This window comes from Lysinibacillus zambalensis, assembly GCF_040183165.1.
Lineage (GTDB): Bacteria > Bacillota > Bacilli > Bacillales_A > Planococcaceae > Lysinibacillus > Lysinibacillus zambalensis.
On record NZ_JBEGDG010000005.1, the window covers coordinates 57,672 to 114,195 of the forward strand.

Consider the following 56,524-nt stretch of genomic DNA (forward strand, 5'->3'; position numbering starts at 1 on the left):
TGGAGGTAGATGTTCTGTTACGACACTTCGGAATTCCGCTTCATCTTTAATATTTAAGCCGTGATTTTCAGCAAATAATTGTCCAAGATGTTTTGCTACAGTTCCGTCTTCATTTAGTTCATCAATCATCATAAAATGAGCTGGTAAAACAATTAGATCATCCGATAATTCTCTGTATCGCTTGTAAAGTGTTTCACGCAAATCACCAACCCAATCTTCTGCAAGACCCGCTAAATCAGGGCGTCCAATTGAATCAATGAATAAAATATCACCAGTTAATAAATATTTGTTATCCACAACAAATGACGTTGAACCAATTGTATGACCAGGTGAATAAATCGCTCCTACGTCAATTCGAGAGGCGCCCACTTGGACAGCTGTGCCATCAAGTAACGGTGTATAGTCAAATACAACTTCTTCTGCATCTTTCGGTGGTAAATAATACGTAGCACCAGTAGTTACAGCTATATGACGTCCACCAGAAATATGATCAGCATGCAAATGTGTATCGAACACATATTTAATGTTTACGTTTTTCTCTTCTGCAAAGCTTGTGAATACTTCAGTAAAACGAACTGCGTCGATAATCGCCGCTTCACCTTCAGAGATGACCATATAAGAAAGGCAGCCCTTCCCTAAACGTACAAATTGATAAAGCTCACCACCACCCGTTAAATCACCAACTTTAATCGGTTCTAAATATTCACTCCACGTTTTCATTCCACCAGCTAAATATGCAACCGTACGACCTGCATCTGATAACATCTCAGCTATCATCAGCGATGACCCTTCTTTCGCACAAACGACTAACACATCTTTATTAGCTGGAATCTCCGGTAAAATAACCTCAACGCCATCTAGTAGCTCAAAATACGGAATATTAAGGTATTCAAATTTACGGCCATCAATTTTCCAATCTTCGAATGCATCCGCATTTCGAACATCTAAAATAAATAATTCTTCATTATTAATTACTTTTTTCGCTACTTCTGCTGCACTCCATTTTAAAACCGACACTCCTATTACCCCCTAAGGTATTATTTTATTGGTTTTTTTAGCGGAAAGGATTGTCCTCTCCGCCTATATAGTGAACTATTTATATTTATTAGAACGTTAATGACGGTGCTGCATCTTTTGCAAACTCTAAGAACGTCACAGCTCCCCCAACTTCAATACCTTCAATAAAATCATCTGTCGTTAAACCCATTACATCCATAGTCATTTGACACGCGATCAACTTAACTCCTAATTCCTGCGCCATCTCCACTAATTGCGGAATTGCTGGTACATTAGCTTTAGCAAACCCTTCTGCAAAATGCTCTGCTCCCGCAGGCATAGGTAATGCATGCATCCCTTGTTTATGAATTAAATTTAATCCTTCGAATGTAAAGAAGATCGCTACTTCTTTCTCCGTAGCTGCCGCTGCAGTTGCAATATTGAACACCTTATACGCATCGAAAAGACCACCGTTACTTGCAATTATCGCTACTTTATTTGACATAATAAATTCCTCCTAAATATGTTTTGTTAAATGTCCCGTCCAGGAAGTCATCCCTGGTAGAACGTTAAATACTTTTGTAAAACCATGTGCCGCCATCTTTTGAGCAGCTAAATCACTGCGCTTCCCAGTTCGACAAACGACATAAATTTCTTGCTCTTTATCAAGTTCAGAAAGGCGTCCCTCTAGCTCACCCATCGGAATTGACTTTGCTCCCTCGATATGACCAAAAGCAAACTCTGCCTCCTCACGAACATCGAGAATAAGTCCTCCTCTTGCCATTGCCTCTTTTAACTCAATTGTATGTTCAAAAGTTTGCTCATCCATCTTGTCGTTTGAGCATTTACGAATATAATGTTTAAGCACACTTTCTTCTTCCACTGTCCCAACATATTGATGACCTACAGATTCAGCCCACGCAGCAATATCCGCCTTCGAACCCTTATCTGTTGCTGATACTTCTAAAATTTGACCATCTACTAAATCAGCCATCGCCTTTTTCGTTTTAACGATTGGCATAGGACAAGAAAGTCCCTTGGCATCCAGCTGAAAATCTGCCTTAATACTCATAACTTCCTCCCTCATACCTGTATAGGTATTATTTTTGTTAAAAAAATATAGCAGGTGCGTCCTCTTATTTTACTTCGCCATTCCAAGCAAGCATGCCACCAACCATATTAGATACATCGAAGCCTTGGCTTTCTAAAAACTGAGCAGCATTACCACTACGACCACCTGATCGACAGACCATAACATATGGTTCATTTTTATTTAGCTCATGCATACGAAATTCAAGTAAGCCAAGTGGGATATGAATAATGCCAGGAATGTGTCCTGACTCCACTTCATCTACTTCACGTACGTCGATTAAATTTATTGCCTGCCCTTGCTCTAAAGCTTGTTGTACTTCCATTACTGAAATTTCCTTCATACTATTCTCCTCCTAATACGCACTCATGCCTCCACGGACATTTGTCACACGCTCAAATCCTTGTTTCTGCAGCTGTTTACATGCCCGACTACTACGCATACCGCTTTGGCAAATGACAACGATCTCTTTATCCTTCGGTAACTTGTCAAAGCTAGAACCGAGCGGAATATTTTTGAACTGCGGAATATTTCGCCCCTTATATTCGGCAGGTGTACGCACATCAACAAAAACTTTATCCTTATCATTTAGAATATTTTTCAATTGTGCCGCTGAAATTGACTGCACACCTTTCGTTGGCTTCATTCGCCAAACGAAAAATGCTATAACAACAGCAAGTATAATCCATGTTTCCAAGTAATATCGCCTCCAACTTGATACTATTAAGGGTATATAAAATCTATCTACTTTTAACGACTAAATCCATTGCTTCTTGGATGGCGTTATTCATTTTTCCCGCATCCCCCTCAGCAGTCGTTACACACTCCAATAAATTTTCACTAACGATTACTCCGATAGTTCGATCAACCGCAGAACGCACGGCAGATAGCTGTGTAATCACATCTTTACAGTTTTTTTCTTCTTCCATCATGCGTAAAACACCACGCAATTGACCTTCTATTCGCTTTACTCGATTAGCTGTTTTTGCATCGTAAGCCATACTGTTCACGCCTCCTTTCAAAACGATTGATTGAACTTGCTTACGAGATTTATAATATACCCCATTAGGTATATTGTCAACATGAAAGCTCTAATTTTTTCTTAAACATCATTTCCATGTTATACCCCTTCTGTATCAACGTTTTACCCCATTAATCTCAGGTAGTTATCTACATCTCCCTTTAATTTTTCATAAAAAAAGCGAGAAATCCGACGATGCTATCATCGAATTTCTCGCTTATATGAACTTTAAATTATTTCTTTTTAATCGTAATTGTCCAAGCCGCATCGCCAACTTGCTCATACTCCGTTACCTCGTGCCCTTCTTCAGCTGCCCAACGAGGAATGGATTCTGTACCTTGTGTACAATCAAATTGCACTTCTAATTCATCGCCTGAATTTAAGCCTTTGATCGCTTCTTTTGCCTCTACTAAAGGAAATGGACAAACCATTCCCATAACTTCTAATATTTTTTTCATATGAAAGCACTCCTTTTTTTATGCTGGTATTATTTCTGTAGCTTGCTTAGCTTTTTTACTTGGTCGAACGAACACAAAGTAAGATGCAGTCCATGTACCTAAAATCATAAACCCTAATGAAATCCATCCTTGCCAAGTCATCATCGCCGTCATCACCAATCCATTACCAATTGAGCAACCTCCTGCTAAACCTGCGCCGAACCCCATCATAAGTCCACCACATAAGCTGTTAATCGCCGTTTTTGTATCTGGAATACGGAATCTAAATTCGCCACTCATTTTTGCTGCTAATAATGATCCTAAGAAAATACCTAGCACTAAGAAAACACCCCAGTTGATGAAGCTAATTTGTCCAGTCACCAAAAACTGCAAAATATTAGCAGAAGGTGTTGTAACGCCTAACCCACCTATTCGTCCAGTAGCAACACTTAATGGCCACGCTAAAGTTGCAATCACTCCAATAATTGTTGCAGTTATAAATGGATGCCAACGTTTTTCAAATAGTATATGTGCTAATCCCGTTTTTTTCGGCTTTAACCCCGGAATTTTCACTCGTGGCTTCTTTAACTCACGGTAAATGATAAATGTAACGACTACTACAAAAATCGTAATAATCAACCAGTTATTTACGCCAAGTGTCTCGGCAATAGAATTACTTTCAATTTTCGTTTCTTTAATAGCCGTATCCATCGGCAACAATACACCTGATTTCATCATTGCTGCTACAAGCATATAACCAGCTAATGCAATCCAACTGCCAAGTAAACCTTCCCCTGCACGATACCAAGTACCTGTTGCACAACCACCTGCGAAAATAATGCCAATTCCAAAAATAAACGAACCAACAATAACAGCTACGATTGGTAGCGAACCAGCACTGAATTCAAATACCTTTAAACTAATTAAGGTATATACACCCACACTTTGTATTGCTATTGCAATAAGTAATGCGTAAAACATACGGTTATCTTTTGTTAAATACATATCGCGGAATCCGCCAGTTAAGCAAAACCGACCACGTTGCATAACAAATCCAAGTAAAGCTCCGCAAATAAGTCCTGTAATAACCATTTGAACCATCGTCATTCCCCTTCCGATACCTTAGTATTCTTATAGGGTATATTACCACTTGTTTTACTATGAATTCAATGACTTTTTTTACTATTTTAAATACAATGACTTTTTTCATATTTGCGCACACAAAAACCCCTTGCTACAAGTGCAGAAAACTGCTTCTTATTACAAGGGGTCAGATCATTATTTATTTGGCTAACTGCATTGCTGGACCAAAGAATTCATAATGAATTTTTTCGTCTTTCACGCCAATCTCATGTAAATTTTCAATGATTGCTTCCATAAAGCCAACAGGTCCACATACGTAAACATCTGCATTATCGGCTACTTTTTCGGCTAACAATTCTTTTGAGATTTTCTTATTTTCATCCGAATATAACGCTGTATATGACGCATTTGGTAGCACATTTACTTTCTTTTTGATGTCATCGCTAAATGCTACAACTTTTTCATTGCGTGCACACTGGATAAAGCTCACTTCGTTTGTAGCATCGTCTGTTAGTGATTGCAGCATACTATTCAATGGTGTTACACCGATACCACCACTTATAAATGTAATAGGAGTAGAAGTTTCTTCTAAGACAAATAGCCCCGCTGGAACACTTACATCCACTAAATCTCCCACTTCTAATACGTCATGAATAAAGTTAGATACTTTACCATTTGGCGTATGATCACTTTCACGTTTCACTGAAATACGGTAGCCGTCTTCTGCGTCTGCTTGCGAAAGCGTATACTGACGGTTCATTAAATATTGTTCGCCTGGTACTTTCACACGGATACTGATATATTGACCTGGCTCATAAGCTGGTAGCGGCGTACCGTCTTCATTTTCAAAGTAGATAGATGTAACAAGATCACTTTCTACTACTTTTTTCGCCACTTTCAGTTGTTTAAATAAGCGCCAACCGCCATTACGCTCAGCTTTTTGATATAGCTCTTCTTCTACTTGAATGAAGATATCTGCAATGACGCCATATGCTTCAGCCCAAGCATTAATAATATCATCTGTTGCTGCATCACCAAGCACTTCTTTAATCGCTTTTAGTAAGTTTTCTCCAACAATTGGATAGTGCTCAGGTAAAATACCTAGACTACGGTGTTTATGAGCAATTAACATCACCGCTGGTAAAATAGCTTCTAAATTTTCAATATGAACCGCAGCAGCATAAACTGTGTTTGCTAATGCTGTTTGCTGGCGACCTTTTTCTTGGTTTGTATGGTTGAAAATATTTAATAATTCTGGATGAGCTTGAAACATATTTTTGTAAAACGTTTTAGTAATCTCCACTCCATGAACTTCTAATACAGGAACTGTCGCTTTAATAATTTGTACTGTTTCTTGTTTTAACATATCGCATACCACCCTTTCGTGATTACAATATAACGCTATCAATTCCTTAAAGCAATATGTAAAATACATCTTTAACAAAACGGACATAATTAATGTATTTTAAATACATCTTTAAAAAAGTATTGAATTTATTATACTTCAATGTAAAAATGCTATAATTATTTTGAACTATAGAAAGTAGGGTGTTCTTATGCGCTTAACTTTATACACCGATTATTCTCTTCGAACACTCATTTATTTGGGTGCAAAGGATGAAGGCCAATTATCAACTATCCAAGAAATTTCTGATGCTTACAATATATCGAAAAACCATTTAATGAAGGTGACACATCAACTTGGATTATTGGGCTATATTGAGACAATTCGAGGACGGGGCGGAGGAATTCGCCTAGCGATTGATCCAAAAACCATTACAATTGGTGAAATCGTGCGTCATACAGAAGAGGATTTTCATCTTGTCGAATGCTTTGACAAAGAAAATAATCTATGCAAAATTGCACCAGAATGTCAGCTAAAAGGCGTATTATATGAAGCATTACAAGCTTATTTATCAGTCTTAGATCGCTATACGCTTGATGATTTTTTACATTCGAAAGAAAAGTTGATGGCACTGTTGCTTGGCGAATAAAAATACCCGCACAACTCAAGTTGGACGGGTATTTCTTATGTCTATATTGTTTTACAATGCCTTTGAAAAGAAAATCATATCTAGCGCACGAATTCCATTTTCAAAGATTGGCTCTGGATAATTACTGAAAAAATCTTTTTCAATTGCTTCCATTCGAAAACCTGCTTTTTGATAGAACGCAATATTATCAATACTAGAATTCGCAGTTCCAACTATTATCGTTTGATATCCTTGTGTTTGACAAATTGTAGTTATTTGACGAAGCGCTTCTTTTCCAAGCCCTTTACCTTGATACTTCGGTACGATCGCAATATTTTTTAATTCTACTGTCTTATCAGACTGTTCTAGAAGTAACGCTACACCCGCTAACTGCTCGCCACATTTAATCTCATATAATTCACCGTCATTTAAATATTTCCGAACAGCTTCTTCACTTTCATCGGCCAATAACAATTGTGGTAAATAGTCTTCCCTCACACCTTCCACTTTCTTTAAAGATGTACGATATTGGACAAAATCTTCGCGCTCAAACACATTTAAAACACAAGGTTGCTTTTCTTTGATCTCTAGCCATGAATGCTCCTTCGGAAAATCATTTTCAACTCCGAGTCGAATAAAAGGCAACTTTTCCTGTGCCTTTTGTGAGCGAATATTGACCTTTCTAGCTCCTGCAAAAACATACTTTAACCCTAACTCAAAAAATGCAATATCTAAAATGGCAATTTTAGATTGAAGATTATAGCCTTTACCCCAAAATTCATAGCCTAGCCATGAGCCAATATGACAGCTCTTTTTATTGTGATCAATAAACATTAACGCCGTTACACCAATCAGTTGTCCTTCCTCATCTAAGACAACACGAGGAACAGTCTTTCCTGCTTCTTCGTCCACACACTCACGTTTAATAAAATTAATCGTATCTTCCACTTTTCCAGCAGGTAACCCTAGCGCATCTCGAACCTGTGGCATAGAAGACAGTGCATGCATTGCTTCAGCATATTTTATAGCGTGTCTCACTAAAGTTACGGCCATATTCTATTCTCCTTTTAATATGATCGTGCCCTACGCATTGGATTTTTGTATCATCCTCTAATGGCATAAGAGCTTTTTCCATCCATTTATTCATGTCTATGGCTTCATCACCATAGCGTGAGGTTGATTTCCGTTCCGGCTGGGCGCTTTGTTGCTGACGCTTCGCTTTCGCACAGAAAACATCCCCTTTGTTGCTGACGCTTCGCTTTCGCACAGAAAACATCCGCTTTGTTGCAGGGACCCGGGCAGCACGATGTTGGTCACGAAGGCGTTATCACAGGATGTGATGCTTTTAGCCTTCGTTCCTCGATTGCTGGTCCCCAAGGAGTCGCCCAGTTCTAACGAAGATCAACTTATACACATAGTATACGTTTTTAAAAAAGTCATCCCTAACTTTGACGATGAGGCATATTCATTTATTCCTAAATTTAATTATATGTTAGTTGCCAAGATACACCGAAACGATCCTGAATCCAGGCAAATTTCTTTGAAAACCCATAATTATCAAGCGGCATTAATGCCTGTCCACCCTCTAAAATTTGAGCAACCAGACTGTCGATTTCATCTATAGACTCACATTCCACAAAGATAGAAGTTGACGGTGTAAATGTAAAGTTATGTTGTATCACACTATCATTCACCATTATTTTCAAACCCTTTAAATGAAGAACAGCCATTGCAACCTGTTGTGAGTCTTCCATATAAGTTAAGCTTTCTACTTGTAACTCCGAAAACCATTGTTGATATTGCTGGATAGCTTCATTGGCTTGTCCTTGAAACATTAGAAACGTAGTGGCACTTTTCATTTATTTAACTCCCCTTCATATTTTGTAATCCATTGCGCTGGCGTCATTTTCGAAACGAGCTCTCCAATTAATTCATACGGAATATTTTTAGTGTTTGTAAAACGAATACAGCTTTTCCCCATATTAAGCTTTGTTGGAACTCGTTTCGCGTATTCCTCTTGGAACCACGAGAGTAACGCTTGATCTGCATAAATGCCCATATGATAAACCGCAATATGACGTTTTTGTGCAGCAAGACTTATAAAGGGTAAAGGAGTATTCGGTGTACAATGGTAGCCCTTCGGATAAGTAGATAACGGGACAACATAGCTTATCATGTCATAATTCAAATTTTCTTCAAAACCCTCTGGTAAATTGCTTTCTACCACATCTACAAGTTTGGCAAAACCCTCCTGCCATTTTTCATCTACTTGCTCAATATAAGTGTTTTTCATACTCTGTCCCCCTTTTCAATATAGTATTATTGCTAGGTGTATATCTTTATAAAAGACTCTTTCCATAACGTAGAATTGATTTCCGTTCCGACTAGGCGCTTTGCCGCTGACGCTTCGCTTTCGCACAGAGCAAAGCTTCCTGGGGGCGTCCGCTGAGCCGCTTAGGGCAACAGATGTTTTTTGCGCGAAAGCGTAGTGCTAACGTAGTGACAGTAGCAGGATGTTGGTCACGAAGGCGTTATCACAGGACGTGATGCTCTAGCCTTCGTTCCTCTATATCGCTGAGCCCCAAGGAGTCGCCTAGTCTACACTCCAATCAACTTAAATTTCATACTAAGTATCATCCCTATTTTTTTATGATGAGCCAATCTGATTTCCGTTTTTAATCGCTCTATTGTGTAATGGATACTAGGCTAATCATAGGATTGCCAATTACAATGAATATAGCATCACTAAAAGGAATCAATAAAGTCTCTTTGTTATTTATGCTTTACCTTCTGCCTTTGCTTTTCGGTATAATTCCTTTGTTTTGTAGCCTAGTCTAATAATTTCACGCATCTCCTCCAAGCGAGCTACCTGCGTCTCTTCCTTTTTCGCACTATAAATATATCGGGCCCAATCTTTTTGATAGCCCGGTGTTAATCCATCACAAAATGTTAAATCATCCGTATTTTCCGCAAGTGAATCACGCAATTGAGGAATCATACCTTCATAGTCGCTTACGCATTGACTACTCGCTGTCTTCTTCTTCCCACGGCTTTTGCCATCTCTTTTTATGCTTAATATTGAAAATGTCTCATCTAAAGACATAAGACTCGCAAATTTATAATCACTGCCAACAATGTATTTTTCATCATCTACTTGAATAGCCGGGAAGATTTCATCGCGATGAATAAACTGTTCATACTTCTTATTCCCTTTTTTCGGATACACAAAAAATAAATAGCCTTGTTCCACGAGAGTGTTTAACTTTATTTCATTTTGTAAGTACGTTACCATTTCATCAATAGTAAATACAAAGGTAATGATTCGATCATGAGGTGTATTCCTTGATTGGGGTATCCCCTCTAGTAACATATCCTGCGGCTGATTATGAATAGCAATGGACAATCCATCTTTAACTTTAAATTTCTTTTGCATAGTTTTGACACCTCTTTTAATGATCCATACAATTTCCTCTTAGTTTTGATAGTATAGCTGATTTAATGAAAAATTCGTACAAAAAAACGCTCAAATTTTCTCGAGCGTTTAAAATTGAGATAAGTTATTTAATTTTTGTAGCCACAACTATTGCTTTAACAATGGGAAGGATTATTACAATTAGCACAATCGGCAAGAACCACCAACCAATATTCTCTGTCTCCCCAAGTGCAATACGTATCATTTGGAATGATATAGCTGCAAATAAAATGAGACAGAGGTTTTTTGTTTCATTCAATCCTTTTCGGCTATTTAAATAAAAAGCCTCAACATTACTTTCATTTAAGCGTGCTGGGTAATTATGCGTATGCGGAACCTTTTCAAGGAACCCTAGAAAAATCCATAGAAATAGTCCAATAAACGGAAGGATAAATAATTCTATTTTGGAACCCCAGCGATCAACTTCTCCTGCTCCGTTAAAATGTCCTGGAATCTCCTCAGGTAGTTTGCCCCACATGACAAAAATATAAAGGATAGACAGTACAAATAATCCACCACCGATATAGTCCCAAATCTTTTCATATGTTGTTTTTGGCAATTTCAAAACAGGCCTATACATCTTCCCACATCCTTGCTTATTCCTTTACCATTTCTACGTTACTACAATTCATTTAGTTTCAAATTTGCGCAAATTGTCTTAATTGTTTGCAATATACACATAACTATCCGCTTTCACTAGCAGTGAAACGGCACTTTATTCTACCTTTTTTATCATTTTATCTACAACTTACGTCCTTACTCTTCCTATTCAATATAGTAGAAATTCTCATAATACTTTGTAAAATTAATATAATCTGATATAAATGGTATATACATATTTCATTTTTTTGTAACATTTCTACTAAATTACTGAGAAAGGAAACGACAACTATGCGATTTACTATCTATAAGAAGCTAACACTCGGTTTTTTTATTGTTATTTTAGTATTAATTGGCACTATCGGATTAAATTTTAAACAGCTTAATTCCGTAAACAAGACATATCGCGTGTTACTTGAAGAACAAACAACAAAATCTATTAGTATACAAGAGCTCCGCGCAATTGCTAAACAAGAAATTGTAAATATGAGAGGCTATCTATTACTTGGAGACAAGCAAAATTTTCAAAGTAATACGGCGTCCCGTGAAGAATTTAAAAAGAAATATGATGAATTAATGGCATCATTCGATTCTCAAAAATCAATTGAATTATTAGAGGCAATCAATAAAAGCGAGCAAGATGTCCAACAGTTCGCAGATCGAATGTTTTCATTAAAGGCAGATGGAGAAACAGAACAATATGTAAAGCTTGATAGCACACAAGGCCGACTAATTATTAAACAATTCGATGAACGTGTAGCTAACCTTGCTAACTACCAAGATGAATATATAAAAGAAAAAATCGCTGCTACATCAAAAGAAATTCAAGATATTAAATTCCAAATGATTATTCTTGGTATCTTTGCTGTTGTCATTAGTCTGATAATTGCTATGATCATGGGAAGCCTTATTTCCCGCCCAATCAGGGGAATGGCAAAGACTGCGAAAAAGATTGCTGGGGGCGATTTGACAGCTGAGCAAATTCAAATTAAAAATCGTGATGAAGTAGGCGATTTAGCACTTGCCTTTAATCAAATGGCGGCAAACTTAAAGGATCTTATTACAAATGTACGTCATAACACTGTACAAGTAAGTGGTTCTGCCGCTGAGCTAACCGCAAGTGCTGAACAAACTATTCAAGCGACAGAACAAATCACTTCCTCTATACAAGAAGTATCAAGCGGCTCCGAAGCTCAAGGGAAAAACGCTACTGAAAGCTCGGTAGCTATGAAAACTATGACAAAAGGCATTCAACAATTGGCTGTGACTACAGCTGCTGTTTCAGAGCTTGCTATAGAGACAAATACGGAAGCGAATAAAGGAAATGAATCACTACACCGTGTTATTACACAGATGGACACAATCAATTCAGCGGTTTTAGAATCTGCTAGCGTTGTGAAAGATTTAGAAAACCATTCTGTTGAAATCGGAAATATTATTAGCCTCATTACAGATATTGCAGAGCAAACAAATTTACTAGCATTGAATGCTGCAATTGAGGCAGCACGTGCAGGAGATCATGGTCGAGGATTTGCAGTAGTTGCGAATGAAGTAAAAAAATTAGCGGAGCAATCCAAACGATCTGCTGAACAAATTTCAACTTTGATTTCAGAAATCCAACAGAATACACACCACGCCGTAGCTGTTATGGATACCGGTACACAAGAGGTTCAAGTAGGTATGCAAGTTGTAAAAGTAGCGGAGGAAGGCTTCTCAAAAATCGTTGAACTGACCGAGCATGTATCCAAACAAATTCAAGAAGCAACGACAGTTTCAGAGGAAATGTCATCAAGCGCTGAGCAAATTTACGCATCCTTTGATGAAATTGCAACAATCGCACAGACGTCTTCTTCCAATCTACAAAATGTAGCTTCTGCTTCCGAGGAACAGCTTGCGACTATTGAAGAAGTGGCCGCTTCCGCTGCCACACTATCAAACATGGCCGAGGAATTACAAACACAGGTTTCGCGTTTTAAAGTGGAGTAAGGAATTTGGTAAAGTTTCTATAATAGCTAATTATCATAACGTGTGGTTGATTTCCGTTCCGACTGGGCGCTTTGTTGCTGCCGCTACGTTAGCACTACGCTTTCGCACAGAGCAAAGCTTCCTAGGGGCGTCCGATGAGCCGCTTCGCTGCAGGGTCTCGGGCCAACACGATGTTGGTTACGAAGGCGTTATCACAGGACGTGATGCTTTTAGCCTTCGTTCCTCTATATCGCTGATCCCCAAGGAGTCGCCCAGCCTCCACTCCAATCAACTTAATACATTGCATGCATTTTAACAATATTATGCCTCGAAGCACAACGACTATAGTTAAACGTATGAGCTGTTTTCAAAGCATCTACCTGGTAAAACGTAGAAAATCATTGATTCTACGAGTGCAAAGTCAGCTCATAAAACAAATATATTTATCCTTTTCTTTTTAAAAACCAAAATAGTACAGTTAATATAAAAAGAATAATTGGTGTTAGTCCAATATATTTAAAAGAATTTTTTGCTCCTAATAAAAAATAAAATGCTATAGGCAAAAATGTAATTGTACTTATCAGCATAAAAACCCAAGACTTTTTAAAAATACCTACTATTAATGTGACTCCAAAAATGAAAAATGAGAGCTGCCATAGGAACAAAATTGTGTTAGAATCTGCCATATCGTCTTCTCCTTTTTAACATCTTCCTATATGAGAATGGGCTCTGATTATCCCTAGATGGTATCTATCGATGACATTCATTTATGTGTACAGGATTCTTCGATTTTCTAATAATTCCCAGCACGAGTAGCACGGGAATCTAATCAATTACAGCCTCTTCCTTGTACTTTTCATTTAACACACTTAACATCTTAATAATTGCCGTTTCCTCACTTGGTACTTGTAAGGACGCAAGCTCACGTACTTTATGTTCACCTACACAAACGCTTTCTTTTGCCTTTGCAAACATGGACGCATCATTCGTATCATTACCAAATGCGATAAATTCACCTTCAGCGATACCTAACTTCGTTAAACCATTCCATTTATCTATACCGCTCGGGCTCATATCTACAATATTTTCAGATGTATGTTCATACAACGAGATTGGTAGTTTTTTTAGTTCGCCTACTATTTCATTACGTTGCTCTCCAGGGAATAATACAACTTTCACTATATCCTTCAACTCTTGCAACGAAACATTTTTCGCAAGTTTTAATGGATCTAAATTTTGATAAATTGGATGTGTCTCACTACCTGTATATGCATAATCCCAATCACCGTCTATTAAATACGGCAATCCAAATGCTGAAATAATGTTTTGAATCTCTTCTACAATTTTTGCTTCAAATGCTGTTACCTCAATAATTTCACCGTTCCGTGCAACAAATGCACCATTTCCCCCTACCATTGAAAATTTTCGCATTGTTTCAGGTAATACTGGTAGTAAATCACGAATCGGACGAGCTGATGCAAAAATGATTTCATGCCCGTTTTCGATGCAAGCTTCTAAAGCATTAGTAACTCCCTCACTTAATGGTTGTCCCTTAAAGCAAATCGTACCGTCTAAATCAAATACAAATTTCATTGTCACGCCCTCTTTCTAAACTGTTAATTACCCATTTATTATCTCATAAATATTTACATTTATTGTAGAAATAATAGTGATTATTATCATAACGTAGGGTTGATTTCCGTTCCGGCTGGGGGCGTCCGATGAACCAAATAAGAGAATTTTTTTATCATTATCAAATGTTTGATTTCATAATAAATGAATGACCTCAAACAAGACAGAAAAGAAATAATTTTTAGAATATTATTGACAAATCAAAAATATCGCAGTATTATTGCTTTCAACAACACATTATTGTAGGCCAAGATTGGAAATAGTAGAAATGAAAGTGTACTTGTAGAGAGTCGGTGGTTGGTGCAAACCGATAGGCACACATTTTGAACTCGTCCATGAGCCACTCCCTGAACTTTAAGTAAGGGACGTCGGTTTCCTCCGTTAACGGGATAGACAGTGACAGCTGTCGATAAGGGGGCTTTTTCTGTAAAGAGAAAGTCAATTAGAGTGGTACCGCGAGCATAAACTCGTCTCTATATTTTTATATAGAGGCGAGTTTTTTTATTTTTATTGGCCTAGGTGTGGATTTCGTCTCTAGCAGAGCTAAAGGTTAAAAGCAGAGACAATATCAATATTACTACTACAAAAGGAGTGTTTGAAAATGGGAAGAAAAATTTGGGTGTTTGATACGACTTTACGTGATGGCGAGCAAGTGCCAGGTGCAAAACTGAATTTATATGAAAAAGTAGAGATTGCTCAGCAACTCAAAAAATTAGGCGTCGATATTATCGAAGCTGGGTTCCCCGCTTCATCACAAGGAGATTTTGATGCAGTTAAAGCTGTTGCACAAAAAGTTGGGAATACAAGCGACATTATGATTACTGCTTTAGCACGTGCTGTACAGGCAGATATTGATGCTGTTTATAATGCTGTAAAATATGCAGAAAATCCGATGATTCATATGGTACTCGGTACTTCTGATATTCATGTTGAGAAAAAATTTAGTAAATCCAAGGATCAAATTCTACAGATTGGCGTAGATGCAGTAAAATATGCGAAAACTCTTCTACCACAAGTCCAGTATTCAACAGAAGACGCTTCTCGTTCAGATTTCGAGTATCTTTGGAAAACCATCGAAGCCGTAATGAAGGCTGGTGCAACAATGATAAATGTGCCTGACACAGTTGGCTTTGCAGAACCAGAAGAATTTGGAGCGATGATTTATAAACTAAATGATCGTATGAAAAACTTAGACGATAGCGTTCTGTTAAGTGTTCATTGCCATAATGATCTTGGAATGGCAACTGCTAATACGCTTGCTGCGATTAAAAACGGCGCAGATAAAGTAGAATGTACAATTAACGGAATTGGCGAACGCGCAGGAAATGCTGCATTAGAAGAGGTAGTCATGGCATTGAAGACACGTAGCTCGGTATACAATGCTGAGACGCGTATCAACACAAGAGAAATTATGAATACGTCTCGTCTTGTTTCAAGCTTTATGGGCTTAGACGTACAAGTAAACAAAGCGATTACTGGAGATAATGCTTTTGCCCATTCATCTGGTATTCATCAAGACGGTCTTCTTAAATCTCGTGATGCCTATGAGATTGTCCATCCAGAAGATGTAGGTCTTGACGATATGGAGCTAGTCCTGACAGCTCGCTCTGGACGTCACGCGGTGAAAAATGCTCTTGAAAAACTTGGCTTTTCAAATCTTACAGCGGATGAATTTGAAGGAATCTTCGAAGGCTTCTTAAAGCTGGCTGATGCAAAGAAAGAAGTTTACGATCACGATTTATATGTTATTGTAGAAAGCTATTATGAAAAGCATGATGCAAACAATGCTAACGCCACTCACTATAGTGATCAATTCTTTGATTTCGATGATTTACAAGTCGTCAGCAACGTAAGTTTCCCTTCAGCAAGTGTGAAAGTACGTAAAGGCGGGGAGATATTTAAAGCAAGTGCAGTTGGCTCAGGTCCAATTGATGCCCTATATTCAGCCATCGCAGAAATTACAAACATCGATGTGAAACTTGTAGAGTATAATATCAATAGTGTTTCTCGTGGTAAAGAAGCGCTTGGTAAAGTAAAAATAACAATCGAGCATGAAGGTGAAAAATATATCGCAAAAGCTGCAGATACAGATATTTTAAAAGCGAGTGCGCTAGCTTATATTAATGCCATCAACAGTATTGTTGTTGCTAAATTAACGCCTGTTATGAACTAAATAATAGATCAATTGTGCCTCGGCATAATTGCGTCCAGAATCGGCTTTGTACTTAGGCCTGCACGAGGGCCGACACGATGTCGGTCATTTCGGTATTGCCACAGGTACCGATGCAGGTCAGTTAGCCGTTATCGCATGGATGCGATAATTCCCCTAAGCACTCCTCTCCGATGCCGTGACATTCGCCGGAGGCTTTAATTACTTTCATTTGAAAGAAGTTAAAAGCAGTATGACACTATTTCGAGTCATACTGCTTTTACTTTTCCTATCGACTGCCCTCAACTAATTTTTGATATTCCTCTTCAATTAGTGCCACATCAAGACGTTCAAACAGCGGTGTCACTTCGCTAATGCTTGTTGGTAAGTCTACTTGTTCATGCCACTTCACTTCTTTGATCCCTAACATTTTTCTCACCTTCTCAGCTGAAAACGGTAAAAATGGATGTAATAGCTGTCCAAGGTTGGCAATGATATAAACACATGTCGCTAATGTTTGATTTCCAGCTTCCACATTCTCTTTCACCTGTAGCCATGGCTGCTGCTCGTCAAAATAGCGATTAGCCGCACGAATATATTCAAAAACAGCCTCTAATGCTTGCTTAAAATGACCCGCTTCTATATGATTCCCAACATCATTAAACAGCTGAGTTGTTCGTTTTCGAATAGTGTCATCTACCTCTGCATGAGGCACTTGACGATCAAACGATTTCTCTAAAAACTTCAATGTACGATTAACAAAATTACCGTAAGCGCCAAGTAATTCACCATTATGACTATAAATAAATTCTCGCCAAGAGAAATCAGTATCGCGATTTTCTGGCGCATTCATTGTTAAAAAGTAACGAATAGAATCTGCATCGTATCGACTTAAAATATAAGGCACCCATACCGCCCAGTTTTGACTCGTCGATAATTTTCGTTTTTCTAATGTTAAATATTCGTTTGATACAATATGTGTAGGTAATGCCTTCGCTCCCATCCCCATTAGAATGGCTGGCCATATAATTGTATGGAACGGGATATTATCTTTACCATGCACATAATATGAAATCGTTTCTTCATTCCACAAATCTTCAATCGCTATTTGGTGCTGCCTTGCCCATTCCAAACTCGCTGTTAAGTAACCTGCTACTGCTTCAATCCACACATATATTTTTTTGCCTTTAAAACCTGGTACTGGCACATCTATTCCATTTGGTAAATCCCTTGTTACAGCACGATCCGGAACCCCTTCTGCCAAGTAACGCTCTGTTAGACTTAAGGCATTGTCTCGCCAGCGTTTTTCTGCCTTTGCCCCCGCTAAATAAGTCTCTAGCCTTCCCTGAAACTGACTAAAGGCAAAGTAAAAATGCTCTGCCTCCTTGATAATTGGCGCATTCCCACAAATCTTGCAGCGTTTATCGATTAAATCGAGCGGGTCTAAAATGGTTGAGCAATTATCACATTGGTCACCACGTGCCATCGCACCACAGTTTGGACAAATCCCCTCGACAAATCGGTCAGGCAAAAACTGCTTGTCCGTTTCACAATAAGCCTGTTCAATTTTCTTTTTGTATAAAAAATTGTTCGCTAATAGCTGTAAAAAAATTGTTTGAACAGATTCATGATGGTGCTGCGCATCTGTCCGCGTATACAAATCATAGGTAAATCCTAATTCATTGAAGCATTTTGAAAACTCTTCGTGATAATGATTAGCAATTGCTTCCGTTGTCGTATTTTCCTGTGCAGCCCGAATAGAAATCGGGGTGCCATTACAGTCACTTCCTGAAACATATAATACCTTCTCGCCCTTTTGTCGATAATATCTAGCCAAAATATCGCCCGGTAATAATGCGGCAACATGCCCTAAATGCAAAGAACCGTTTGCATATGGCCACGCGCCTCCAATAACAATTGTCATCCTAAGTTGCTCCCCTCGAAAAAATGTAAAAAGTGTAAGGTGTGTTGATCAACCATTTTTATTCATCTAAACCTGTATTCACTTAACCAAGACACCTGAAAAAATGTATAAAAAAACGCCCTAATCAAAATTGATTAGGACGAGTATACCCGTGTTACCACCTATATTTACAAATAGCTCTCACTATTTGCCTCCATCAGTGCGTCTCATTTCAAATTTCATTGAGAGATACTGCCGCTGTTGTAACGAGTGCCCATCTCGTCGTAATCTACTCGCAAACTTGCTTTCGGTACGAAGCTCAAAGGTCATTTTCAAAAGGGGACATTTACCTCATTTCCACCAACAGAGGCTCTCTATATAATGCTTATCCAATTTACTTTTCCTTATCAATGCTTTTATTATAGATTTCCACTATCTTACTCTTTTTACCCTTGAATTGCAACTCATGTCGATAAATATCTGAAAGTTCTCGATAAAACGAAAAAGTTAGGCGATAAATCAAAAAAGTTGGGTGATAAATCATTCAATCTTCTCGATAAATCAAGAAATGTAGTCGATAAAATTTTAGCCTAACTTCAAATCTAGTAAGTTTTTTAAATCATCGATGACGATGTCCGCTTTCTGTAATTCTGTTTCCTGTGCAAAGTCGAAACGAACACCAACAGAGATTAACTGATTGTCATGAGCTGCTTGAATATCAGAAGAACGATCACCAACGACTGCCCCACGTTCAATGACATTTTCCTCAATTACCTTTTTCACTAAATCCGATTTATGACCACTCGAAATGGACTGAATACTATATGTACCTTTGATAAAACGTTGTAATTGATAGGTTTCTACTATCGCTTGTAAATACTCTGTTTGCCCATTACTGGCAATGAATAAATCATAGTTTTCTGCCAAAGCAGACAGTGTTTGCTCTGCATGTGGATACAATGCGCCCTGACGATTTCGTATTTGTTCAATAAGCTTAACATGGAATAATGCATTGCTTTCTTCCCGTGTCGCTAGCGTATGCATAGGACATAACGTTTCCCACACAACAGGTAATGAAACACCCATAATATTGCGGTATTTCTCTATTGGTGTTTCCCCCTGCCACAAGCCCTTTGCACGTAGCACATCGAACGTTGCCGATAGTGCTGGTTCTAATATAAGATTTGTTTGAAATAAAGTACCGTCCATATCAAAAATAATAGCTTTATTCATAAAATCACCCCTTCTACTATTATCAACGTATTCATTAGAAAGAGTGTTGCAACCTTTAGACATCAAAAAACTCCATATGCATTTTTTCCTTTTTATAATAATCCAAGCGATCCTGTAAAGTCCCTGTATGAAATTCCAACTTATGACCGTCTGGATCTGTGAAATAAATCGATTTTTTATCTCTCACATCTCTTTGTCTACCTTCTAGGATATTGACATTAAGTTGGATTAACTTTTCATACATTTTGTCAAAATCATCCTCATGGATAGAAAAAGCTAAATGTGTATAGGATTGATGTATTTCATTACGAGGAATATCCTTTTCTACATTCAGGGCAAGCCACAGCCCATTTACATCAAAATAGGCTGTACTTTTCCCCTTCACTAATAATTTTGCGTCAAAAACCTTTTCATAGAATGCAATGGATTCCTCTAGATTTGAAACTGAAAATAATAAATGATTTATGTTTCGGATTGTCATATGTGTGTCCCCCAACTATGAGATAACCGTTCACCCTCATATCAAGTTTCGTTTAATTAGATTTTTTACCTTTCTTCCCCTTCGCAATTTGCTTTGATTTGCGTTGCTCATTAAGTTTTGCCTGTGCATTTGCTTTTCGTTCGATAAAAGCAAGCTCTCTTTGCAATTTAAAATAGCTTTGAAGGCGGGATTGCTCAAGCACACCATCTGTAATGGCTTGCTGTACAGCACAATGCGGCTCCTTCTGATGTTTGCAATCTCTGTAACGACAGGCTGTAGAAAGTTCATCAATGTCCTTAAAACTAGAAGATAAACTGTCACTCTGATCCCATAATTGTAATTCTCGCATTCCAGGTGTATCAATTAAACAGCCACCACCTGGCAATAAAACTAATTCACGATGTGTGGTTGTATGGCGCCCCTTCGCATCATCTTCACGAATATCCGAAACCTTCATATAGTCCTCACCACTAAGGGCATTCGTCAATGTAGATTTCCCTGCTCCAGAAGAACCAAGCAATGCTCCTGTTACGCCTTCCGTAAATAGCGCACGAATATCCTCTAAGCCCTCCCCTGACAGAGCACTAGTCACAAAAATATCCACACCGAACGCTACAGACTCAACCTCACGTATTTTACTAGCAATATCTTCACAAAGATCAGCCTTCGTCAATACAACGACCGGCTTCGCACCTGAATCCCACGCAGCTACTAAATAACGTTCTAAACGACGAATATTAAAGTCTGCATTTAAGCTCATCACTAGAAGCACGATATCAACATTCGATGCTACGATCTGCTCTTGTACTTCCGCCCCCGCGGCCTTCCGTGAAAAGACTGATTTTCGTGTAAACAATTTATGAATAATCGCCTTTTCCTCACCAGGCATTTTCTCAACTAGCACCCAATCCCCAACTGCGGGAAAATCCTCACGTGCTAATGATGTATACGCGTAATGTCCAGCAATCGTTGCCAGCCACTCTCCTTCTTCAGCCAGCACACGATAGGAATGCTTATGCTCCAATGTAACCCTAGCCGGCACACAGTTCGCTAGCTTAGCCTCCTGTTTAAATCCAGTCATTTGATCTTCAAAATATGTTAAAAATCCTAAAGTTGTTAAATTCAATTTGTTTTCCTCCTAAATTTGCATATCGTTTATCATCACTTGAAAATAAACACAAAAAAACCATGTCTCTGCGCAATTCGGCAGTTACAAGGTTCACAGGCACATTTAAGAGAATATACAAAACACCACAATCATGAATTAATTCTGTGTTTAAATTGTATATTTTAGGCGTGTGAAATTGAACAAACCGAATTGCAGTTCATTAAAAACGGATCTATTCGTCATGTCACATCACCTACTTTCGATTTTGTTATTTTTAATATAACGGAATCTTCCGAAATTGTCAATTATAACTTACAAGCATGTATCCCCTCCCTACCTGCATACAATAAACAAGACCACTATTGGCGAAGGAGATGTTGAATTGGCAAAAATCATTTCAATCAGTACATACAAACCACCGTACACATTACAACAGACAAATGCGGAGGAGCTAACGAAGGAGCTTTTTCATGCAAAAATCCCTAAATTAGAACGCTACTTAAAAGTGTTTGAGAATGGTGGTATTGCAACACGTCATTTTTGTGTGCCACCGGAATGGCATCGTACGGATCATTCCTTTGAGGAACGTAACGATTTATATATTGAGCTAGCTACACAATATAGCGTTAACGTCATTCAAGCCTGTTTACAAAATGAAACGTTTTTACAATCACCGATTTCTCCTAAAGATATCGATGCTATTATTTTTGTGAGTAGCACAGGCATTTCCACACCGAGTATTGATGCACGGGTTATGAATCAACTTCCTTTTTCAGACCGACTTAAGCGTATTCCACTTTGGGGACTTGGCTGTGCTGGTGGTGCAGCTGGTGTTAGTAGAGCCTATGATTTTTGTCGTGCTCACCCGAAAACGAAAGTTCTTGTCGTTTGCGTTGAGCTTTGTAGTCTAACCTTTCAGCCAAATGATTTTTCAAAAAGTAATTTAATTGGTGCCTCTCTTTTTGCGGATGGCGCAGCATGTATACTCGTCTGTGGAGACGAAGTGAATATCGCAGTAAAAAAATCAACACCTACTATTATCGGAACTGGCTCTAAGTGGATGCCAGATTCAGAAAATGTTATGGGCTGGAATATTAAAAATAATGGCCTACATGTCGTTTTTCAGAAAAGTATTCCTGCCATCATCACCAATTGGCTCGGTCCATTCATTGAACAATTTTTATTGGAACATGAACTGTACAGTGAACAGCTTGACCATTTCATTGCACATCCTGGCGGTAAAAAAGTATTAACAGCCTATGAAGAAACACTTTACTTAGCTCCCCAAAAAACCGACATTTCTCGGGAAATATTAAAATATCATGGAAATATGTCATCTCCTACGGTGCTATACGTGTTGGAGCAATTTATGTTAAATGAAGGACAAGTAGAAGATACTGGTTTGCTCGTCGCTCTTGGCCCTGGCTTTTGTGCTGAAGCTGTATTACTTAAATGGAGGGAGTAGCATGATGATTTACATTATTTTGGTCCTCGTCATTCTACAAAGATTGACAGAAGTTTTCATTGCAAAACGCAATGAAAAATGGATGCTCTCACAAGGGGCCTATGAAGTTGGTTCCTCTCATTATCCGTATATGGTTACTTTGCACGCCGCCTTTTTCTTGTTTTTAATGATTGAAGTAGCTACTAATCATAAAAGTGTATCGCCTTTATTTCCGTTATTGTTTTTATTATTTATTGCCGTTCAAGCATTACGCATTTGGTGTATCCGTTCATTAGGGTTTTTTTGGAACACAAAAATACTCATATTGCCTAATGCAGAAGTGGTACGGAAAGGCCCTTATACATTTATGCGTCACCCAAATTATGCAGTGGTTTGTTTAGAAATTATTCTTTTGCCTTTAATGTTTCAAGCATACTTCACAGCCTTCTGCTTCACACTTTTAAATATAACAATGCTATCTGTACGCATTCCAATTGAGGAAAAAGCTTTACGAGATGCAACAAATTATAAACATGTATTTCACAAGAAGATTTCGGAATCCTAGCCGAAATCTTTTTTGTTTTTCCAATTAGCAACATAAAAAGGCTGTTTCATCTTACTTTTGAAACAGCCATCTATAACATACTTTATACAGTTTTGTCAGTATTGATTTCTATTGTCAGCTCGTTCAATTTGTGATCCAGGTCCTCAAGCAAGCGTAATTTATGATTCAACTGCTTTTCAAAATCCATTGATTGAGCTAATACTTTATTCACTTGGGCATCTACGCGTGTCAGGAACTCGGGATCCATCTTCGTTTTTCCACTTAGGGAAGAGCTTTGTTTTTTTACATCTGCTAACTCTTCGGCTAATTTTGCTATCTCACTGCTTTTCTCCTCTATTTCTTTGGCTAAATGCTTATTAAGAATGTCTGAATCGGTTTGCTCTAAACGAGATCTTTCGATGGCTTCAATGATCGACTTCATTTGTTGGCTTATATCACTTGTAAAAACAGTCAACTTATTTTCAAGGCCATCCACTGTAGTCTTATCTGAATTCATAGAAATTAATTCATCTTTAGTGAATTTTAGAGTTTCCTTTAATAGCTTATTTTCTGCACGCAGTTCTTCCAATTCTTTTAATAAACCTTCTATCGAAGAAAGTTGTTTTTTCTTCTGGATTTCTCTTCCTTGTATATCATCAAAGTAAGTTTTTATTGTTCTATCATGGTCTCTCTTCAGCTTTAAAAGCTCCATCGAAAGCTCCTTTTTTTGTTTTGCTAATTGAACATTTTCTCGCTCTAATCTTAGGACTAGTGAATAATAATCACTATCTCTGAGCCTTTTAACTTCATTTTTATATTTCGCTAATTCGGCTCTTAAAAAAATGATCATTTGCTGAAGTTGAATAGGATCATTGTTTTTGACAATATCATTATCCACACTTACACCTCCTATCACGACAATTTTTTAAGTAAACTAATCACTTCTTCAAATTGCTCCTTACTTTCCTCTAACATCTCATCAAGCTGTTTAATCAGCTTCATTTCTATTTCCTCATCGCCAACTTCTTCAACTTTTCTCTTTTCTCCTGACATTAAATAGGCAAGAAGTAGATTCAATGTGCCTTTTTCGAGATAAGCAAAGCTATTATTTTTCGTATTACTATAGTTAGATAGATTCGTAAGCTGTTCCTTTATTAGTTGATGGACAACACTATCTATTTTTTGATTTATATTTTCAGACTCACTCATTTTCATCCTCCTGTGTATAACTCATTCCATTGAGATTAATAGGGTTTAAGACGACGACACCCTCTTCGAACTGATCACAATATGTAAAACCCATAATACTTCCTGAATAAGATGAATTATTACCCCATTTGATTTGAAAGTTAGGAAATGATAGTGTCTCGTTTGGCTCTAACGTTGTTTTTCCTATAGGTCTAAGCCAAAACTCCTCCTTGCTCGATTGATCATTAATTCGCTCCCAGCTACTGTTTCCTTTTAAATTTGGTGCGAAATGTTCATAGACATACCTTCCTGAGAAGGAGAATGGGGAGTCTTCAGGTAGCTTTATACATAGAGAAGGATTCGTTATAGGCTGATTACCTATATTACGAATATGATAAGAGCCCAGGCATAAGCTTTCCTCATCGGGATTATAAGAAATATTGATTGAGGATGTGAAATAACTAATAACGTTGACACTTTCCGGAACGATCAACTCCTCAATCGCTTTTTTCATTTCATGAACATAAAAATCCGTTTGGTTTTTTAACTCATTTATTTTTTCTTCTACACGATCGATGCGAGTAAGCATAATCAGTACCCCCTTGCTAATAGTATTGAATTAATCCAAGCAATTTCAAACTTCTTTATGTGGCAGTTACGTCATTCCATAAAAAAAAAGAGAGGATTACCCTCTCTTTACAATATGATGTTCTTCTATGTGTTAGTACCATTAACCGACAGGTGGGAATATAGCAGGGCATTGCGCTGGGCGAACTACACCCGGACATGCGAACGGTAATTCTGCTCTTGGCTCGCAGAAAGTCGCTAAAAATTCCACAGTAACTGGGAATGTAGATTGAATACTTTGGCAAACAGATAAAGTAATAGTTAATGCAGAAAACGTAATTGTACCTGTACCAGCTGTTAATGTTCCAGTTGTACATACGAAACAATCTAAATCTGTGAATAAAATTTCTACATCTGTCCCTTTTGGCGCACATAATGTAACTTGTTCGCAACGAGAAAGTGAAACAGTATTGCTTGTAAACGTAGTGCCGTTCGGTAAACAAACAACTATCGTAAGAATAAAATTCTTTTGAATAGTTAAATTTTGAAGACATACAGTTGAACCATCGATGGAGAATTGGCGATTCTCACGGTTCAAAATAACAATAGGATTAGTAGCTGATGGAACTACCCTACACGTAACTACCGCACCAGTTAAATCTGTCAATGGCGTTACCCCTGGAAAAGTAATTGGTCCTGTAGGAGAAAAATCAAACGACATTTCCTTTACAATCCAGTCAAACACCTTATCGACGTTTATACAAATTAATTCTTGTTGCGCCTGGGATGGCATATTGTCTAGCATCCTTTTGACACCTCCATAAATTTTTTATCTTTCGTTTGTATCATATGTTTTTTTGCTATAAGTGTATGGGCTAATGAATAATTTGTTTTGATTTTTAATCAATGATCCCTCAGCACAGTTGTAGCTGTCGCTACAGAAAACGGTTGCCGCTGTCGCCCAGATAAAACGATGTTGTTGTCGCTTCACTTTCGTACAATTAAACTGCCGCAGAACATGGTGTTCTTATACGGAGTTCCTCTATTTCAGCGAATGTCTTTTGTACCGAAAGCGTAGCGACAGGTACAGGTGTTTGTACACCACTAAAAGAAGTTAAAATTCTTCAGTATCAGAATGAATCATTTTTGCTTTTCTCCTCATCTAATAGAGGAATTAAAATGTTCGAAAGGTCGGTATATTTGTAACAGAAAGTAAATATTTTTAATAAAATATTAATGGATAGAAAGGGGTGAAATGCAATGGAAAATTCAAAATTGTACTCCACTCAAGACATTGAAAAAATGAAGCAAAAGATAGAAACCTACAAGGACACGTTAACTTCATTAAAAACTGGAACTTCAATTGAAGATTACCTATTTATGAAAATGGATTTTGACGAGGTTAAAACGCAAATGGCACTTTTAGAAGAGCTAACTGAAACTATAGATGATACGAAAAAAAATCCAAAAATTAGGGTATATGATGAGCAGGTACAGTTACTATCGGCACAAATTGGATCTCTGAATCAAACGATTGAGGACATGAACCAAGAAATATTAATGGTTTTAAACAAATTACTGACGATTGAAAATACTGAAGCTTTAACAACTATACCTAAAACTGAAAACACATCTAAATTTTTTGCTAACAATGTACGAAGGGATCTGAACATTACACAAACAACAAATCAATCGGCGATTACATCAAAACAGCCATCTTATAAAATGCTACAAAGTCTTGCAGGTAAAGCAATAAATACGCAATTAGATGGTAACAATGGTATACCTTCTACTCGTAACGAAAATCAAAGAGAGGTACCTGAGGAACGCCATTTTAATCAACAATATTTTCAATCAATAAATACTCATCCAAGCCAAATCTATAATGGCTTATATAGAAATACCAACGCCGATTCCACCTTCCATTTTAAACACGCTACGAACACACAGGAAATTCCAATTAGTATGAATGGACCTGCCTTACCACCTGAAGATACCTCAACTCCTGAGAATTACAGAAGAAAAAACACTGCTGTCACTGTAGATGAAATGAACTCTGCAATAAAGAATGAGCCAAGCAATCTTGAAGTACTTGAAACTGTTAATGAGCCTGTCATGGAAGCAGCTGAAAATGCTAATGAACCTGTCATTCTGGAAGCTGCTGATACTGTTAATGAGCCCGTCATTTTGGAAGCTGCTGATACTGTTAATGAGCCTGTCATTTTGGAAGCTGCTGATACTGTTAATGAGCCCGTCATTTTGGAAGCTGCTGAAACTGTTAATGAGCCTGTCATTTTGGAAGCTGCTGAAACTGTTAATGAGCCTGTCATTTTGGAAGCTGCTGATACTGTTAATGAGCCTGTCATTCTAGAAGCAACTGAAACTGTTAATGAGCCTGTCATTCTGGAAGCAACTGAAACTGTTAATAAACCTGTCATTCCGGAAGCAGACAAAGTGGTTAACGAGCAAGAGGACGTAAATAAATCCTCTATTTTAAAAGTTGATGAATGTGAAATTCTTGAACCTATATTAGAGGAAGTATATGAAACCCATGCACAAATTGAAGAGGTAAACGAGCAACCCGAGTTAAAAGACGAAGCACCTGAGGAAAACAAGAAAAAAGAGAAGGGTTCTTTGTTTTTCAATTTCTTTCGAAAATGGAGTTAGTTTAAAGTTGTGGTGTCCCGAGGGTAACAATCTAGATATGTACGATAAATTTGTCCAATACGTGTGAAAATACATATTGGACTTTTTCTGTTTAACTAACCAGAAAGTCAAATTCATTATAGAATACTTGCCATTGACAATAACGCCTCTAAAATGCCTCAATAAATTCCACATATAAAAACTACAATGTGGATATTTGCCCTAACCCTATAATCTTAGCTGAATAGAATAATGAAGAAAGGGGGTGTAAAAATGTGTATGAATTGTATGAATTCAGCGTGCGGCGGCTGTGGAAATAATAATAATGATTGTGTTGCACGCGGTCCTTTTGAAGCTATAGATGCTGCATGTATTACTACTCCACCAGCAACAGGCTCTATCATCCCATTCTCATCAGGTACTGTTCCTGTTATTTTAACAGCAGTTGCTGGTGGCTTGATCGGTACTGTAAGTGAGGTAGGGTTCGGCACGTCTATTCCAGGGGTAACTCTTGTTGGCACAACTATAGACGTAACAAGTGCTGTTCTTGGAACGGAGGCCTTTTCAGTTCCACGTGCAGGTACTATTACATCTATATCTGCATCATTTTCTGCAACAATTGCTGTAACCCTTGTAGGAGGAACAGCAACAATCAGAGCACAAATTTACCGCGCACCTGCGGGAAGTAATATTTTCAGCCCTACAGATGCATTCGTTGATTTAGCACCAGCTCTATCAACAATAGCAGTAGGTACTATTGCATTTGGTACTAGAAACGTTACACCAGTACCAGTAGCTGCTGGTGATCGTTTACTAATGGTGTTCTCCGTTACTACATCAGGGCTTGCTGCTGTTATTACAGGTAACGCAAGTGCAGGAATCAATATTGTATAAAAAATTATGTTCGTAAGTTAAATTATAGCTAAATATAGTACCATTAACTGTATAACATACGATATTTACTTGAAAACAATTTCAAAAGTAGGCGATTTTCTCCTAATCGGAAAATCGCCTACTTTTCGTTCTAAAAATATAGTTTTTATTTCTCCAAAGCCATCTGAATATGAGCAAGATGATGCTTCCCGTGCCAAGCATATAAGGCTACAGCTTTTTCAAGTGTCATCAAGCCTGAATCTGGATGATTAAATGCTCGTTGTAATTGCTCTGCTGTTAAGCTTTCCAGCAAATAAACCCAGCGTGCGTGTAAGCCCTCAATCAATTTATAAGATACCGATACAGGCATTTCCGAATCCGGAAGCTGTGCCCATTCCACTTCGTTATAAGGTTTAATTGTCGGAGTATCCTCTGTTAAAGCTAGCTTAAAACGGATAAAGCTATTCATATGACTATCTGCAATATGATGGACAAGCTGAGTAACCGTCCAACCATTTTCTCGGTAGGATTTTCTGAGGGCTTGTTCACTTGCTCCGTTAAGTGCCTCTGCTAGTTGTGTCGGTAATAGACGAATATCCTCTATCCATTCCTTCACTTGCTGCGCTGTCACTACTTCCGGAAATTGAAATTGTCCAATTGGATATCGAAAATCGGCCATGTATCTTCCTCCATTTCTATGTTCTTACTTTTTATGTTACCAATTTTATATTTTTCACGCTATTCACATTTATCATTCTAAGTAAAACCCTCATTTTGTAAGAATTTTATCTTACAAAACGAGGGTCACATTATATGGTATATTAATTTTTTATTCAGTAATATCATAAATTAACGTATCAAAATAGTTCCCATTCGTATAAAGTAAAATTGCCCAGTCCCCAGGTTTCGGGACCTTCACATTTGAAGGTGCATGTGCATCTGCACCATTAACAGATCCACTAAGTCCTATATTCCAACCATTTACTAAAATCGAATGTATGGTGTTAGAATTTTTGTGATACCCGACAATTGTTAATTGATTATCACGTCCTTCTTCAATACCCCAAACATGCCACATCCATTTTTGAGTGTTTAAACTTGGCATCTCGACTCCAATAACACCTGATTTATTTGAGTTACCAATAATACCTCTGTCTCCAAATTCAACAGCCTTTTTGTCCCAATCAATTGATTTAAAATCACTTTCTTGCACAAAGCCAGGCAAATCATCTGGCAGAGCAACTGCTTTCTCATTCATTGTACAGCCTGCTAAAAACAACAACACTGAAAACAAAACTATACATCGCCTCACTTCATCCCCCCTTTTATAATCATGGCTCTTTCCTATGAAACGATTTTTCCACTCATATTGTTACAGATTATTCAGAAAATACACCCTCTAGTTCAACCTATTATTCTATAAACCTCATCACATATTTAACTAACGACTTTAGGGGATGAACAATCGTTACCGCTGACTCTTTTTCGAATTGCCTCGCAGCCTCAACCATTGAAAGCTGTGCAACTGAAATATGCTGCTGTTCCCCTGCTACATCATGAAGAGTTTGTATAATAGCGTTATTATACGCATCCTTTTTTCCTTGAATAATCAATTCAAACGTATTGTCGATAACTTTTATCTCAGCATTAATGGCTTTTTCATGTAGTAAAGCGTATTGCTGAAGTCTGTTCATCGTCCCTTCTACGGTTTCAGGATTTGTAAAAAGAATTGTTTGAGGCTGTTTTTCTTCACATACTGTTTCAAAGAACGGCTCATCGATTTTAATAATGGGAATAGAAAGTTCTAGCTGTTCTTCCTCTAACAATGCAATATAATTCGTGCACGTTATTAGAATGACATCTATATTACAGCTTTCCATCCATTTAAGTTGTTCTTTAATCTTAAAGGCTAACCCTTCAGTTCCTTTTGAAACTTGCTGGATAAGACCTGGATCCACAAAATGGATTAGTTCTACCTTCTCCGCATTTTGAAATGCCTGTTCTATATACTCAATATTTGAATGATGTGCATGTAAACAACCAAGCTTCCTCCTCAAATGCAGTCCCCCTAATTAGTAAGCTGTTTTTGTCGCTACAGAAAGAGCGAAACCGTTCCGATTTTCTTCTTTGTCCTCTTTTGTGACAACATAACCTAATGAGCGATATAACTCAATGTTTCTTGGTACGCTCATTCGTACTTTACATTCGCTAATCAATTTTCTCTTCATACATGCGAATTGTTCAAGCTCTTCAATTAATGCCGTAGCCAATCCTCGTCCTTGCTTATCGATATATCCGATGAAGGCATGCTCCCCTTTCTCCATTGCCTGTTCAATCGATTCAATTGTTTCACTTAGTGCACTTGATGGTGGTGTTGCATGTTCATACTCTTTAAAGGCTTGTAACATAACGTTATGAATTGCTGATGCATCCTTTGCCTGCGCTAAAATAATGTTCATATGCCAACACTCCTTTTTGATTAAAAATACATTATATTGCATTTTCAACCAAAAATAAACCGCATCATCACAAGTTAATGCGGTTAGTACTATTAGTTTTTATTCACAAAACGAATGGCTTTACTCATTACCGTTGGGACGACGGATGCATGATTTTCTTCCAACGCTTCATAAAACGCAATGTCCATAATTTTTCCTAAATCGCTCGCAATTTGTTGAGCATCATCCACCATAAAGGTTTCAAGTTCCCCCACACCTATGAATAATTTTTCATACGAAAATGGGCGCTCTTTTATAAATTTTGAAGCATAACTGAATAGTTCATGCTCATTCCACCAAATAGAAGGGCTAATCGCTATATAACGTTGGAAAGTTGCTTGATGATGGAATAATTGCCAAAGCACAAAGTAGCCCGCTAATGAATGCCCGAACAGTGATTGCTGCAGCGTATTTACAGGGAATTGAGCCTGTATACTTGGCTTTAATTCCACCTCTAAAAATCTACTAAAGTTCTCTGCTCCCCCATGTTTCTCATGGCCCTTACCTTTAAATCTTGCAGGATACGTATACGTTTCGGCTTTTCCTGTAAAATCATAAAACCGGCGTTCATGCATGTCCAAACCATGCCCAATTCCAACAACAACGGCTGGTAAAACTCCTGTTTTTGGTGCATTACGGCTCTGTAGGCGGACCGCTTCCTTAACAAGATGGAAATAGGAAGACCCATCTAATACGTATAATACTGGAAAACCTCCTTCCGGTACTTCTCCATTCGGTACATAGATATTTACCGTATACGTATAATCCGTAAACTTCGATACAATTTCTTGCGTCACATAATCAAGTGCTTTCTCCTCAATCATTTGTCGGTCTCCTTCATAACATCATAGCCGTAACATACGGGTGTTTTCGTAACTGGATCTTGCATAATACGTGCATTAATATTGAATACGTTACGCATAACATCTACACATAAAATTTCCTCAGGTGTTCCCATTTTCATTACATTCCCCTGTCGCATTGCGATTAAATGATCAGAATATCGCGCCGCGTGATTAATGTCATGCAATACCATAACAATCGTACAACGATGCCGCTCATTTAAGTTTTTCACAATTTCTAGCACCTCTAACTGATGTGCCATATCTAAATAAGTTGTCGGTTCATCCAACAACAGAATACTCGTTTCTTGCGCTAAGGCCATTGCAAGCCATACACGTTGGCGTTGACCTCCAGAAAGCTGAGAAAGCTCTCGATTTCGGTACTCCATCGTATTTGTCACATTTAAAGCCCATTCAATCATTTCCTCATCCTTTTTTGTTAAGCGATTCACATTATTTCGATGTGGATAACGACCATAAGCAATGAGCTCCTCAACCTTTAACTGACCTGGTGCAATAGGCGTCTGTGATAAAATAGCTAGCTTTTTCGCAATGTCTTTCGTCGATAAATTTTGCATGTTTTGGTCCTGTAAATAAACCGTCCCCTGCTGCTTCTTTAATATACGACCAATCGTTTTTAAAAGTGTAGATTTCCCACATCCATTGGGGCCAATAATAGTCGTAATCTTTCCTTCTTCTATTGTTAAATTTAAACCTTCAAACACACGAACCTGTTCATAGCCAGAAGCCAAATTTTCCATTCTAAATGCCGTTTGCATACAATTTCCCCCTATGCCTTCGATTTTACTAGTAAATATAAGAAATACGGAATCCCGATTATCGAGACAACAATACCAACTGCTAGCTCAGACGGCGCAAATACTGTTTTTCCTATAAAATCAGCTGCAATAAGCAAACCCGCACCTATTAATGCACTTACTGGCATGACGTAACGATGTTGTATACCTACAAGCTGTTTAGCAATATGCGGTGCCATTAATCCAATAAAACCGATACTACCTGATACCGATACACAAGCACTGACTAAGCCAACGCTCGCCAATAACAGCTTCATTTTCTCTTTTTCTACCGCTATCCCTAAGCTAGTAATACTATCCTCTTCTAATTGAAAATAATCGAGCAAATATGATTTCCGATAAACGTAAAAGCCTAATAAAATAAGCCACGGCAGCATAGTCACAACAAAAATCCAGTTTGCATTATAAATGGAACCTGCCATCCACACTGCAGCAGCTTCAAAATCCTGAGCATTCATTTTCAATGATAAAAATAATGACAATGCTCCGAAGCCACTATTAATCGCAATCCCTGTTAAAATTAGCCGTTGCATATCTAAATGGCCATTTTTTAGGGCAAATGAGAAAATTAACACAGCGGCCATCGCACCACCGACAAACCCAAAAATCGGCATCATCAAAATAGATAACCAGCTACTCATATCTGCAGATGTAAGATGTAATTGAAAGAAAAACATAAATATGACCACTGCTGCACCGGCGCCAGCGTTAATCCCTAGAATCCCAGGGTCTGCTAGACCATTGCGCGTAATACCTTGTAGCACAACCCCTGCCATTCCTAAGCCAACACCGACTAATGCTGCAATGACAATACGTGGTAACCGGAATTCAAAAATGACAAGATCAAATTTAGGGTTCGGCTCAATTCGTAGCAATGTTTTTAAGATATCCATCACCGACATATCAAAAACACCATTTGTAAGATGGAGATAACTTGCACCAAAAATTAATAACACCAATATTGAAACAGTCATTACGAATACACTCGAGGTTTTTTTACGCACGTTTTTCACCTCCGTGTTTACGAACTAAATATAAGAAGAATGGGACACCAACCAATGCCGTTAAGACGCCGATTGGAGTTTCGAATGGATAATTAACAAAGCGACTGAGCACATCACAAAGCGCTAAGAAAAACGCACCTACTACAGCTCCACACGGAATGATAAAGCGGTAATCTACGCCAACAAGGAAACGTGTAATATGAGGAATAACTAACCCTACAAAGGCAATCTTTCCTACAAGTGCAACAGCCGTTCCTGTTAAACATACAACGGCAAGCATACTAATAATTTTCACGGCTTTTGTTTTTTGCCCAAGTCCAATAGCGATATCTTCTCCTAATGAAGTGATCGTAATAGCCTTAGCTGATAATAATGCAAGCACTAAACCAACTAACCCCAAAGGAATAGATAGCATGAGCATATCCATATCCACCATATGGACCTTTGTGTTATACCAAACACTTACCGTTTGTGATACTTGGAAATACATCGCAATAGCTGTAGCAATACTGCTTAAAAACGTACCAATGACCGTCCCAATAATGGCAAGCCTTACTGGTGACAAACCATTGCGAATTAAAGAGCCAAAACCAAATACAATCCCTGCGCCTAATGCTGAACCGAGCATAGAAAGTAAAATCATTTGGTAATTAGGAAGCCCTGGGAAAAATACGATTGCTAACGTAATCACAAATGCAGAACCATCATTCACGCCCATTAATGATGGGGACGCTAAATAATTTCGTGTAATACCTTGCATCACTGCGCCAGCTACTGCTAAAAATGCTCCCACCAATAAAACAGCTGCAATTCTAGGAATACGTCCTGTTCGTATAATTTGGTGGTCCACGTTCGAAGGGTCAAACGCAGTAATCGCCTGCCATACCGTTATTGCGCTAATGTCTTTCGTGCCGTACATAACGGATACTAATGCCACAATCGCAATTAGGAATGGAGAAGCTGCTAATATTGAAAATGCTACAATGTTTGTTTTTTTCAACTTCCACACCTTTTTCTATATCAAATATGCCTCGACGTAATTGTAGCCGTCGCTACAGAAAACATTTGCCGCTGTCGCGCGGATAAACAATGCGTCCGGAGGCGTTGGGCCAACAAATGTTTTCTGTGCGAAAGCGAAGCAACAGCAACACAACATGATGGTGGCCACTCAGTCATTGCCACAGGACGTGGCGTTCTTAGACTGAGTTCCTCTAACTTATAAAAGGCTGGTAATAGCCTGGTGATACCACCAAATCTACTACCAGCCTCTTTATACTATTTAAGTAATTTTTCAGCTGCGATATCTAAGAATTTCACCTTAGACCATGCAGTACCACCTTGTGCTAAAGGTTCAATGGCATTCACAAAAATTTGATTATTTTGTGATGCTTTTAAGCTTGTAAAGATCGGATTTTTTTGTAGCTCTTCTAACGCTTTTGGTGCGTCAGCATTTTCTGATTCCTCGAATTGAAGGAAAATAGCATCAGGATTAACCTCGGCTAATGTTTCAAGAGATAGTTCAGCCTGTGCCTTTGCAGTTTTTAACACCTCAGGTATTGGAGCCCCTAAATCTTCATATAGAACAGGGTTTAAGTAAACGCCCGCAGGATAGATATACATGATGCCGCCACGTACTCGAATAACTAGAACTTGCTTGTCCGCTAATTGCTCTTTAGATTTCACTTGGGAATCAGCAACCTTCACTTCATAATCTGCAATGATTTTTTTTGCCTCATCTTCTTTCCCTGAAAGCTGTGCAAGTAACGTTAAGTTCTCTTTCCAATTTGTAGAGACATGTGAATACGGAATCATTGTTTGAATTTTATTAAGCTTTTCAGCCATTTCCTTAGGGTATTTTGAGGAACCTAAAATAACATCTGGATCAAGTTGAAGAATGGCTTCAGTATTCGGTGTCATTTTATTTCCAACAAGCTCGGCACCTTCAAATTCAGAAGCAAGATATGCTGGAATTTTCCCACCGATATCAAGCACACCAACAGGCTTGATACCGAGCACTGCCGCATCTTCCATAGACTCTAAGCTTGCAGCTACTATATTTTTAACATCTGCAGCAATTTCATATTTTTCGCCTAAGTATGTAATCGTTTGTGTTTTCGCTTGATTTGTTTGCGTTTCAGATGCACTAGTTTCTGCTGCATTATTTGTAGATGTAGATGATTCTTCTGCTTTATCCGTTCCACACGCAGCCAAAGATAGAGCTAATAGAGCAGGTGCACACATTTTAAAATATTTATTCATAGATATTCTCTCCTAACGAACTTCATTATATTGATAATGATAATCATTTTCATTTATAAGTCAATAGTATTTTTTTAATTGATATCTATTATCATTTACGGATACTATCCTAACAAAGTGGAAAACAGTTGTGAATGGACGATTTCACGAATCACATGGACTTTTGCCGATTTCCGATCACAAAAAAAGCTGCTTCTTTTTTCAAGAAACAACTTTTTATAAGTATTTAGCTTCCTCAAGCATTGTTTTTCGATATGTTGTCGGCGACATTCCCGTACATTTTTTAAATACTCGACTGAAATAAAAGCAATCTATATAACCTACACATTCTGCTATTTCCGCTACTGGCGAATCATCATATTTCAGTAACTCCTTCGACCGTCGAATACGATATTCCGTTAAGTAGACGCTAGGATTCATCCCTGTATGCTGTTCAAATAGATAGGCAAACCTACGACGCTCCACGCCAAATTCTTCAGCAATTTTCGAAACAGAAAGTTGTGTAGCATAATTCTCATGTATATACTGTAAAGCTTGCTCCATCTGGTCACTTGCCGTATCGAGCACCTTCACTTTTGCCGACATAAGAATGGCTTCCAAAAGATTCATAAATAGAGTCTTTGCTTTGAATATTGACATATTACCCGGCATTGCTTGGCTTTCTATTAACTGCTGTACATAGTCAATAATTTTAGTATGATAGCCTGTATTGATTAAAAAGTGCTGGGTTGATAATGGATATAAAATTGACTCTTCGGGAGAAAGTTGATAATGAACAACTGCGTATTCCCATCCTTTATCATCAGAAGCTCTAATTTCGATTGGCATTTGTGGTCCTGCATGTACGACCATACCTGGCTCCATTGCATAAGGGGTACCGTTAAAACTAAATATAGCGTTACCAGCAAGCGGTACAACCAATCCACACTTCCCCGGGGCTGTTGTTCGACCTTTGTCTACTTGGCCTGGCTCCATCTTATTTGTAAAAACATCCGTAAATTTTACAGACGCATGTGCATAGTAATCGATTAAATGCTTGATATCCATTTTATAGCCTCTATATTCTTTAAAACTTTTTGGATTTGTGAAAAATGATGTTGATCATGATCTACTAAACTAGCAAAATAACTGTAAAGTGTTAATTCAGAAGCACCTATTGTAAAAGGCAGTTGCCACTGCTTATCCACTATTTCATAAAGTGCGTCAATTAGCTGATGTCTCTGATGGATAAAATCGGCTATCGTTTCTTCTCTACTTTGTGCACGACTATTCCTTGCTGCACAAGCATTTATCTCTCCTACATCTGGCCCTTTTGGTAAGCTCCCCTCTATAAAAAGAAACGGTAGACGTTGCTTTAACACAAATTCATCCCACGGTGTAAGATGTCCAATTACCTCTGCAACCGTCCATTTCCCAGGCTCTATAGGGGTACGCCATTGTTCTTCAGTTATGCCTGCTAAACTTTCCACAAATACGATAGACCTTTCATAATGCGAGATTATTTGATGTTTATCGTGACACAAATCCCTTAACTCCTTCACTTCATTTTAGTAGACAATTTGTAGCTTCGACCAACTTGATTCCCACTGCTTGTTACGAACTCTATTCAAATAAACCTCATACCTCGGAGAGTCCTTCTGAAAATATGGTGTAGGAGCGACAATTCCAGCAACTAAGTGCTTAATACCATGAGGTGCAGCTATCTCAAGTTTTCCATTAGAAAGCCTCACACCAATAGCTGTTGGTATTTCTGGAAAATGCGCAATGCCATCAATAGATGATTGATAAGGCTCACTGTTATTTACTACATGCATTCTTGCTTGGTTTTTCACAGACCAAGGCACATCAGGTAAATACTTCGTCAATTCTTGTTCATGTTGCTTCTCATAGTTATCTGAGAGATTTACTTTATCAAAATATATCACATCAATATCAGCTAATGGCGTTCTATATTCTTTTTCATGCAGACAATCCCACACCTTAGATCGAATAAATCCTGCACATATCCATGAATCAGGTAATTGGAGTTTTTCTACATTTTTTAAAATGTCCACCATCCATTCATCTGCAGCAATCAAGCTTTTTAGCTCTTCTTCTGTTTTTATCAGTTTCATTCACCTCTGAATTTGTCATTCTAATGCTTACGCTGTTTCCTAATTAATGATTCTCAAGATTGCATTTTGTATAAATATCATTTATACAAAACAAAAAATAATATATTAGATTTATAAATAATTTAGCAATACCCTATAACTAACAACGTTAAAGGAGACGCTTATGAAAAAATCTTATATTTTCATTGTGAACGTTGCCATTGCAATAGGACTTTTTTATACAAAGCTTTCACTGACGCTAGTCGGTATCGGAGTTATTGCTGCTTTTATCGGTACCCTTGCTGGAGGTGCTGGGTTAATTACGATCCCTGCTATGATGCTTGTTGGCATACCTATTCAAACAGGTATTGCTACGAATAAATTTTCATCGGGCATTGCAGCGTTGTCGAGCATCTTTTATCTTCTATATCATAAAGAGCTTCGCCTAGGAGCTATTATAAAATATGTTGCTGTAGCAATTGTCGGAGGCGTTTGTGGAGCACTCCTAACAGTATCCATCTCAGAGAAAACAATGAATATTATTGCATGTATTCTACTTATTTTTGCCTTATTAATAACGTTAAAAAATAAAAAATGGACTGTTAGCTCAGAAGAAAATGACACTAAGCACAGCAATAAATTATGGCAGCCACTTTTAATCGCGGTTTATGATGGTGGCTTTGGACCTGGCTCTTCAACCTTCAGCATACTACATTTTTTACGCTACCATTACTCCTACATAAAGGCTGTACAGCTCACACGCGTACTTATATTTGGGAGCTGTACAGGAGCATTTTTAGTTTTTTACCAAACTGGCTTTATTCAATGGCATTACGCAATTGCGATGGCAATAGGATCCATTATCGGCTCTCAGCTTGGCCTTTTAATTCTACCGAAAATTCCGATAAAGGCAGCTAAAATACTACTAATAATTATCATTTCATTACTACTTATTCAAGTAGCAATAAAAATAATTTAACTACTTAAATGTTCATGGATTAACTTCCATTCATTGTTTAGGACAGTAAAAATATTCGTTGCTCTTCCGCTACCTGATACAAATTTTCCGTTATGATAGCCCTCATAATGGTATGTATATATGCAGGTAGCTGATTGTTCATCAACCGTAAGCCACTGTACATCGGTAGCCCAGTATACTTCTTCTTTTATCAGTTTCCACGCATTGTTGAAATAAACTCCTATTTCTTCTACTGTTGTGCATGTTTTATCAGTAAACCAATACACTGCTTGCGGATGCAAAATTTCTTTTACGTTATTGAAATCATGGGAATTTGTAGCTGCAATATAGCGCTCTAAAGCTTGTTGATATGACATGGTAATTCCCCCTTTTTTAACTCATCTTAAAATCCATTAATCGGAAATGCAAATAGCATGTTAGTAAATTACTTCCTAACATGCTATTTTTATATACATAATTACTCTATATATCCGTTTAATGCTTGCGTATACTTTTCTCTTAGAATATAGTATTCGTATTTATATATGTTTATATCTGATTCAATTCGCTGAATATCTCGATCTATTTTCTCTACTTCTGTACTAGTAATCACTCCAGCATTATATTGTATTTCTACATTTTTTTATCTGCAATTAAAGATTCTTTGGCTTTATACAAATCAGCCATATGCAAAAACTAAATTCAAAAGGATATTAGTTCCTTTCATTACGAGGTGATCACCATGGCATATAAGCAAAAGTTTGTTGTTTTTCTTTTAATAGGTATGGGGTTTACTGTACAAGGAGTTGCAAGGCTTTCTCAGTTAATTGTTTACTCGAATTTGAATTGGTTTGAATTAATTTATTCCTCTTTTACATTAATAGTAGGATTTTCAGTTTTATTCATATCAAGAGATAATTTCAAAAAAATGAGAAAAAATAAAGGATAGGCGTGAAAAAAACACCTTCAGCTCATTTATATCTTGTAAGTTTCAAATAGCGCCCATTTGTTCTTCAAAGATCTATCAAATTAATAGCTGTATATATTTTAAAAAGCGAGATTAAAATAACAAGTGTGTTCATTAACTAAAATCATCCAATTTCAATTCATGAAGCTTAGGATATAACACCAACGTTTTATTGATACACAAGCATCATTCAAGAGGTAGGCCCGTTCAAAGGAACAGGCAAGAGAATCCACGAATGACAGTTATTTTTAACCCTTTTTCTTTTGGCCTTGCTTATGTAAGAAATTCAATAAAACAAAGGCAATCAATGCAGCGAACAATTGATTAAATACCGCATTGGGCACTGTTCCAAAAAGAATCGGCACATTCAAGTTTAATCCAACAAAAAAATGATTTGATTGCCCAGCTTGATTTGTACATATTCGCAATCTCTTCCGGTGTGATGTTCACGATTTCGTATAAGCAAATTACTGAATCATACAACTATGAAAAAGATGTAGACAACGTACATTTATATGAAGGATGATTACTTAATAATTTTTCACATTCTTTCAAAAAATAGAACAGGAGATACGAATGAAGATATTTTTGAGGACGGCCGTTTCAACAGCTATAATATTTATCATTTTCGGGATCAACACAATAATTTTTAAGCCAGGTACCCTTCAAACAACATTTAATGGTTTAGGTTTATTAATTGTGTTACTTTACAATCAATTTAAACCACTAGAAAAGGAATGATAAAAAATTCTCATACATAAAAGGGAGACTAGCAATATGCGAAGAATGATTATCTGGATTACTTTCATTACATGCTACTTCATTGGAAGTATGTTTATTAACAATTTCATAGAACCTGCTTTTCAATATCTTCTAATAGGGACATTATTTATGGTTGTATTTTATTCCTATAAGTACCTTCTATCAAAAAACATTATCTAAATAACTTATGTATAGGTTATTATGTATGTGGAATTTCTAAGTTTCTATTTAAAAGGAGCTTATATCCCCATATTCATAGAATATTTACTGGTAGATTCCCTTTTCCCGTAATAAACCTTATTGATTTTACACAATTTAAATATTTCAAGAATGGTTTGATTATATGTATAAAACTGTTTTAATTAGCACTTGTTCGTAATAACAGCTACGTGTAGTTTCTTGTAATATACTTATTATAAATGACGGATATCTTCGCTAATAGGTGGTGAACAATGATGATTAATAGTAAAGCTGTACTTATCCCTATGTTAGTCTTATTTATTACTCTTTTATGCCAAATAATAATTCAATGGGGAGAAAATACGACCGTATTCTGGTTCTATTTATTCGGTGTAATCTTTTTGGCAATTGTTTTATTATATTCATTATTTGCAACTAAAAGAGAGAAAGAGCTTTAGTATCGAGAACAATGTTAACTGGATTATTCACATTCAAAAAAATGAAAAACCTCTACTAATCTGCACCCAATTGTTAGACACAAATTTAACAAAACGGAAGTGCTCTTTCCTAAAGAGGCTATTGTAAAATTCGTGATTAATTTGAACAAAACTTTTTCGAAATAAAGATTAAATTTTGGACTATTAATAGAGGAAATTTAATTCAAACAAAAAATAAATAAAGAGAGAAATATATAATGAAAAAATCAAAGATACAAAGAATACTTCCCTTATTTATATTTTTTTGTGTTGCCTTAGTTGTAGCAATCATTGAAAATGCGTCATTTTTTATTAAACTCTATGGGTTGGGCATAATTGCATGTATATGTTCAGGAACTCTTATGTATTTTAGAAAAAATAACTAGCGAAATTTTGTAGTGAGCACCAGCTATGTTTTGAATAAGATTATGATGGCATATAAGCAACATCCTATAGTCATTCTTTTATCCGGAACAACCTTTACAATATATGGTTCTAACAAGAAAATAACATCAGAATCATTACTATAAATCCCCTTACTTATACTAAGAATAGAACCAATAAAACGGAAGTGAATAATCATATGCAAAAATTTATGATTAGTATTACTTTTACAATAAGTCTTGCGTTTGGAATATGGGTTATTGACCAATGTGTAGCTAAGGGTTTCCTTCGCCATCTGTTAATTGGGATACTTGTTTCTGTATTATTTTCTTTAGTGAGTACCTTCTATCGAAAATATTCGCAAAACAATAGCTGACTGAATATGAAAAACGCAATCCAAGCCCCCTACATAAATTAGCTAATTAAATTCCTCCACAATAGCTTATAGCTCAACTGCTGAAACACCTACAAAATATATCTTTTTCTTTTAACAGCGTAATTAAGATTTACTATTAAATATTGAATTAATTCACTCATACAAAACCGTCCCATTAATATGCATGACAAGGACTGTGGAGGGAGTCTATGATAAGAGTAATAAAATAAGGAGGACTCCCATGCTCGCTACTATTCAAAAACAACAAAATAACTATGTCGTAAAATTTAACCGACCACTATCTCATTCAGTTGATGCTGTTTGGGCTGTATTAACAGAGAATGAAAAGCTTCAAAAATGGATGAATAACTTAGAAATTATTGATCTTCGAAAGAACGGCAAAATCCACTTTAATATGAATGATGGAACAAATGCTTTTCAGGAAATAACAATTACAGACTATGTTGAGAAGGAAGTGCTCGAATTTGATTGGGGCAAAGATACAGTTAGATTTGAACTCTCCCCCTCTGGCAGCGGTTCCATATTAGTATTGCTTGAATCGATTGGTGAGCTAACTGAGCATACCCCTAAAGATTTAGCCGGGTGGCATATATGCTTAGGCCTACTTTCGGATTTATTAAATGGAACGGTACATGAAGAATTCCCAATGGAAGAATGGCAAAAGTGGTTTGCAGAGTATAAGCAACTAGTTGCTTACGTAGAGAAGATTTAAGCATATCAAGAATAAACCCCTAGGGTGTGAAGTTAATGCCCTAGGTGTTTTTAAATGTTGAAAAACAAAATAGGTAAGGAAGTCTTAGTGCATGTTGCGGTGCTTTAAATGAGGTTGATTTCGTTCCATGCTACTTGCTTTCGCACAGATAATGATACTGTTGCTGCCGCTTCGCTTGCACTTCTCTTTCGCATTTTTCGCTATAACTTAGAGTGACATACGAGAAGATACATGCCATGTGAAGTGGTTGATTGGAGTGGAGACTGGGTGACTCCTTGGGGATCAGCGTCACAGATGAGACCCTGGAGCGAGCAACGCGAGTGAAGCGGGCTCATCGGACGCCCCCAGGAAGCTTTGCTCTGTGCGAAAGCGAAGCGGCAGCTACAAAGCGCCCAGTCGGAACGGAAATCAATCCCTCATTTTGCTGAATAGCTATACTTTATTTAAAATGACAACTTTATTTCATAGACATGCTCTTAATTACCATCTCGAACATTCATACGAGCGAATATTTCTTCTTGCAATAGTTTGGAAGCGCCAGCCACTTCTGCTACTCCATCGGAACCCTGTAATAAACTCTCTTCCTACAGAAGTTAGGAAGAACCAAAAGCTTGATCCATTAAACATCCATATATACGTATTTCTAAATAGGCATGACCGAATACCACTTGTACCTATTCCGAATGGTGGAGTTGATGGTGCAAAGCTAGGTGGTGGACCTAGAGGCATTTGACCTGCTGGTGGTGGGCCAAAGCTAGGTGGTTCAAACGATGGCGGTGGGCCGTAACCTGGTGGTCTAGATGATGGTGGTGGACCAAAACCAGGTGGACCGAACGATGGTGGTGGGCCGTAACCTGGCGGGCCAAACGATGGTGGCGGACCAAAACCAGGCGGTCTAAATGATGGTGATTGGCCAAAACCAGGTCGTCCGAATGAAGGTTCGAAATCGGATTCTGGAAATGGCATAATCTGTTCATATGGATTGCTCATGATAAACCCCTCCTTTTACATAATTCAATATATGTAGGAGGGCTAATAACCGTTGAGCAATTGCCTATTAGCCTTGTATTTAGTCGACCTAAACTGCATTCGTATTTCCACGGTGAACATTCTATAATAAAAGGTATTTTTCAAGAAAAGGGGTGCTTATGCGAAAAATAATTTTACTAATTACTACAATTTTATTGTCCCTTGGGATTTGGATTATACTGCACCATATATCGATTTTGTTATGTGGGAAAACTTTTCTTATGATGTAGTCGGCGAAGATGAATGGGCGCTGAATAAGATGCAGTAATTAATTCAGATCCGAGAAAATTCGGTACTCAGGTGATGACAATCGGATTTAACGACGAAGAGAAAAGTTTTGCCTTAGCTGAAAAATACCATTTTAAATGCTTTTATAGCCCAGCAGGATCTTACTACGACACATGGCAGTAATGTCACCCTCATCTATTAAATAATGCTCACAATCCTCTCCCTCATGCAAAACTAAACAAATAGGATTTTTTGTTATCTAGACAAATAAGAGTGCATCACTCGCCAATCCTCAAGCTTTTCTTCAAAAGATTTAATATTCTTCCCTGGTATTGGGCTTGTCGAAGGCATTTTTTGATATGCTCGACCATCTAAAATCGCAAGGCCGATATGCTTTTTAAACACCTCAAATGCCTTTGCACCATTAAAAAGCACTAACTCAATATTAGGATAGTGTGCAAAAAGCGTTTTAAAATCATTCGGCTTTTCATTACGAATAGCAGCATCTAAGCTTCCTTTACGCTCACACGACTCTATTGTATCCCAAAGACCAATATGATGGTTCTTTAGCAATTTTAATCTTTCTCCATAATCCTGCGGTATAACCACTTCTACTATTTCTCCAATAATCGGCCAAAAGTGATTGCGCGGGTTCCCATAATATTGCTGCTTCTCTAATGATTGCTTTCCTGGCATCGAGCCGACAATTAGCACCTTCGTAGACAAATCTATAACCGGTGGTAATACATTTTTAAGTTCATTTGACATGACAATCAATCACTCCTTCCTTCTATTGTAGCGGAAGATTTGTGGCCATGTCATTGAAGGGCATGTATCACATATTAAAGTTCAGTCTCATCACCATAACTTGGGGTGACTTCCGTTTCAACCGGCACTTTCCTAAGAAAGGGTCTTTCTCTATTTGTTGGATATTTATGATAGACTAAATCAAATGCACTCTTTTTAAGATGTTTTTGTCAACATGCTGCCACTTTAGTAAATGACGAGTATTTAAACTACATAGAGGTGAAAATATGAGAAGTTGGTTCCAGTCTCTTACAGCTAGAATGATTTTTTTAATAAGTATCCTGATCCTTTTAATATGTGGACTGTTTATATATCTTTTACAAGAACATATTCGCGATACGACAGAAAAACAGATGGGGATGGAAGCATTAAATATTGCAAAAACCCTCGCATCTACAGAAGAGATTATTGCGGCATTCAAAAAAGAAGAGCCAAGTGAAATAATCCAGCCAATCGTCGAACCTTTAAGAAAAGAAATTGACGCAGCATATATTGTCGTTGGAAATTCTGAAGGAATTCGTTATTCACATCCTTTAAAAGATAAAATTGGAGAAAAAATGATTGGCGGAGACAACGATGCAGCATTGCTAGATAGACAAGCTTATATTTCTAAAACTATAGGATCACTAGGTGAATCGATTCGAGGTAAAGCCCCTATCCTATTAGACAATAAAATTATCGGTGTTGTATCTGTCGGTTTTTTAACAGAAAATATCGACACAATCATCGAAAGCTATATTCACAAATGGATCAAATACACCGTAATTATTCTTTTAATAGGCATATTAGGTGCAATAGCAATTTCCGTTTATATAAAAAAATTGTTGTTTAATATGGAGCCTATTCAAATTGCTAAATTATATCAACAAAACAAGGTCATTTTAGAAACAACCGCAGAGGGTATACTGGCTGTCAATCATTTTAATCAAATTACTACCATTAATAAGAGTGCTTATGAAATGCTAGATTCGGCTCACAATAAATCTCTCTCAGACTGGATGGGTGCAAAAATTGAACATATTTTTACGCCTAAAATTGTTGCAGAGCAAAACATTCATAATTTAGAGCTACCACTTGATGAGCATATTATTATTTTAAATAAAGTGCCTTTAGTTGAAAAGAAAAGGAAAATTGGTTCGTTATACACCTTTAGAAAAAAAGTAGATATCCAAAAAATCACTGATGAATTAAAACAGATGAAGCAGTATGCGAATGTTCAACGAGCCTATACTCATGAATTCGCTAATAAGCTTCATATCATTTTAGGTTTACTTGTTCATAAACATTACAACGAAGCCATTGATTTTATTAAAGAAGAACGAAACATACAACTTAAAAACCAAGCTTTTTTAAATAGCAAGATAACCACCCCACTTCTACTTGCCTTAATTCAGGGGAAAATTGCAGAAGCCGCAGAACTGGGGATTAAACTCGAGCTAAACGAAATTTCTTCATCTATCGAATTATCTAAACAACAAGAAGATGCTATCCTAACAGCTCTTGGTAATGTACTTCAAAACGCTATTGAAACTTTAAAAAGCTGGGAATCCTCAGATAAAATAATTCGACTATCCATCAACAATTATAAAAATCATTACTTATTTGAGATTCAAGACAATGGACCCGGTATTAATCACAATATTTACGATAAAATTTTTACAAAGGGTATATCGACTAAAGAAGGATTAGACCGCGGCCATGGACTTGCTATAAGCAAGAAAGCTCTTCAGGAGATACATGGGGAAATTTTATTGGATTCCGGTGATTTATCAGGAGCATGTTTTTTAATTATAGTTCCTAAAGGAGACATTTGAGAATGATAACATTAAAAAGTGTATGGATTATTGAAGATGACTTTAGAGTAGCAAAAATTCATGCCGATTATGTTCATAAAATAGAAGGTTTTATCGTCACTGAAAATTTACGCACAGGAAAAGAAACGATCGAAAAGCTGGAGATGACTTCTAGCTTACCAGAAATTATATTAACAGATTTATATATTCCGGATGTTGAAGGTAGCACATTAGTAAGTCATATACGTCACCTCTATCCATCTATAAAAATTATCGTAATATCAGCAGCAACTGAAATAAGTTTAATAAAGGATATAGTAGACTTAGGAATTTTAGATTATTTAATAAAGCCCTTTGAAGAGCAACGACTTCAACGCGCATTTCAGAAGTATTTGCAGGAACTTCGTTTATTTCAAAATAGCAAAAATGTCACTCAAAATGACATTGATTCTTTATTTTACAATGAATCAAACAATAAGGTAGTAGATGAAGAAACCTTTGTAAAAGGGATTGATTTGCACACATTACAAATTGTTAAAAGCATTTTTGAAGATCTCAAAACCCAAGAGCTCACAGCCTCACAATTAAGTGATTTAATCGGTTCTAGTCGTTCAACAGCTCGCCGTTATTTAGAATACTTAGTTGGCGAGCAGTTTTTAGAGACAAAACTAATTTACGGTACCGTTGGAAGACCTGAACGGAAATATGTTTTTCATGGAACTTATGAACAAAACTAATATTATGTTATTTATTTAACATATGATTATATTATTTTCCTCTCTTTAGCACTGTGATATTTTTTAAATAATCTGAATGATTAATCGCAAAGGGAGGAAATACTTTTGAGTCTAAGTATAATCGGTTTTTTAACAATTATTATTATTGTTGCTCTACTAATTAGTGGTCGTGTATCACCACTTGTAGCAATGGTTATACCACCTATCGTAGCTGCATTCATAGCTGGCTTTAACTTTGATGAATTAGGAGAATTCTTTAGTTCTGGATTAAGCTCTGTGATGAACGTAGCTGTTATGTTTATATTCGCTATTATTTTCTTTGGTATTATGCAGGATGTAGGTTTATTCGAGCCATTGATCAATAAAATGATTGCGCTTTCAAAAGGAAACATTATTGTCGTTGCAGTGATAACAGTGATAATTGCTGTAGTAGCGCAACTAGACGGTTCTGGAGCTTCAACATTTTTAATTACAATCCCAGCATTATTGCCTTTATATTTACGTTTACGGATGAATCCATATCTTTTGCTGTTATTAGTTGGGGGAGCGGCAGCAGTTATTAATATGATTCCTTGGGGTGGCCCATTAGGTCGTGTTGCTTCAGTTTTAGAGACAGATGTAACTGAACTTTGGTATCCTTTAATCACTATTCAAATCATTGGTGTCGTTTTAATGTTAGCTTTAGCGGTGTTCCTTGGTTTTAGAGAAAAGAGGCGTATTCTGAAACAATACGGTACCCTGGACTTCACAAATGATGATCATACTATTACACAAGGAGTTGTTTCATCAGAAGTAGACACAAGCTTACAACGACCAAAACTATTGTGGATTAATGCAATAGTTACTGTTCTTGTTATCGGAATATTAGTTGCAGGTATTTTACCAGCAGGATTAGCCTTTTTAATTGGCGTCGCCATCGCCTTGCCAATCAACTATCGTTCTCCTAAAGAACAAATGGAACGTGTGCGAGCACATGCTCCGAATGCCTTAACGATGGCGTCTATCATTATTGCCGCTGGATTATTTTTAGGCATACTTAATGGTACTGGGATGTTAACTGCAATTGCCAACAACGCCGTACACATACTACCATCAGCCCTATCATCTTATTTACATATCATTATCGGGGTTTTAGGGGTACCGTTTGATTTATTATTAAGTACGGACGCATATTACTTCGCTTTATTCCCTGTAGTTGAACAGATTGGCTTATCTTTCGATATTGATTCTCTTTCAACTGCCTATGCGATGATTATTGGTAATATTGTAGGTACATTTGTATCGCCACTTGCCCCTGCCGTTTGGTTAGCTTTAGGCTTATCAGGCTTAGAAATGGGGAAACACTTAAAATACTCTTTCTTCTGGATGTGGGGATTGAGCATTACTTTACTATTCATTGCAGTAGCATTAGGAATTATTGCTATCTAACTCATCACCGAATGTTGGAGATGAAATATAGTACCAGTTGTCGAGTAGTGAATCGGCAGCTGGCTATTTTTATAGAGGTAGCGTCTTATAAAGAAAAATCAGAGCCAGCAAGTATTTCCTCAGAACTTTTTTCATGAAGTTTATTTGATGAATGATTTTTTATATAGGTACTTACTATTTCGTAACCAATGCAATATCCTATCCATTGAGGAAGCTTTCCACCATATAAGAATTTAATATGATTGTTTAATCCTTGAATATTGATTTGAGGCAAAAAATGCTCCTTCCAAATTTCTAGCATCTTATTCAATGAGTAGTACCTCAACCATGGTGCTAACCATTTATCCCCGTAAATTTCCTCCACTGCACATTCTGCTAATCCTTCTAAAATTAAAGAATCTAATAAAGTCACTTCGTCTAGCGATTTATTAACATATTGCAGACGACAAACATGGTTATACTCATGTGCAAATAACGCTTTAAGCTCCTGCTTTTCAAGCTCTCCTATATATAAAAACATAGCGTTTGGATAGGCAACACCGTTTTTCTTAGTAATCGTTTGCTCCTGTGTGATTGGGAAGATATAGATTGGTATATTTGGACCGCTCCATCTCTCCTTTAAATAAATAAATTCCTTCTGCACTACTTCCCAAACATTTTGTTTTTTTAACTTGTTAATATCTATTTTTTCATGTGACTGAAAAAGTCCCTGTTGCAGTAACTCAAATTGGATTTCATCTAGAGATCCGCCAATAAAAACCTCTACTAAACGACTGCAAATAATAGAGCGTTGTAAGTCCTCAAAACTTTTGTGATTTAGCTTTTGACTAGCTATTAATTCATTGAGCCACTCATCTGTTGGTATTACTGACATACATTCCCCCCCTTACTTTAGCTTATGTCTAAAGTAGTCAATCGGCTAGTGATAATGTTCGCAACCGCATATATTAGCTTGTAAGGAAGTCGAAAGGAGGGATAGTTTGTGAATCCAGCTGATACTTATAATCTTTGTTGTCAATATCATGGTAAACGTGTAAGAATTGAAGAAAGATGTGGCAGAGTACATTATGGAGAAATAACTAGGGTGGATAGAAGACAAGTATGGATTCTACCTGATAGACGATTTGGTGGTTATGGTTTAGGATGGGGTTGGGGTTTCGGAGGAGCAGGAGCAGGTTTTGGAATTGGAATCGCATTTGGGGTAGTTGCCGGAATTGCCCTAGCACCACTACTATTTTGGTAATATTGAAATGATTAATTTTACTATCCGTTGCGCGAAGACATGGAGAAAAAATAAGCCATTTCAATCTACTGAGATGGCTTATTGTCCTCATTGCACTTGCTCTTGTTGCTGTTTGATTTTAATCAACTCGGATATTGTGACAAATGTATAGCCTTGTTTCTTCAGTTTTGGCAATATTTCTTCCAACGCTTTGATGGTCTGCGTACGATTGCCGCCTCCATCGTGGAACAAAATAACATCACCTGGCTCCGTTCCCTTCATCACTTTTTGCACTATTTTATTGACCCCTGGCTGTTTCCAATCTTGAGTGTCCTGATGCCAAGACCACATCACTACTTTGTATCCATCCTTTACAGCGGCATTGATCATTTGATCATTATAATTACCACCTACTGGACGGAACAATACTGGTGCAAATCCAGTAATACTATAAATTATTTCCTTTGTCTTACGTAATTGTGACTGTAATTCAGCTATGGAAGCTTTAAACGGATGTGAATACGTATGATTGGCAAGCTCATGCCCTTCTGAAAAAGATCGTAAAACAAGGTCTGGATATTTTTCTGCATTTTTTCCAATAATAAAAAACGTCGCTTTTGCATCATACTTAGCCAATAAATCTAAAATAGCTGCCGTATACTCGGGATGAGGGCCGTCATCGAAAGTCAGAGCAATTATTTTGTCTTTTGCGTTAATGTCCCATACAACTTCCCCTGTCTCCTCATAATAAGGTCGACCTTTATCCGCATAGGTTGTCACTACTGTAGAAATTACCGATATGATTAAAAAAAACAGGGATATAACCAATACATATTTGCGTGTCATAAGCATCACCTCCCAAGTTCAAATTCACATAACTCCGTCAACTTACTATTTACGAATTACAATGAATTATACTTATGAAGGTTTGGCTGTTTTCTCCTCTTAAAACACTGGTCATCTTTGGTACCTAATAATTTTTTTAATAAAAATATCGAACACCTTTTTAACTATCGCCATATGTATATAGAGAAAAGGAGTGATTTCGGATGGTAACAATTGAGCCTATTATGATCAAAGGCCATTTTTTCACTGCAATAGTTGTTCAATTACCAAAAACAACACTGCTAACAATTTCTAACGACACGGGGTACATTATGTGTGGAGCTTTAGATGTTGGTCTATTAAATGACCGTTTAGCAGATCGGAAAATTATTGCTGGTCGAGCAGTTGGCGTGAAAACGATAGATGAGTTATTGACAGCTCCATTAGAATCTGTGACATATGAAGCTCATCAACTTGGTATTTCTGAAGGAATGTCTGGTGTAGAGGCATTATTAAGAATGGTATAACAAAATTATTACAAAGCGTCAGTGCAATACGACTAGGCGCTTTTTTCTTCAGTCCTATGTAAAAGTGTATAAGCTATTTACTCTATTCCTATACTTTAGACAAAAGGAGTGTTCGTTTTGTCTAAAGATAATCATCGGAAAATACATGTGATTTTGTTGTTAATAGTACTTATTATTTTCGTGTGGTCTGTCATAAAACCAGTATCCTATTTAGACTGGCTCGCAGAAGTTAGTCCTGCTGTCGTTGCAATTATTATTGTAGTCGCTATTTATAACAAGTTTCGCCTTACAACACTTTCTTATTTTATCATTGCCCTTTTGTCTATTTTAACATTCATTGGTGGACACTATACTTATTCGGAGGTTCCACTTTTTAACTGGATTAAAGAGGAGTTTCACTTACAACGAAATGACTACGATCGATTTGGGCATTTCCTAAAAGGTTTGATGGCCATTGTCATAAGAGAAATATTAATACGAAAAACACCACTAGTTAAAGGCGCCTGGTTAACAGGCATATCCATAAGTATACTCCTTGCTATTGCTGCTATCTATGAAATCATTGAATGGCTCAGTACAAAAATTTCAAAAGGGAGTGAAGGAGCGAAAGATTTTGTAGGTATGCAAGGAGATCGATGGGATGCACAATGGGACATGCTTTCGGCCTTCCTTGGGACAATTTTGGCTTTACTGCTATTTACAAAACTCCATGATAAATTGTTGAGAAGGCAGGCAAAGTAAATCAATTTTCTTCTGTAGCTTGCATAGGATAACAAGTATGAACCATTCGAAAGGTGGTACTCTATGTACTATGCAAGTGTTAGTCAACAACCACCCCATGTATCTCGCGTGATTGCTGTCACTGGAAATGGAGAAGTAATGGCTACTCCAAGTTATGTTCAACTTCAAATAGAAGTCCATTCAAGAGGAAAAAATGTACAAGATGCGCAACAAGAAAATACAATAGTGATGAATCGTGTTATCCAATCTCTTTTAGCTCTCCATATACCTAGAGAAAATATTCAAACAGCTGTCTATACTATTTCACCAATTTATGATTATGAAGATGGCAAACAGATTTTTAATGGCTACGAAGTATCAAATGCTATTACCGTTAAAGTCACGGATACGAGTCGGATTGGTAAAATTATTGACACAGCAGTAGACAATGGTGCAAATCGTATTTCCTCTATCCAATTCGACATTGACAACGAAGATGCCTATTATCAACAAGCTCTTAGTTTAGCCCTTCATAATGCCCAGATGAAAGCTAAAACGATTGCAGAGACGATGCATTTGCCCGTCCAGCTTCAACCAATCGAAATCGTTGAGGAACATAAAAATAGACCTGTCCTATATAGATCGATGGCGATGACTGACTCCGCCATTTCTACACCTATTGAACAAGGGCAAATAGCCGTTCATGCGACTGTTCGAGTGAAATTTCAATATTAGTTTGTATCCTTACATGAGCCTTCTGCTTGAATAGCATGAAGGCTTTTAAAGTTATTTAAGCTTGTAGTTACAATTTGAGATTATCTGTAGTTAAATTCAAACGTATTTTTTTCTAGACATACTAGTTCATCAGAAGTTTTAACAATAATATCAAAATACTGACTATACGAATGCATAAACAATTCATATTGAATTCGACGTTCTTCATGCGACTGCTTTAAATAATGGATATCCGCTCCCCTTTCAACTACATCCCGGTATGACCGTCTCTTCATTTCCGTATCATTATCTGTATAAAAATAAATTTTCAAATCAAATAGCTTTGGATTAATAAATGCTACACTCATTCCTTCTACAATAGTTACTTTATTTTTTGAAGAAATTAACGCACTTTTCATATAGTGCGTATCTATTGTCAATAAATCCAGGCCTTTTCTAACCATTTGAATGTCTCTTTCCAAAGAAGGTAAATGATGCGCCGCTGGATGGCAAGCTGTCATTTTAAAATGATGCTGCTCGTTTCGATAAGGATAATTGATAATTGTATGCTTTCGTATATCCGAACTAACAATATATGGGTCCGTATTAATATAATTTACGTCATCATGATTCAGAAGGTGCATAAGCCTATTGGCAAACGTTGTTTTTCCTGCTGCACCATGTCCAGAAATTCCGATAATAATTGATTTATTTTCTTTTTTGATCCAAGTAACGATATCTTGCAATAACCTATCCATTTTTCCCCCCGCTGTTGCTTTCATATTTAACTCAAAATCTCATTGATATTAACTACTGCTCAGAAATCATTTACAATTTTTAGTTTTTATAGTGCTATTTTACCTGAATTACACCAGATTCACTAATTATTTCTAATCTTTTTGTAGCTTCGCCAATTTTACCTTTCATCGAATCTTCAGTATGTGTTTCTTTCTTAAATCCTTGTAAATCAACAATAATATCAGAGGATTTACTGCTAGCTACCACCTCTAATGACTTTGGTGCATGTTTATAGAATACTGAAAAATCTCCTGACCCGGTTTCTATAAATGTTGATTTTTCTTCATCCATTTCTTTCATAAGTACTTCACCGTTTCCAGCAGTAATTTTCATTTGTGGACTAGAGACTCTAGTAATGTAGCTATCACCATTCGTAGCAGCAATCGTTAATTCATTCACAGTGCTATCCATCATCTTCAATTCCCCATCCTGCGATGTAAATTCACCCTTATCTGCCACTAATCCTTTAATGACCTTATACCCTGAATCACTGGAGATTATAATGTCTTTTGTTGTTAAATTATTAATGTTAATATCACCATTGCTATTGCTTACCCCAATGTTATGCACTGTGTTATTCGGAATAGAAATGCGAATTGTTCCTTTATCTCCAATGCTAATGTTTTTAAAAAAACCTTCTTCAGTATCATGTTGAAGTACGTTAATTTTTTTACCGTCCTGTTTAATTTCTACCGGAGCATTTTGCTTTTTTTGTTGCTTTCCATCAATCGCAATTGTCAGATCATTAGAGTCAGTACTTTCCAATAAAATGTTCCACGTTTCATTATTTATTTCTAATTCTTCAATTTGTTGCGCATCAAAGGTCTGTTGCTTTTTAAAGCTCTGTTCGCTATTTACTTTAAGAACGAGCACTACACCTGCGCAAACAATTATTAATATAAGAATAATTATAGCTTTTTTCACTTTATCTCCTCATTTCTCATTGATGGGTATTATGTTAAATCCACTTTATCTACCTTTCGATAAGACAGATAACCAATAAGAAGCCCTAATAAACACAAAGTAATTGGCACAGCAATTATTTGATATAGACTTGAAGAAGTAGTTCCATCAGAAACTGTTGCATTAATAACGAATCCAATTAAAACAGCTGACGTAATTGTCGAAGCTGTCGACTTTTTTCGCATACCAAAGTACAAAGGAATTAAGCTTACCCCAGCCATCATAAATGCATTGATAAAGGTTGACGGTATAGTAGCTACCATCTCTTGAATCTCAACAGGTGTTTCAAACAAACCAATCATCGGATTTAAAAAATAAACAGCGATATTAATCATAAAAGTTGCAATCATAATGCTAAAGAAACAAAATCCGAAAACTAAAGAAAGCTTAGCAAGAATAAGTTTTTTCCTTTTTAATGGATACGTAAATAATAATTGAACTGTCTTATTTTTATATTCATCAATAACTAAACGAGCTAAAATCACACTTGAAAAAATAATAAAAACTATTCGGATTAAAATATCTGTTAACGACATAAATTCTGTATAATTTAAAAACTCACTCTCGCCATCACCGCCTATTGCCATAAGTGCAACTGCAGTAAAAATCCCTATAATACAAATGATTAAACCTTTAAAATAGCCAGTCATACAATTCTTTTTCTATTCAAGCCTTAGCAGTTTATGCAATTTGATTCCCTCCATTAATAAGATTTAAGAAATACTCTTCTAAATGCTGTTGCTGTTTTTTAATTCCATTGACAACAATGTCATTTAAAACAAGTTCTTTATTAATTTGAGATTGAGAAATGTCATGTTCAAAAATTCGAATACAATGTTGATTCACAATTTCATATTTCCGAATACCTAACTTGTTCTCTAGCACAGGAATTGCTTTTTTCACATTGTCTATTTTAATCTCCAAATACTCCATATTATCTTTTCGAATATCCTCCATCTTCACCTCTTTCAATAATTTCCCATTGTGAAGAATGCCAATTGTATCTGCTATCGATTCAATTTCTGATACGATATGACTTGATATTAATATAGTGATTCCATGCTCTTCTTTTAACAGCAATAAAAGCTCTCGTATATCTTTAATGCCTATAGGATCGAGACCATTAATCGGCTCATCAAGAATTAGGATTTCTGGTTTTGCGACAATTGCCCGTGCGATGCCTAGCCTTTGCTTCATCCCAAGCGAAAATTCGTGTATTTTTTTATGTTCAACACCATTGAGACCTACTATCTCTAGCGTTTCCTCCACTGCTCCCTTTTCATAAACTCCAATATACTCACAGTGAAGCTCTAAATTTTCTTTAGCTGTTAGTCTTTCATAAAATTCCGGATACTCGATAATACTGCCTATTTTGCTCAAGTATTGATATGAAGTAGTAGAAATGGATTGATTCATTATTTTAATTTCACCTGAAGTTGGTTTTACTAAGTTTAAAATCATCTTCATGATCGTCGTCTTTCCAGCCCCATTCGGACCTAAAAACCCATAAATTTCTCCCTTCATAACGTTCATGTTGACATTCGATACGGTCTTGACTCCTTTAAAGCTTTTACTTAATTGATGTATTTGAATAACGGTTTCCATGTTATTTACTCCCTACTATTTTGAATTCGTTACATTAAGCTTAATAAGTGAAAGTAAAATCAAAGTAAACTCGATGGAAAATGACAGTAATTTTTTCAAGAGAATACGGATATAAAGATTAGAAGCTGTTATGATGAAATTGAAATGAGGGATAAAAATGGAAACTACTGAAAAAATCCTAATCGTTGATGATGAGATTGGTATATTAAAATTATTAGAAATTACATTACGAAAAGAAAACTTTATAAATATTGATACTGCCTCAACGGGAAAAAGTACACTACAGCTTGTAAAAGAAAATCAGTACGATGTTATTTTGCTCGACATTATGCTACCAAATATAAGTGGCTTTGAACTTTGCACAGAAATACGT

Annotated in this window: 65 protein-coding genes and 2 other annotated features (2 of these 67 only partly in view); of the genes, 20 read left to right on the forward strand and 45 right to left on the reverse strand. The window is 36.9% G+C overall.

Annotation, left to right across the window (positions count from 1 at the left end):
- The 9 genes from ABNX05_RS08760 to hmpA all read right to left on the reverse strand — a co-directional run.
- A protein-coding gene (locus ABNX05_RS08760; RefSeq protein WP_349659359.1) for an MBL fold metallo-hydrolase crosses the window boundary here: on the reverse strand, positions 1 to 1,017 show its 5' portion. Its footprint begins 111 nt before the window's first position; only the first 1,017 of its 1,128 coding nucleotides appear in the window; it begins with the start codon at positions 1,015 to 1,017; the stop codon falls past the left edge of the window.
- Positions 1,018 to 1,105: 88 nt separating this feature from the next.
- Entirely contained in the window at positions 1,106 to 1,501 is a 396-nt protein-coding gene (locus tag ABNX05_RS08765; protein WP_079562216.1) for a DsrE/DsrF/DrsH-like family protein, read from the reverse strand.
- Between the two features lie 12 nt (positions 1,502 to 1,513).
- Positions 1,514 to 2,068, reverse strand: a complete 555-nt coding sequence (locus ABNX05_RS08770) for a sulfurtransferase TusA family protein (protein WP_349659360.1) — start codon at positions 2,066 to 2,068, stop codon at positions 1,514 to 1,516.
- A 64-nt stretch (positions 2,069 to 2,132) separates the two neighbouring features.
- On the reverse strand, positions 2,133 to 2,429 hold the full coding sequence (locus ABNX05_RS08775) for a rhodanese-like domain-containing protein (RefSeq protein ID WP_349659361.1): 297 nt from the start codon (positions 2,427 to 2,429) through the stop codon (positions 2,133 to 2,135).
- A gap of 12 nt (positions 2,430 to 2,441) precedes the next feature.
- On the reverse strand, positions 2,442 to 2,783 hold the full coding sequence (locus ABNX05_RS08780; protein WP_349659362.1) for a rhodanese-like domain-containing protein: 342 nt from the start codon (positions 2,781 to 2,783) through the stop codon (positions 2,442 to 2,444).
- 43 nt (positions 2,784 to 2,826) lie between these two features.
- Positions 2,827 to 3,087, reverse strand: coding sequence for a metal-sensitive transcriptional regulator (locus ABNX05_RS08785; protein ID WP_349659363.1), 261 nt, complete (start codon positions 3,085 to 3,087; stop codon positions 2,827 to 2,829).
- A 253-nt stretch (positions 3,088 to 3,340) separates the two neighbouring features.
- Positions 3,341 to 3,565 (reverse strand): sulfurtransferase TusA family protein, encoded by a 225-nt coding sequence (locus ABNX05_RS08790; protein WP_079562211.1) that lies wholly within the window; start codon positions 3,563 to 3,565, stop codon positions 3,341 to 3,343.
- A gap of 18 nt (positions 3,566 to 3,583) precedes the next feature.
- Entirely contained in the window at positions 3,584 to 4,645 is a 1,062-nt protein-coding gene (locus ABNX05_RS08795; protein ID WP_349659364.1) for a YeeE/YedE thiosulfate transporter family protein, read from the reverse strand.
- Between the two features lie 181 nt (positions 4,646 to 4,826).
- Entirely contained in the window at positions 4,827 to 5,993 is a 1,167-nt protein-coding gene (gene hmpA / locus ABNX05_RS08800) for an NO-inducible flavohemoprotein (RefSeq protein ID WP_349659365.1), read from the reverse strand.
- Between the two features lie 190 nt (positions 5,994 to 6,183).
- Between hmpA and ABNX05_RS08805 the strand changes: the two genes are divergently transcribed.
- A complete protein-coding gene (locus ABNX05_RS08805; protein WP_079562208.1) occupies positions 6,184 to 6,621 on the forward strand; it encodes an Rrf2 family transcriptional regulator in 438 nt (145 codons plus the stop codon).
- Positions 6,622 to 6,672: 51 nt separating this feature from the next.
- Here the strand turns inward: ABNX05_RS08805 and ABNX05_RS08810 are convergent, their stop codons facing one another.
- The 5 genes from ABNX05_RS08810 to ABNX05_RS08830 form a co-directional block, all read right to left on the reverse strand.
- On the reverse strand, positions 6,673 to 7,653 hold the full coding sequence (locus ABNX05_RS08810) for a GNAT family N-acetyltransferase (protein ID WP_349659366.1): 981 nt from the start codon (positions 7,651 to 7,653) through the stop codon (positions 6,673 to 6,675).
- 428 nt (positions 7,654 to 8,081) lie between these two features.
- Positions 8,082 to 8,459 carry a VOC family protein gene (locus ABNX05_RS08815; RefSeq protein ID WP_197143839.1) on the reverse strand — a complete coding sequence of 126 codons (378 nt, stop codon included), beginning with the start codon at positions 8,457 to 8,459 and terminating at the stop codon, positions 8,082 to 8,084.
- Positions 8,456 to 8,893, reverse strand: a complete 438-nt coding sequence (locus tag ABNX05_RS08820; protein WP_349659367.1) for a DUF1801 domain-containing protein — start codon at positions 8,891 to 8,893, stop codon at positions 8,456 to 8,458. The genes ABNX05_RS08815 and ABNX05_RS08820 overlap by 4 nt, the downstream gene beginning before the upstream one ends.
- A gap of 483 nt (positions 8,894 to 9,376) precedes the next feature.
- Positions 9,377 to 10,033, reverse strand: coding sequence for a YdeI/OmpD-associated family protein (locus tag ABNX05_RS08825; RefSeq protein ID WP_349659368.1), 657 nt, complete (start codon positions 10,031 to 10,033; stop codon positions 9,377 to 9,379).
- Positions 10,034 to 10,157: 124 nt separating this feature from the next.
- Positions 10,158 to 10,652 carry a DUF1648 domain-containing protein gene (locus ABNX05_RS08830; RefSeq protein ID WP_349659369.1) on the reverse strand — a complete coding sequence of 165 codons (495 nt, stop codon included), beginning with the start codon at positions 10,650 to 10,652 and terminating at the stop codon, positions 10,158 to 10,160.
- 311 nt (positions 10,653 to 10,963) lie between these two features.
- On the opposite strand from ABNX05_RS08830, the gene ABNX05_RS08835 reads away from it, so the two are divergent.
- Entirely contained in the window at positions 10,964 to 12,658 is a 1,695-nt protein-coding gene (locus ABNX05_RS08835) for a methyl-accepting chemotaxis protein (RefSeq protein WP_349659370.1), read from the forward strand.
- A 422-nt stretch (positions 12,659 to 13,080) separates the two neighbouring features.
- Here the strand turns inward: ABNX05_RS08835 and ABNX05_RS08840 are convergent, their stop codons facing one another.
- Both ABNX05_RS08840 and ABNX05_RS08845 read right to left on the reverse strand, forming a co-directional pair.
- Positions 13,081 to 13,323 carry a hypothetical protein gene (locus ABNX05_RS08840; RefSeq protein ID WP_349659371.1) on the reverse strand — a complete coding sequence of 81 codons (243 nt, stop codon included), beginning with the start codon at positions 13,321 to 13,323 and terminating at the stop codon, positions 13,081 to 13,083.
- Between the two features lie 139 nt (positions 13,324 to 13,462).
- Positions 13,463 to 14,230, reverse strand: coding sequence for an HAD-IIB family hydrolase (locus ABNX05_RS08845; protein ID WP_349659372.1), 768 nt, complete (start codon positions 14,228 to 14,230; stop codon positions 13,463 to 13,465).
- 279 nt (positions 14,231 to 14,509) lie between these two features.
- Positions 14,510 to 14,747 (forward strand) — a binding site (T-box leader).
- Between the two features lie 123 nt (positions 14,748 to 14,870).
- Here ABNX05_RS08845 and ABNX05_RS08850 point away from each other — a divergent pair.
- Entirely contained in the window at positions 14,871 to 16,442 is a 1,572-nt protein-coding gene (locus tag ABNX05_RS08850; protein ID WP_349659373.1) for a 2-isopropylmalate synthase, read from the forward strand.
- 265 nt (positions 16,443 to 16,707) lie between these two features.
- Here the strand turns inward: ABNX05_RS08850 and metG are convergent, their stop codons facing one another.
- The 4 genes from metG to rsgA all read right to left on the reverse strand — a co-directional run bounded on the left by metG (position 16,708) and on the right by rsgA (position 21,161).
- Entirely contained in the window at positions 16,708 to 18,342 is a 1,635-nt protein-coding gene (gene metG / locus ABNX05_RS08855) for a methionine--tRNA ligase (RefSeq protein WP_349659374.1), read from the reverse strand.
- A 132-nt stretch (positions 18,343 to 18,474) separates the two neighbouring features.
- Positions 18,475 to 18,741 (reverse strand) — a binding site (T-box leader).
- Positions 18,742 to 18,906: 165 nt separating this feature from the next.
- Complete coding sequence (locus ABNX05_RS08860; RefSeq protein ID WP_349659375.1) at positions 18,907 to 19,554, reverse strand: NIF family HAD-type phosphatase; 648 nt, start codon at positions 19,552 to 19,554, stop codon at positions 18,907 to 18,909.
- A 55-nt stretch (positions 19,555 to 19,609) separates the two neighbouring features.
- Complete coding sequence (fosM, locus tag ABNX05_RS08865) at positions 19,610 to 20,035, reverse strand: FosM family fosfomycin resistance protein (RefSeq protein WP_349659376.1); 426 nt, start codon at positions 20,033 to 20,035, stop codon at positions 19,610 to 19,612.
- A 52-nt stretch (positions 20,036 to 20,087) separates the two neighbouring features.
- The gene (rsgA, locus tag ABNX05_RS08870; RefSeq protein ID WP_349659377.1) at positions 20,088 to 21,161 is read right to left on the reverse strand and encodes a ribosome small subunit-dependent GTPase A; all 1,074 of its coding nucleotides are present in this window, start codon (positions 21,159 to 21,161) and stop codon (positions 20,088 to 20,090) included.
- 364 nt (positions 21,162 to 21,525) lie between these two features.
- Between rsgA and ABNX05_RS08875 the strand changes: the two genes are divergently transcribed.
- Both ABNX05_RS08875 and ABNX05_RS08880 read left to right on the forward strand, forming a co-directional pair.
- Positions 21,526 to 22,608, forward strand: coding sequence for a type III polyketide synthase (locus tag ABNX05_RS08875; RefSeq protein WP_349659378.1), 1,083 nt, complete (start codon positions 21,526 to 21,528; stop codon positions 22,606 to 22,608).
- Between the two features lies 1 nt (position 22,609).
- On the forward strand, positions 22,610 to 23,152 hold the full coding sequence (locus ABNX05_RS08880) for an isoprenylcysteine carboxyl methyltransferase family protein (protein ID WP_349659379.1): 543 nt from the start codon (positions 22,610 to 22,612) through the stop codon (positions 23,150 to 23,152).
- Positions 23,153 to 23,234: 82 nt separating this feature from the next.
- On the opposite strand, the gene ABNX05_RS08885 is transcribed toward ABNX05_RS08880, so the two are convergent.
- The 4 genes from ABNX05_RS08885 to ABNX05_RS08900 all read right to left on the reverse strand — a co-directional run bounded on the left by ABNX05_RS08885 (position 23,235) and on the right by ABNX05_RS08900 (position 25,691).
- A complete protein-coding gene (locus ABNX05_RS08885) occupies positions 23,235 to 24,029 on the reverse strand; it encodes a coiled-coil domain-containing protein (protein ID WP_349659380.1) in 795 nt (264 codons plus the stop codon).
- A gap of 14 nt (positions 24,030 to 24,043) precedes the next feature.
- Complete coding sequence (locus ABNX05_RS08890; protein ID WP_349659381.1) at positions 24,044 to 24,340, reverse strand: hypothetical protein; 297 nt, start codon at positions 24,338 to 24,340, stop codon at positions 24,044 to 24,046.
- Positions 24,333 to 24,908, reverse strand: coding sequence for a hypothetical protein (locus ABNX05_RS08895; RefSeq protein WP_349659382.1), 576 nt, complete (start codon positions 24,906 to 24,908; stop codon positions 24,333 to 24,335). Before ABNX05_RS08895 ends, ABNX05_RS08890 begins: the two co-directional genes overlap by 8 nt.
- A 141-nt stretch (positions 24,909 to 25,049) precedes the next feature.
- On the reverse strand, positions 25,050 to 25,691 hold the full coding sequence (locus ABNX05_RS08900) for a BMQ_0737 family morphogenetic spore coat protein (RefSeq protein WP_349659383.1): 642 nt from the start codon (positions 25,689 to 25,691) through the stop codon (positions 25,050 to 25,052).
- Positions 25,692 to 26,146: 455 nt separating this feature from the next.
- On the opposite strand from ABNX05_RS08900, the gene ABNX05_RS08905 reads away from it, so the two are divergent.
- Both ABNX05_RS08905 and ABNX05_RS08910 read left to right on the forward strand, forming a co-directional pair.
- A complete protein-coding gene (locus tag ABNX05_RS08905; RefSeq protein WP_349659384.1) occupies positions 26,147 to 27,553 on the forward strand; it encodes a hypothetical protein in 1,407 nt (468 codons plus the stop codon).
- Positions 27,554 to 27,805: 252 nt separating this feature from the next.
- Positions 27,806 to 28,426: an exosporium glycoprotein BclB-related protein gene (locus ABNX05_RS08910; RefSeq protein ID WP_349659385.1), complete on the forward strand. Its 621-nt coding sequence runs from the start codon at positions 27,806 to 27,808 to the stop codon at positions 28,424 to 28,426.
- 145 nt (positions 28,427 to 28,571) lie between these two features.
- Here the strand turns inward: ABNX05_RS08910 and ABNX05_RS08915 are convergent, their stop codons facing one another.
- The 12 genes from ABNX05_RS08915 to ABNX05_RS08970 form a co-directional block, all read right to left on the reverse strand.
- Positions 28,572 to 29,084, reverse strand: coding sequence for a YfiT family bacillithiol transferase (locus ABNX05_RS08915; RefSeq protein WP_349659386.1), 513 nt, complete (start codon positions 29,082 to 29,084; stop codon positions 28,572 to 28,574).
- Positions 29,085 to 29,234: 150 nt separating this feature from the next.
- Positions 29,235 to 29,663: a DUF4871 domain-containing protein gene (locus ABNX05_RS08920; RefSeq protein ID WP_349659387.1), complete on the reverse strand. Its 429-nt coding sequence runs from the start codon at positions 29,661 to 29,663 to the stop codon at positions 29,235 to 29,237.
- A gap of 154 nt (positions 29,664 to 29,817) precedes the next feature.
- Positions 29,818 to 30,468, reverse strand: coding sequence for a hypothetical protein (locus tag ABNX05_RS08925; protein WP_349659513.1), 651 nt, complete (start codon positions 30,466 to 30,468; stop codon positions 29,818 to 29,820).
- Between the two features lie 9 nt (positions 30,469 to 30,477).
- Positions 30,478 to 30,864: a GNAT family N-acetyltransferase gene (locus ABNX05_RS08930; RefSeq protein WP_349659388.1), complete on the reverse strand. Its 387-nt coding sequence runs from the start codon at positions 30,862 to 30,864 to the stop codon at positions 30,478 to 30,480.
- A 92-nt stretch (positions 30,865 to 30,956) separates the two neighbouring features.
- Positions 30,957 to 31,727 (reverse strand): alpha/beta hydrolase, encoded by a 771-nt coding sequence (locus tag ABNX05_RS08935; protein WP_349659389.1) that lies wholly within the window; start codon positions 31,725 to 31,727, stop codon positions 30,957 to 30,959.
- Entirely contained in the window at positions 31,724 to 32,524 is an 801-nt protein-coding gene (locus tag ABNX05_RS08940) for an ABC transporter ATP-binding protein (protein ID WP_349659390.1), read from the reverse strand. Before ABNX05_RS08940 ends, ABNX05_RS08935 begins: the two co-directional genes overlap by 4 nt.
- Before the next feature lie 11 nt (positions 32,525 to 32,535).
- Positions 32,536 to 33,537, reverse strand: coding sequence for a FecCD family ABC transporter permease (locus ABNX05_RS08945; RefSeq protein WP_432760136.1), 1,002 nt, complete (start codon positions 33,535 to 33,537; stop codon positions 32,536 to 32,538).
- 22 nt (positions 33,538 to 33,559) lie between these two features.
- On the reverse strand, positions 33,560 to 34,567 hold the full coding sequence (locus ABNX05_RS08950; protein WP_432760133.1) for a FecCD family ABC transporter permease: 1,008 nt from the start codon (positions 34,565 to 34,567) through the stop codon (positions 33,560 to 33,562).
- Positions 34,568 to 34,842: 275 nt separating this feature from the next.
- Positions 34,843 to 35,826: an ABC transporter substrate-binding protein gene (locus ABNX05_RS08955; protein WP_349659392.1), complete on the reverse strand. Its 984-nt coding sequence runs from the start codon at positions 35,824 to 35,826 to the stop codon at positions 34,843 to 34,845.
- A 216-nt stretch (positions 35,827 to 36,042) separates the two neighbouring features.
- Complete coding sequence (locus ABNX05_RS08960; RefSeq protein ID WP_349659393.1) at positions 36,043 to 36,873, reverse strand: helix-turn-helix domain-containing protein; 831 nt, start codon at positions 36,871 to 36,873, stop codon at positions 36,043 to 36,045.
- A complete protein-coding gene (locus ABNX05_RS08965) occupies positions 36,855 to 37,349 on the reverse strand; it encodes a DinB family protein (RefSeq protein WP_349659394.1) in 495 nt (164 codons plus the stop codon). The genes ABNX05_RS08960 and ABNX05_RS08965 overlap by 19 nt, the downstream gene beginning before the upstream one ends.
- A gap of 24 nt (positions 37,350 to 37,373) precedes the next feature.
- Positions 37,374 to 37,940 carry a nucleotidyltransferase family protein gene (locus ABNX05_RS08970; protein WP_349659395.1) on the reverse strand — a complete coding sequence of 189 codons (567 nt, stop codon included), beginning with the start codon at positions 37,938 to 37,940 and terminating at the stop codon, positions 37,374 to 37,376.
- Positions 37,941 to 38,103: 163 nt separating this feature from the next.
- On the opposite strand from ABNX05_RS08970, the gene ABNX05_RS08975 reads away from it, so the two are divergent.
- On the forward strand, positions 38,104 to 38,898 hold the full coding sequence (locus ABNX05_RS08975; RefSeq protein ID WP_349659396.1) for a sulfite exporter TauE/SafE family protein: 795 nt from the start codon (positions 38,104 to 38,106) through the stop codon (positions 38,896 to 38,898).
- On the opposite strand, the gene ABNX05_RS08980 is transcribed toward ABNX05_RS08975, so the two are convergent.
- A complete protein-coding gene (locus tag ABNX05_RS08980; protein WP_349659397.1) occupies positions 38,895 to 39,254 on the reverse strand; it encodes a YybH family protein in 360 nt (119 codons plus the stop codon). The genes ABNX05_RS08975 and ABNX05_RS08980 overlap by 4 nt on opposite strands.
- A 365-nt stretch (positions 39,255 to 39,619) precedes the next feature.
- Between ABNX05_RS08980 and ABNX05_RS08985 the strand changes: the two genes are divergently transcribed.
- From ABNX05_RS08985 to ABNX05_RS09000, 4 genes are all read left to right on the forward strand, one after another.
- Complete coding sequence (locus ABNX05_RS08985) at positions 39,620 to 39,826, forward strand: hypothetical protein (RefSeq protein WP_349659398.1); 207 nt, start codon at positions 39,620 to 39,622, stop codon at positions 39,824 to 39,826.
- A gap of 594 nt (positions 39,827 to 40,420) precedes the next feature.
- Positions 40,421 to 40,585: a hypothetical protein gene (locus ABNX05_RS08990; RefSeq protein ID WP_349659399.1), complete on the forward strand. Its 165-nt coding sequence runs from the start codon at positions 40,421 to 40,423 to the stop codon at positions 40,583 to 40,585.
- A 473-nt stretch (positions 40,586 to 41,058) separates the two neighbouring features.
- On the forward strand, positions 41,059 to 41,244 hold the full coding sequence (locus tag ABNX05_RS08995; protein WP_349659400.1) for a hypothetical protein: 186 nt from the start codon (positions 41,059 to 41,061) through the stop codon (positions 41,242 to 41,244).
- 1,019 nt (positions 41,245 to 42,263) lie between these two features.
- A complete protein-coding gene (locus tag ABNX05_RS09000; protein ID WP_349659401.1) occupies positions 42,264 to 42,755 on the forward strand; it encodes an SRPBCC family protein in 492 nt (163 codons plus the stop codon).
- A gap of 480 nt (positions 42,756 to 43,235) precedes the next feature.
- Here the strand turns inward: ABNX05_RS09000 and ABNX05_RS09005 are convergent, their stop codons facing one another.
- A complete protein-coding gene (locus ABNX05_RS09005) occupies positions 43,236 to 43,745 on the reverse strand; it encodes a transporter (RefSeq protein ID WP_349659402.1) in 510 nt (169 codons plus the stop codon).
- 522 nt (positions 43,746 to 44,267) lie between these two features.
- Complete coding sequence (locus tag ABNX05_RS09010; RefSeq protein WP_349659403.1) at positions 44,268 to 44,780, reverse strand: DNA-deoxyinosine glycosylase; 513 nt, start codon at positions 44,778 to 44,780, stop codon at positions 44,268 to 44,270.
- 266 nt (positions 44,781 to 45,046) lie between these two features.
- Between ABNX05_RS09010 and ABNX05_RS09015 the strand changes: the two genes are divergently transcribed.
- From ABNX05_RS09015 to ABNX05_RS09025, 3 genes are all read left to right on the forward strand, one after another.
- Complete coding sequence (locus ABNX05_RS09015; protein ID WP_349659404.1) at positions 45,047 to 46,633, forward strand: ATP-binding protein; 1,587 nt, start codon at positions 45,047 to 45,049, stop codon at positions 46,631 to 46,633.
- Positions 46,634 to 46,635: 2 nt separating this feature from the next.
- Positions 46,636 to 47,349, forward strand: coding sequence for a response regulator (locus tag ABNX05_RS09020; protein ID WP_349659405.1), 714 nt, complete (start codon positions 46,636 to 46,638; stop codon positions 47,347 to 47,349).
- A gap of 105 nt (positions 47,350 to 47,454) precedes the next feature.
- Positions 47,455 to 48,777: a CitMHS family transporter gene (locus ABNX05_RS09025; RefSeq protein ID WP_349659406.1), complete on the forward strand. Its 1,323-nt coding sequence runs from the start codon at positions 47,455 to 47,457 to the stop codon at positions 48,775 to 48,777.
- Positions 48,778 to 48,862: 85 nt separating this feature from the next.
- On the opposite strand, the gene ABNX05_RS09030 is transcribed toward ABNX05_RS09025, so the two are convergent.
- Positions 48,863 to 49,651, reverse strand: coding sequence for a DUF2268 domain-containing putative Zn-dependent protease (locus ABNX05_RS09030; protein ID WP_349659407.1), 789 nt, complete (start codon positions 49,649 to 49,651; stop codon positions 48,863 to 48,865).
- A 108-nt stretch (positions 49,652 to 49,759) separates the two neighbouring features.
- Here ABNX05_RS09030 and ABNX05_RS09035 point away from each other — a divergent pair, with 108 nt between their 5' ends.
- Complete coding sequence (locus ABNX05_RS09035) at positions 49,760 to 50,020, forward strand: hypothetical protein (RefSeq protein ID WP_349659408.1); 261 nt, start codon at positions 49,760 to 49,762, stop codon at positions 50,018 to 50,020.
- 87 nt (positions 50,021 to 50,107) lie between these two features.
- On the opposite strand, the gene ABNX05_RS09040 is transcribed toward ABNX05_RS09035, so the two are convergent.
- A complete protein-coding gene (locus ABNX05_RS09040) occupies positions 50,108 to 50,845 on the reverse strand; it encodes a polysaccharide deacetylase family protein (protein ID WP_349659409.1) in 738 nt (245 codons plus the stop codon).
- A 203-nt stretch (positions 50,846 to 51,048) separates the two neighbouring features.
- Between ABNX05_RS09040 and ABNX05_RS09045 the strand changes: the two genes are divergently transcribed.
- The 3 genes from ABNX05_RS09045 to ABNX05_RS09055 all read left to right on the forward strand — a co-directional run bounded on the left by ABNX05_RS09045 (position 51,049) and on the right by ABNX05_RS09055 (position 52,806).
- Positions 51,049 to 51,351: a YunC family protein gene (locus tag ABNX05_RS09045; protein ID WP_079562172.1), complete on the forward strand. Its 303-nt coding sequence runs from the start codon at positions 51,049 to 51,051 to the stop codon at positions 51,349 to 51,351.
- Positions 51,352 to 51,468: 117 nt separating this feature from the next.
- Positions 51,469 to 52,092, forward strand: a complete 624-nt coding sequence (locus ABNX05_RS09050; protein ID WP_349659410.1) for a DUF2238 domain-containing protein — start codon at positions 51,469 to 51,471, stop codon at positions 52,090 to 52,092.
- A 63-nt stretch (positions 52,093 to 52,155) separates the two neighbouring features.
- Positions 52,156 to 52,806: an SIMPL domain-containing protein gene (locus tag ABNX05_RS09055; RefSeq protein ID WP_349659411.1), complete on the forward strand. Its 651-nt coding sequence runs from the start codon at positions 52,156 to 52,158 to the stop codon at positions 52,804 to 52,806.
- An 80-nt stretch (positions 52,807 to 52,886) separates the two neighbouring features.
- On the opposite strand, the gene ABNX05_RS09060 is transcribed toward ABNX05_RS09055, so the two are convergent.
- The 4 genes from ABNX05_RS09060 to ABNX05_RS09075 form a co-directional block, all read right to left on the reverse strand.
- On the reverse strand, positions 52,887 to 53,543 hold the full coding sequence (locus ABNX05_RS09060; protein WP_349659412.1) for a uridine kinase family protein: 657 nt from the start codon (positions 53,541 to 53,543) through the stop codon (positions 52,887 to 52,889).
- 94 nt (positions 53,544 to 53,637) lie between these two features.
- Positions 53,638 to 54,507, reverse strand: a complete 870-nt coding sequence (locus ABNX05_RS09065; RefSeq protein WP_349659413.1) for a DUF4097 family beta strand repeat-containing protein — start codon at positions 54,505 to 54,507, stop codon at positions 53,638 to 53,640.
- A gap of 29 nt (positions 54,508 to 54,536) precedes the next feature.
- Entirely contained in the window at positions 54,537 to 55,196 is a 660-nt protein-coding gene (locus ABNX05_RS09070) for an ABC transporter permease (protein WP_349659414.1), read from the reverse strand.
- 31 nt (positions 55,197 to 55,227) lie between these two features.
- Positions 55,228 to 56,151, reverse strand: coding sequence for an ABC transporter ATP-binding protein (locus tag ABNX05_RS09075; RefSeq protein WP_349659415.1), 924 nt, complete (start codon positions 56,149 to 56,151; stop codon positions 55,228 to 55,230).
- 157 nt (positions 56,152 to 56,308) lie between these two features.
- Here ABNX05_RS09075 and ABNX05_RS09080 point away from each other — a divergent pair, with 157 nt between their 5' ends.
- Positions 56,309 to 56,524, forward strand: the 5' end (the start) of a protein-coding gene (locus ABNX05_RS09080) for a response regulator transcription factor (protein WP_349659416.1). 510 nt of this gene lie beyond the right edge of the window; only the first 216 of its 726 coding nucleotides appear in the window; the start codon lies at positions 56,309 to 56,311; the stop codon falls past the right edge of the window.

What these genes read in the sequence shown, in the direction of transcription:
- ABNX05_RS08825 (WP_349659368.1), bottom strand. Translation starts at nt 10,033, where the DNA reads ATGCAAAAGAAATTTAAAGTTAAAGATGGATTGTCCATTGCTATTCAT.
- ABNX05_RS08940 (WP_349659390.1), bottom strand. Translation starts at nt 32,524, where the DNA reads ATGCAAACGGCATTTAGAATGGAAAATTTGGCTTCTGGCTATGAACAG.
- ABNX05_RS09005 (WP_349659402.1), bottom strand. Translation starts at nt 43,745, where the DNA reads ATGAGCAATCCATATGAACAGATTATGCCATTTCCAGAATCCGATTTC.
- ABNX05_RS08915 (WP_349659386.1), bottom strand. Translation starts at nt 29,084, where the DNA reads ATGGCCGATTTTCGATATCCAATTGGACAATTTCAATTTCCGGAAGTA.
- ABNX05_RS08935 (WP_349659389.1), bottom strand. Translation starts at nt 31,727, where the DNA reads ATGATTGAGGAGAAAGCACTTGATTATGTGACGCAAGAAATTGTATCG.
- ABNX05_RS08955 (WP_349659392.1), bottom strand. Translation starts at nt 35,826, where the DNA reads ATGAATAAATATTTTAAAATGTGTGCACCTGCTCTATTAGCTCTATCT.
- ABNX05_RS09040 (WP_349659409.1), bottom strand. Translation starts at nt 50,845, where the DNA reads ATGACACGCAAATATGTATTGGTTATATCCCTGTTTTTTTTAATCATA.
- ABNX05_RS08845 (WP_349659372.1), bottom strand. Translation starts at nt 14,230, where the DNA reads ATGAAATTTGTATTTGATTTAGACGGTACGATTTGCTTTAAGGGACAA.
- ABNX05_RS08765 (WP_079562216.1), bottom strand. Translation starts at nt 1,501, where the DNA reads ATGTCAAATAAAGTAGCGATAATTGCAAGTAACGGTGGTCTTTTCGAT.
- ABNX05_RS08815 (WP_197143839.1), bottom strand. Translation starts at nt 8,459, where the DNA reads ATGAAAAGTGCCACTACGTTTCTAATGTTTCAAGGACAAGCCAATGAA.
- metG (WP_349659374.1), bottom strand. Translation starts at nt 18,342, where the DNA reads ATGACAATTGTTATTGGAGGCGCGTGGCCATATGCAAACGGTTCTTTG.
- ABNX05_RS08920 (WP_349659387.1), bottom strand. Translation starts at nt 29,663, where the DNA reads ATGAATGAGAAAGCAGTTGCTCTGCCAGATGATTTGCCTGGCTTTGTG.
- fosM (WP_349659376.1), bottom strand. Translation starts at nt 20,035, where the DNA reads ATGACAATCCGAAACATAAATCATTTATTATTTTCAGTTTCAAATCTA.
- ABNX05_RS08785 (WP_349659363.1), bottom strand. Translation starts at nt 3,087, where the DNA reads ATGGCTTACGATGCAAAAACAGCTAATCGAGTAAAGCGAATAGAAGGT.
- ABNX05_RS09045 (WP_079562172.1), top strand. Translation starts at nt 51,049, where the DNA reads ATGGTAACAATTGAGCCTATTATGATCAAAGGCCATTTTTTCACTGCA.
- ABNX05_RS08830 (WP_349659369.1), bottom strand. Translation starts at nt 10,652, where the DNA reads ATGTATAGGCCTGTTTTGAAATTGCCAAAAACAACATATGAAAAGATT.
- ABNX05_RS08930 (WP_349659388.1), bottom strand. Translation starts at nt 30,864, where the DNA reads ATGAACATTATTTTAGCGCAGGCAAAGGATGCATCAGCAATTCATAAC.
- ABNX05_RS08895 (WP_349659382.1), bottom strand. Translation starts at nt 24,908, where the DNA reads ATGCTTACTCGCATCGATCGTGTAGAAGAAAAAATAAATGAGTTAAAA.
- ABNX05_RS08805 (WP_079562208.1), top strand. Translation starts at nt 6,184, where the DNA reads ATGCGCTTAACTTTATACACCGATTATTCTCTTCGAACACTCATTTAT.
- ABNX05_RS08840 (WP_349659371.1), bottom strand. Translation starts at nt 13,323, where the DNA reads ATGGCAGATTCTAACACAATTTTGTTCCTATGGCAGCTCTCATTTTTC.
- ABNX05_RS08860 (WP_349659375.1), bottom strand. Translation starts at nt 19,554, where the DNA reads ATGAATAAAGCTATTATTTTTGATATGGACGGTACTTTATTTCAAACA.
- ABNX05_RS09060 (WP_349659412.1), bottom strand. Translation starts at nt 53,543, where the DNA reads ATGGATAGGTTATTGCAAGATATCGTTACTTGGATCAAAAAAGAAAAT.
- ABNX05_RS08810 (WP_349659366.1), bottom strand. Translation starts at nt 7,653, where the DNA reads ATGGCCGTAACTTTAGTGAGACACGCTATAAAATATGCTGAAGCAATG.
- ABNX05_RS09055 (WP_349659411.1), top strand. Translation starts at nt 52,156, where the DNA reads ATGTACTATGCAAGTGTTAGTCAACAACCACCCCATGTATCTCGCGTG.
- ABNX05_RS08850 (WP_349659373.1), top strand. Translation starts at nt 14,871, where the DNA reads ATGGGAAGAAAAATTTGGGTGTTTGATACGACTTTACGTGATGGCGAG.
- ABNX05_RS09030 (WP_349659407.1), bottom strand. Translation starts at nt 49,651, where the DNA reads ATGTCAGTAATACCAACAGATGAGTGGCTCAATGAATTAATAGCTAGT.
- ABNX05_RS09075 (WP_349659415.1), bottom strand. Translation starts at nt 56,151, where the DNA reads ATGGAAACCGTTATTCAAATACATCAATTAAGTAAAAGCTTTAAAGGA.
- ABNX05_RS08970 (WP_349659395.1), bottom strand. Translation starts at nt 37,940, where the DNA reads ATGAAACTGATAAAAACAGAAGAAGAGCTAAAAAGCTTGATTGCTGCA.
- ABNX05_RS08795 (WP_349659364.1), bottom strand. Translation starts at nt 4,645, where the DNA reads ATGGTTCAAATGGTTATTACAGGACTTATTTGCGGAGCTTTACTTGGA.
- ABNX05_RS09000 (WP_349659401.1), top strand. Translation starts at nt 42,264, where the DNA reads ATGCTCGCTACTATTCAAAAACAACAAAATAACTATGTCGTAAAATTT.
- ABNX05_RS08775 (WP_349659361.1), bottom strand. Translation starts at nt 2,429, where the DNA reads ATGAAGGAAATTTCAGTAATGGAAGTACAACAAGCTTTAGAGCAAGGG.
- ABNX05_RS09070 (WP_349659414.1), bottom strand. Translation starts at nt 55,196, where the DNA reads ATGACTGGCTATTTTAAAGGTTTAATCATTTGTATTATAGGGATTTTT.
- hmpA (WP_349659365.1), bottom strand. Translation starts at nt 5,993, where the DNA reads ATGTTAAAACAAGAAACAGTACAAATTATTAAAGCGACAGTTCCTGTA.
- ABNX05_RS08985 (WP_349659398.1), top strand. Translation starts at nt 39,620, where the DNA reads ATGGCATATAAGCAAAAGTTTGTTGTTTTTCTTTTAATAGGTATGGGG.
- ABNX05_RS08905 (WP_349659384.1), top strand. Translation starts at nt 26,147, where the DNA reads ATGGAAAATTCAAAATTGTACTCCACTCAAGACATTGAAAAAATGAAG.
- ABNX05_RS08900 (WP_349659383.1), bottom strand. Translation starts at nt 25,691, where the DNA reads ATGCTAGACAATATGCCATCCCAGGCGCAACAAGAATTAATTTGTATA.
- ABNX05_RS08975 (WP_349659396.1), top strand. Translation starts at nt 38,104, where the DNA reads ATGAAAAAATCTTATATTTTCATTGTGAACGTTGCCATTGCAATAGGA.
- ABNX05_RS08835 (WP_349659370.1), top strand. Translation starts at nt 10,964, where the DNA reads ATGCGATTTACTATCTATAAGAAGCTAACACTCGGTTTTTTTATTGTT.
- ABNX05_RS08910 (WP_349659385.1), top strand. Translation starts at nt 27,806, where the DNA reads ATGTGTATGAATTGTATGAATTCAGCGTGCGGCGGCTGTGGAAATAAT.
- ABNX05_RS08770 (WP_349659360.1), bottom strand. Translation starts at nt 2,068, where the DNA reads ATGAGTATTAAGGCAGATTTTCAGCTGGATGCCAAGGGACTTTCTTGT.
- ABNX05_RS08945 (WP_432760136.1), bottom strand. Translation starts at nt 33,537, where the DNA reads ATGACTGTTTCAATATTGGTGTTATTAATTTTTGGTGCAAGTTATCTC.
- ABNX05_RS08980 (WP_349659397.1), bottom strand. Translation starts at nt 39,254, where the DNA reads ATGTCATATCAACAAGCTTTAGAGCGCTATATTGCAGCTACAAATTCC.
- ABNX05_RS08820 (WP_349659367.1), bottom strand. Translation starts at nt 8,893, where the DNA reads ATGAAAAACACTTATATTGAGCAAGTAGATGAAAAATGGCAGGAGGGT.
- ABNX05_RS09020 (WP_349659405.1), top strand. Translation starts at nt 46,636, where the DNA reads ATGATAACATTAAAAAGTGTATGGATTATTGAAGATGACTTTAGAGTA.
- ABNX05_RS09010 (WP_349659403.1), bottom strand. Translation starts at nt 44,780, where the DNA reads ATGTCAAATGAACTTAAAAATGTATTACCACCGGTTATAGATTTGTCT.
- ABNX05_RS08790 (WP_079562211.1), bottom strand. Translation starts at nt 3,565, where the DNA reads ATGAAAAAAATATTAGAAGTTATGGGAATGGTTTGTCCATTTCCTTTA.
- ABNX05_RS08995 (WP_349659400.1), top strand. Translation starts at nt 41,059, where the DNA reads ATGATGATTAATAGTAAAGCTGTACTTATCCCTATGTTAGTCTTATTT.
- ABNX05_RS09015 (WP_349659404.1), top strand. Translation starts at nt 45,047, where the DNA reads ATGAGAAGTTGGTTCCAGTCTCTTACAGCTAGAATGATTTTTTTAATA.
- ABNX05_RS08990 (WP_349659399.1), top strand. Translation starts at nt 40,421, where the DNA reads ATGAAGATATTTTTGAGGACGGCCGTTTCAACAGCTATAATATTTATC.
- ABNX05_RS08960 (WP_349659393.1), bottom strand. Translation starts at nt 36,873, where the DNA reads ATGGATATCAAGCATTTAATCGATTACTATGCACATGCGTCTGTAAAA.
- ABNX05_RS08890 (WP_349659381.1), bottom strand. Translation starts at nt 24,340, where the DNA reads ATGAGTGAGTCTGAAAATATAAATCAAAAAATAGATAGTGTTGTCCAT.
- ABNX05_RS08880 (WP_349659379.1), top strand. Translation starts at nt 22,610, where the DNA reads ATGATGATTTACATTATTTTGGTCCTCGTCATTCTACAAAGATTGACA.